The sequence below is a fragment of the Hymenobacter edaphi genome (assembly GCF_003258365.1).
Taxonomy (GTDB): domain Bacteria; phylum Bacteroidota; class Bacteroidia; order Cytophagales; family Hymenobacteraceae; genus Solirubrum; species Solirubrum edaphi.
In genome coordinates this window covers 283,912-341,582 of the sequence record NZ_QHKM01000005.1, presented here as the reverse complement: position 1 = coordinate 341,582, position 57,671 = coordinate 283,912, and the positions used below count along the sequence as shown (strand labels likewise).

General features: G+C 64.3%; 43 protein-coding genes (2 of these 43 only partly in view). 17 read left to right on the top strand and 26 right to left on the bottom strand.

What is annotated here, in order from left to right; translation table 11 throughout:
- Positions 1-343, top strand: partial view of an ATP-dependent protease ATPase subunit HslU gene (hslU, locus tag DLM85_RS17370; RefSeq protein ID WP_111479382.1) — the end only. Its footprint begins 1,082 nt before the window's first position; only the last 343 of its 1,425 coding nucleotides appear in the window; its start codon lies off the left edge, out of view; the stop codon is at positions 341-343.
- A 136-nt stretch (positions 344-479) separates the two neighbouring features.
- A complete protein-coding gene (locus DLM85_RS17365) occupies positions 480-1,211 on the top strand; it encodes an SDR family NAD(P)-dependent oxidoreductase (protein ID WP_111479381.1) in 732 nt (243 codons plus the stop codon).
- 51 nt (positions 1,212-1,262) lie between these two features.
- On the opposite strand, the gene DLM85_RS17360 is transcribed toward DLM85_RS17365, so the two are convergent.
- From DLM85_RS17360 to DLM85_RS17345, 4 genes are all read right to left on the bottom strand, one after another.
- Positions 1,263-2,687 carry a RagB/SusD family nutrient uptake outer membrane protein gene (locus tag DLM85_RS17360; protein ID WP_111479380.1) on the bottom strand — a complete coding sequence of 475 codons (1,425 nt, stop codon included), beginning with the start codon at positions 2,685-2,687 and terminating at the stop codon, positions 1,263-1,265.
- A gap of 23 nt (positions 2,688-2,710) precedes the next feature.
- Complete coding sequence (locus DLM85_RS17355; protein ID WP_111479379.1) at positions 2,711-5,914, bottom strand: SusC/RagA family TonB-linked outer membrane protein; 3,204 nt, start codon at positions 5,912-5,914, stop codon at positions 2,711-2,713.
- A 244-nt stretch (positions 5,915-6,158) separates the two neighbouring features.
- On the bottom strand, positions 6,159-7,679 hold the full coding sequence (locus DLM85_RS17350) for a RagB/SusD family nutrient uptake outer membrane protein (RefSeq protein ID WP_133257117.1): 1,521 nt from the start codon (positions 7,677-7,679) through the stop codon (positions 6,159-6,161).
- Positions 7,680-7,700: 21 nt separating this feature from the next.
- On the bottom strand, positions 7,701-10,922 hold the full coding sequence (locus DLM85_RS17345) for a SusC/RagA family TonB-linked outer membrane protein (RefSeq protein ID WP_111479377.1): 3,222 nt from the start codon (positions 10,920-10,922) through the stop codon (positions 7,701-7,703).
- 944 nt (positions 10,923-11,866) lie between these two features.
- On the opposite strand from DLM85_RS17345, the gene DLM85_RS17340 reads away from it, so the two are divergent.
- Positions 11,867-15,130, top strand: coding sequence for a SusC/RagA family TonB-linked outer membrane protein (locus tag DLM85_RS17340; protein WP_111479376.1), 3,264 nt, complete (start codon positions 11,867-11,869; stop codon positions 15,128-15,130).
- A 15-nt stretch (positions 15,131-15,145) separates the two neighbouring features.
- On the top strand, positions 15,146-16,801 hold the full coding sequence (locus DLM85_RS17335; protein ID WP_111479375.1) for a SusD/RagB family nutrient-binding outer membrane lipoprotein: 1,656 nt from the start codon (positions 15,146-15,148) through the stop codon (positions 16,799-16,801).
- A gap of 80 nt (positions 16,802-16,881) precedes the next feature.
- Here the strand turns inward: DLM85_RS17335 and prfB are convergent.
- From prfB to DLM85_RS17295, 8 genes are all read right to left on the bottom strand, one after another.
- Positions 16,882-17,959 (bottom strand): peptide chain release factor 2 gene (prfB, locus tag DLM85_RS17330; protein WP_111479374.1). Its coding sequence is split into 2 segments (ribosomal slippage): positions 16,882-17,907 and positions 17,909-17,959, totalling 1,077 coding nucleotides; the frame shifts between segments, so codons are not numbered across the junction.
- 167 nt (positions 17,960-18,126) lie between these two features.
- On the bottom strand, positions 18,127-19,191 hold the full coding sequence (locus DLM85_RS17325) for a branched-chain amino acid aminotransferase (RefSeq protein ID WP_111479373.1): 1,065 nt from the start codon (positions 19,189-19,191) through the stop codon (positions 18,127-18,129).
- A 63-nt stretch (positions 19,192-19,254) separates the two neighbouring features.
- Positions 19,255-19,809 (bottom strand): cob(I)yrinic acid a,c-diamide adenosyltransferase, encoded by a 555-nt coding sequence (locus DLM85_RS17320; RefSeq protein WP_111479372.1) that lies wholly within the window; start codon positions 19,807-19,809, stop codon positions 19,255-19,257.
- A gap of 147 nt (positions 19,810-19,956) precedes the next feature.
- On the bottom strand, positions 19,957-20,679 hold the full coding sequence (locus DLM85_RS17315; protein ID WP_111479371.1) for an ABC transporter ATP-binding protein: 723 nt from the start codon (positions 20,677-20,679) through the stop codon (positions 19,957-19,959).
- Positions 20,680-20,691: 12 nt separating this feature from the next.
- Complete coding sequence (locus DLM85_RS17310; RefSeq protein ID WP_111479370.1) at positions 20,692-23,409, bottom strand: tetratricopeptide repeat protein; 2,718 nt, start codon at positions 23,407-23,409, stop codon at positions 20,692-20,694.
- 3 nt (positions 23,410-23,412) lie between these two features.
- Positions 23,413-23,700, bottom strand: a complete 288-nt coding sequence (gatC, locus tag DLM85_RS17305; RefSeq protein ID WP_111479369.1) for an Asp-tRNA(Asn)/Glu-tRNA(Gln) amidotransferase subunit GatC — start codon at positions 23,698-23,700, stop codon at positions 23,413-23,415.
- 45 nt (positions 23,701-23,745) lie between these two features.
- Complete coding sequence (locus DLM85_RS17300) at positions 23,746-24,558, bottom strand: lysophospholipid acyltransferase family protein (protein ID WP_111479368.1); 813 nt, start codon at positions 24,556-24,558, stop codon at positions 23,746-23,748.
- Between the two features lie 114 nt (positions 24,559-24,672).
- Positions 24,673-25,236 (bottom strand): NUDIX domain-containing protein, encoded by a 564-nt coding sequence (locus DLM85_RS17295; protein ID WP_111479367.1) that lies wholly within the window; start codon positions 25,234-25,236, stop codon positions 24,673-24,675.
- A 260-nt stretch (positions 25,237-25,496) separates the two neighbouring features.
- Between DLM85_RS17295 and DLM85_RS17290 the strand changes: the two genes are divergently transcribed.
- Both DLM85_RS17290 and DLM85_RS17285 read left to right on the top strand, forming a co-directional pair.
- Entirely contained in the window at positions 25,497-25,748 is a 252-nt protein-coding gene (locus DLM85_RS17290; protein WP_111479366.1) for a hypothetical protein, read from the top strand.
- 156 nt (positions 25,749-25,904) lie between these two features.
- Positions 25,905-26,480: a ribonuclease HII gene (locus tag DLM85_RS17285; RefSeq protein ID WP_111479420.1), complete on the top strand. Its 576-nt coding sequence runs from the start codon at positions 25,905-25,907 to the stop codon at positions 26,478-26,480.
- Between the two features lie 164 nt (positions 26,481-26,644).
- Here DLM85_RS17285 and DLM85_RS17280 read toward each other — a convergent pair whose 3' ends face one another.
- The 3 genes from DLM85_RS17280 to DLM85_RS17270 all read right to left on the bottom strand — a co-directional run bounded on the left by DLM85_RS17280 (position 26,645) and on the right by DLM85_RS17270 (position 29,102).
- A complete protein-coding gene (locus tag DLM85_RS17280) occupies positions 26,645-27,097 on the bottom strand; it encodes a response regulator (RefSeq protein WP_111479365.1) in 453 nt (150 codons plus the stop codon).
- A 79-nt stretch (positions 27,098-27,176) separates the two neighbouring features.
- Positions 27,177-28,712 carry a sensor histidine kinase gene (locus DLM85_RS17275; protein WP_111479364.1) on the bottom strand — a complete coding sequence of 512 codons (1,536 nt, stop codon included), beginning with the start codon at positions 28,710-28,712 and terminating at the stop codon, positions 27,177-27,179.
- A gap of 21 nt (positions 28,713-28,733) precedes the next feature.
- Positions 28,734-29,102 carry a CZB domain-containing protein gene (locus DLM85_RS17270; protein WP_165822182.1) on the bottom strand — a complete coding sequence of 123 codons (369 nt, stop codon included), beginning with the start codon at positions 29,100-29,102 and terminating at the stop codon, positions 28,734-28,736.
- A 151-nt stretch (positions 29,103-29,253) separates the two neighbouring features.
- On the opposite strand from DLM85_RS17270, the gene gcvT reads away from it, so the two are divergent.
- Positions 29,254-30,357, top strand: a complete 1,104-nt coding sequence (gene gcvT, locus DLM85_RS17265) for a glycine cleavage system aminomethyltransferase GcvT (protein WP_111479362.1) — start codon at positions 29,254-29,256, stop codon at positions 30,355-30,357.
- A gap of 108 nt (positions 30,358-30,465) precedes the next feature.
- The gene (locus tag DLM85_RS17260) at positions 30,466-31,197 is read left to right on the top strand and encodes a 2-phosphosulfolactate phosphatase (protein ID WP_111479361.1); all 732 of its coding nucleotides are present in this window, start codon (positions 30,466-30,468) and stop codon (positions 31,195-31,197) included.
- Between the two features lie 408 nt (positions 31,198-31,605).
- Here DLM85_RS17260 and DLM85_RS17250 read toward each other — a convergent pair whose 3' ends face one another.
- Both DLM85_RS17250 and dtd read right to left on the bottom strand, forming a co-directional pair.
- Entirely contained in the window at positions 31,606-31,932 is a 327-nt protein-coding gene (locus DLM85_RS17250; RefSeq protein WP_111479359.1) for a nucleotide pyrophosphohydrolase, read from the bottom strand.
- 69 nt (positions 31,933-32,001) lie between these two features.
- Positions 32,002-32,442 (bottom strand): D-aminoacyl-tRNA deacylase, encoded by a 441-nt coding sequence (gene dtd, locus DLM85_RS17245; RefSeq protein WP_111479358.1) that lies wholly within the window; start codon positions 32,440-32,442, stop codon positions 32,002-32,004.
- 265 nt (positions 32,443-32,707) lie between these two features.
- Between dtd and DLM85_RS17240 the strand changes: the two genes are divergently transcribed.
- Together DLM85_RS17240 and DLM85_RS17235 are read left to right on the top strand one after the other, a co-directional pair.
- A complete protein-coding gene (locus DLM85_RS17240) occupies positions 32,708-34,210 on the top strand; it encodes a hypothetical protein (RefSeq protein ID WP_111479357.1) in 1,503 nt (500 codons plus the stop codon).
- A gap of 168 nt (positions 34,211-34,378) precedes the next feature.
- The gene (locus DLM85_RS17235; RefSeq protein ID WP_111479356.1) at positions 34,379-35,458 is read left to right on the top strand and encodes an acyltransferase family protein; all 1,080 of its coding nucleotides are present in this window, start codon (positions 34,379-34,381) and stop codon (positions 35,456-35,458) included.
- 134 nt (positions 35,459-35,592) lie between these two features.
- On the opposite strand, the gene mltG is transcribed toward DLM85_RS17235, so the two are convergent.
- Positions 35,593-36,663, bottom strand: coding sequence for an endolytic transglycosylase MltG (gene mltG / locus DLM85_RS17230; protein ID WP_165822181.1), 1,071 nt, complete (start codon positions 36,661-36,663; stop codon positions 35,593-35,595).
- Positions 36,664-36,874: 211 nt separating this feature from the next.
- Complete coding sequence (locus tag DLM85_RS17225; protein ID WP_111479354.1) at positions 36,875-38,350, bottom strand: helix-turn-helix domain-containing protein; 1,476 nt, start codon at positions 38,348-38,350, stop codon at positions 36,875-36,877.
- A 208-nt stretch (positions 38,351-38,558) separates the two neighbouring features.
- Here DLM85_RS17225 and aceB point away from each other — a divergent pair, with 208 nt between their 5' ends.
- Both aceB and aceA read left to right on the top strand, forming a co-directional pair.
- On the top strand, positions 38,559-40,184 hold the full coding sequence (aceB, locus tag DLM85_RS17220; protein ID WP_111479353.1) for a malate synthase A: 1,626 nt from the start codon (positions 38,559-38,561) through the stop codon (positions 40,182-40,184).
- Between the two features lie 195 nt (positions 40,185-40,379).
- Complete coding sequence (gene aceA / locus DLM85_RS17215) at positions 40,380-41,666, top strand: isocitrate lyase (protein ID WP_111479352.1); 1,287 nt, start codon at positions 40,380-40,382, stop codon at positions 41,664-41,666.
- 326 nt (positions 41,667-41,992) lie between these two features.
- On the opposite strand, the gene DLM85_RS17210 is transcribed toward aceA, so the two are convergent.
- The gene (locus DLM85_RS17210; protein WP_111479351.1) at positions 41,993-43,180 is read right to left on the bottom strand and encodes a ribonuclease D; all 1,188 of its coding nucleotides are present in this window, start codon (positions 43,178-43,180) and stop codon (positions 41,993-41,995) included.
- 414 nt (positions 43,181-43,594) lie between these two features.
- Between DLM85_RS17210 and DLM85_RS17205 the strand changes: the two genes are divergently transcribed.
- Both DLM85_RS17205 and DLM85_RS17200 read left to right on the top strand, forming a co-directional pair.
- Positions 43,595-46,567, top strand: a complete 2,973-nt coding sequence (locus tag DLM85_RS17205) for a SusC/RagA family TonB-linked outer membrane protein (RefSeq protein WP_111479350.1) — start codon at positions 43,595-43,597, stop codon at positions 46,565-46,567.
- A gap of 19 nt (positions 46,568-46,586) precedes the next feature.
- Positions 46,587-48,017: a RagB/SusD family nutrient uptake outer membrane protein gene (locus DLM85_RS17200; protein ID WP_111479349.1), complete on the top strand. Its 1,431-nt coding sequence runs from the start codon at positions 46,587-46,589 to the stop codon at positions 48,015-48,017.
- A 78-nt stretch (positions 48,018-48,095) separates the two neighbouring features.
- Here DLM85_RS17200 and DLM85_RS17195 read toward each other — a convergent pair whose 3' ends face one another.
- Positions 48,096-48,566 carry a hypothetical protein gene (locus DLM85_RS17195; protein WP_111479348.1) on the bottom strand — a complete coding sequence of 157 codons (471 nt, stop codon included), beginning with the start codon at positions 48,564-48,566 and terminating at the stop codon, positions 48,096-48,098.
- Between the two features lie 148 nt (positions 48,567-48,714).
- Between DLM85_RS17195 and DLM85_RS17190 the strand changes: the two genes are divergently transcribed.
- A complete protein-coding gene (locus DLM85_RS17190; protein WP_111479347.1) occupies positions 48,715-48,978 on the top strand; it encodes a hypothetical protein in 264 nt (87 codons plus the stop codon).
- Between the two features lie 253 nt (positions 48,979-49,231).
- Entirely contained in the window at positions 49,232-51,832 is a 2,601-nt protein-coding gene (locus tag DLM85_RS17185; RefSeq protein ID WP_111479346.1) for a M14 family metallopeptidase, read from the top strand.
- Positions 51,833-51,910: 78 nt separating this feature from the next.
- On the opposite strand, the gene DLM85_RS17180 is transcribed toward DLM85_RS17185, so the two are convergent.
- The 3 genes from DLM85_RS17180 to DLM85_RS17170 all read right to left on the bottom strand — a co-directional run bounded on the left by DLM85_RS17180 (position 51,911) and on the right by DLM85_RS17170 (position 54,572).
- Entirely contained in the window at positions 51,911-52,210 is a 300-nt protein-coding gene (locus DLM85_RS17180; protein WP_111479345.1) for a hypothetical protein, read from the bottom strand.
- A 117-nt stretch (positions 52,211-52,327) separates the two neighbouring features.
- Entirely contained in the window at positions 52,328-53,554 is a 1,227-nt protein-coding gene (locus DLM85_RS17175) for an S-adenosylmethionine:tRNA ribosyltransferase-isomerase (protein WP_111479344.1), read from the bottom strand.
- Between the two features lie 244 nt (positions 53,555-53,798).
- A complete protein-coding gene (locus DLM85_RS17170) occupies positions 53,799-54,572 on the bottom strand; it encodes a class I SAM-dependent methyltransferase (protein WP_207891049.1) in 774 nt (257 codons plus the stop codon).
- A gap of 196 nt (positions 54,573-54,768) precedes the next feature.
- Here DLM85_RS17170 and DLM85_RS25795 point away from each other — a divergent pair, with 196 nt between their 5' ends.
- Positions 54,769-55,335 (top strand): hypothetical protein, encoded by a 567-nt coding sequence (locus tag DLM85_RS25795; protein ID WP_207891048.1) that lies wholly within the window; start codon positions 54,769-54,771, stop codon positions 55,333-55,335.
- Positions 55,336-55,409: 74 nt separating this feature from the next.
- On the opposite strand, the gene DLM85_RS26055 is transcribed toward DLM85_RS25795, so the two are convergent.
- Together DLM85_RS26055 and priA are read right to left on the bottom strand one after the other, a co-directional pair.
- The gene (locus DLM85_RS26055) at positions 55,410-56,033 is read right to left on the bottom strand and encodes a TM2 domain-containing protein (protein WP_243636013.1); all 624 of its coding nucleotides are present in this window, start codon (positions 56,031-56,033) and stop codon (positions 55,410-55,412) included.
- Positions 56,034-56,306: 273 nt separating this feature from the next.
- Positions 56,307-57,671 carry the 3' portion of a replication restart helicase PriA gene (priA, locus tag DLM85_RS17155; RefSeq protein WP_111479342.1) on the bottom strand. 1,203 nt of this gene lie beyond the right edge of the window, so 1,365 of the gene's 2,568 nt are visible here — the last part of the coding sequence; its start codon lies beyond the right edge, outside the window — the gene reads right to left on this strand; its stop codon occupies positions 56,307-56,309.

The following is a 57,671-nucleotide window of genomic DNA, read 5'->3' as shown; positions in this document are numbered from 1 at the left end:
GCAAAGCCTGACCAAGGAGGACTTCTACCGCATCCTGAAAGACCCCAAAAACGCCCTTACCAAGCAGTACGAAGCCCTGCTCAAGGCCGAAGACGTGGAGCTGACTTTCGACGACGCGGCCCTGGAGCAGCTGGCCGGCATTGCCTTCGAAGTCAACAGCGAGGTGGAAAACATCGGCGCCCGCCGCCTGCACACCGTTATGAGCCGCCTGCTCAACGACATCCTCTTCGACGTGCCCGACCGCATCGGCCCCAACGCCCACATTCAGGTGACGCGCGAGCTGGTGGAGCAGCGCCTGCAGGGTATGGTGCGCAACCGCGACCTGAGCCAGTACATTCTGTGAGTTAGTGTGCTGGTGAGGTGGTGAAATAGTGAGTCGAGGTTCAACGGCCACCCCTTTCCCGGCGTATTTGCCGGGGAGCCGGGCGCCAGAACGGATACTCCCCGTTTCACCACCTCACCATTTCGCCATTTCCCACATGCACTACTACATCATTACCGGCGCCAGCCGGGGCCTCGGCCGGGCCCTGGCCGAGGCCGTGCTGCAGCAGCCCGATACGCACGTGCTGGGCGTGTCGCGCCACGCCACCATCGAGCACCCGCGCTACCAGCACCAGCCCCTCGACCTTTCCGACATCGTGGCCGTGCAGAACAACCTCTACAAGCTGTTCCCCGCCCGCCCCGACGCCGGTAGCCTGACCCTGGTAAACAACGCCGGCGTGATGGGCGAAATCAGCTACGCGGGCGAGCTGCCCAACGAGCACTACGAGTTTGTGTTCGACGTCAACGTCATTGCCCCGGCCATGCTGATGAACACCTTCCTGAGCGCCTACGGCAGCCTCACGTGCCCGCGCACCGTGCTCAACATCAGCAGCGGCGCCGGCCAGCGCCCCGTCGACGGCTGGGGCGCGTACTGCGCTTCCAAGGCCGCCCTGGACATGCTCAGCCAGGTGGCGCAGAAGGAGCAGGACCAGCGCGGCCGCGGCGTACGCATCCGCAGCCTCGCGCCGGGCACCGTGGATACCGACATGCAGGCACACATCCGCGCGGCGGGGGAGGGGAGCTTCAGCGAAGCCGCCCGCTTCGTCGGCTTGCACCAGGACGGCCAGCTGGCCGATGCGGGGCAGGTGGGCCAACGAATAGCCGCCTGGCTCCGGCAGCCGGTTGCCGCGGCCGAGCCGGTTTGCCTACGCATCAACGAGCTGGCATAAAAAAAGCCCCGACCAGTCTGGTCGGGGCTTTTGCTTGGGGGAAGTTCCCGTTTAGTAGTTGGGGTTCTGTTCCACCAGGTTCTGCGTGGTCTGCCGCTCCCGCTGCGGAATGGGCCACAGATTGCGGTACGTCTGCGTTACATCCGTGCGCACCGTCTGCACGGTGTTGGTGCGGCGCAGGTCAAACCAGCGGTGGCCTTCGTTGGCCAGTTCAATGCGCCGCTCGCTCAGAATGGCCGTAATCAGCTGAGCTTGGGTCAGACCAGCGCGGGCAGCCAGGCCAGCGCGGGCACGTACCCGGTTCAGGTCCGTCAGTGCTTCAAACAACTGCCCATTGCGGGCGTACGCTTCGGCCCGGGAGAGCAGCACCTCCGCCGTACGAATCAGCAGCACGTTGTCGTCGCCGGTGACGCGGAAAAACTTCCGGGTAGCGCCCGTCGGGTTGGGAGACGACGCTACGTTGACGGGCAGGCGGCTGTCACCCGTTTCGTGGGCACCGGCCAGCGTAGTGGCCGGGTCCACCTCGTTGCGGCCGCCGTTGGCCGTCGGGAACCAGAAGAAGGCAATTTGGTTGGCATCCACGGCGTCGAACGGCAGTTCCCAGATGGCTTCCGTCGAGAATTTGTTGCTGAAGATGTTGGCGTAGATGCCTTCCAGCGGAACCGTCGTGCCGTAGGTGGCCTGAATCTGGTTGGCGTAGTTGATGACCTCCGCGTAGTTGCGCAGGCGCAGCTCCAGGCGCATGCGCAGGGCCAGAGCCGCTACTTTGCCAATCGAGGCGCGGGAGTTGGTGCTGCCGCCGCCACCCACTGCCGAGCTGTAGTTCGGCAGCTTGCTGATGGCGTAGGTGAGGTCAGCTTTGATGGAGTCGACCACCACGGCTTCGCTGGAGCGGGCCAGCGGCTGAATGGCCGGGCTGTTGATGTCGGCCGTGGGCTGCATGCGCAGGGGCACGCCCAGGCCGCCCGGGTAGCCGTAGCCTTCGGGCGTTCCGCCCCAGTAGCCCAGCAGGTTCATGTAATGGAACGCGCGCAGGGCCCGGGCCTGGGCTATTACTTCGCCCTTGGTGGTAAAGCTCGGGTCGGTAATCTTACGCCCTTCCACGATGACGTAGTTACAACGGTTGATGCCGCTGTAAATGATGTTCCAGATGCTGGCCAGCTCGGTGTTGTCGGGCAGGATGAGGTTGTTGGCAATTTGCGCAAACGTGGGGAACGTGCCGGTGTGGCGGGCGTTGTCGGCGCCCAGATCGGCAAACATCATGTAGCGCAGCCCCCAGTAGTTCACGCTCTGCACCGCGTCGTAGGAGCCGCGCAGACCGGCCTGTACGTCGGACGGCGTGCTCAGGCCGGTGCTCAGATCAAGGCTGGCCCGCGGGTCTACCTCGACGACGTCGTCGCAAGACGTGGTGCCGAAGCCCAGGGTGAGAAGAAAAGCCGCTGCGGAAGCTACACGGCGGAAAGTATGCTTATGCATTGCGAAAAGGCGAAGAAGGTGAATTAGAAGCCCAGGCTAATGCCCCCGGTGATGGTGCGGGCTTGCGGATAGGTGAGAAAATCCGTGCCCAGCGCGGTGTTCGAGCCGCTGAAGGTGTTGACTTCCGGGTCGAGGCCCGAGTAGTTGGTGATGGTGAACAGGTTCTGGGCCTGTACGTACACGCGCACCGAGCTCAGCTTGGCGCGGTTGGCCAGGGAAGGCGACAGGGTGTAACCCAGCACGAGGTTCTTCAGGCGGCCGTACGAGCCATCCTCGATGAAGCGGTCCGACACGCGACGGTTGTTGTTCGGGTCGCCGTACACCGCCCGCGGAATGTCCGTGTTGGTGTTGTTGGGCGTCCAGCGGTTCAGCACCGACACATCCTGGCCGTACACCGTGTTCATGCCTTGCGTGAACGAAGTCGTGTTGTTGTAAATATCGTTGCCAAGGTTCACCTGGATAAAGGCCGTCAGGTCGAAGCCCTTGTACCGCACGGTGTTGGTGAAGCCCCCAAACAGCTTGGGCTGCGCGTTGCCGATGATTTCTTGGTCGTCGCCTGTGATGACGCCGTCCCCGTTGAGGTCACGGAACTTGATGTCGCCGGGGCGGGTCAGGGCCGTCTGGTAACGGGCCGTGGCCACGCCGGTAGCGGCCACGGCCGCGCGGTCCAGGTTGTCAATTTCCTCCTGCGTCTGGAAGATGCCGTCCACGCGGTAACCGCGGAAGGACCCCAGCGCCTTGCCTTGCTCTACCCAGCTGGCAAAGCCGGCGGCGAAGGGCGTACCGTCAAGAATTTTGGTGACTTTGTTGCGGTTGAAGGTCAGGTTCAGATTCGAGGTCCACTCGAAGCTGCCCGTGCCGTCACCCTGAATGTTCACCGTGGTGATGCCCAGCTCCAGGCCCTTGTTCTCGATGCTACCCACGTTGGCCTGGTAGGAAAGGAAACCGGTGCTGCCCGGAACGAGGCGGGCCTGCAACAGGTCGCGGGTGTCGCGCTTGTAAGCGTCAGCCACGATCAGGATGCGGTTATTCAGCAGACCAAAGTCGATGCCCACGTTGGTTTGCGCCGTCCGCTCCCATTTCAGGTCGGGGTTTTCAAGCTGACCCAGGGCCAAGCCGCCTACCTGTTGGAAGTTGGCCCCCGTCGAAATCAGGCCGCGCGAAGCGAAGTTGCCGATTTCCTGGTTGCCGGTCTGGCCGTAGCTGGCCCGCAGCTTCAGTTCGCTGATGGCCGCGATATTCTTGATGAAGCTCTCTTCCACCAGACGCCAGCCCACCGACACGGCGGGGAAGTAACCCACGCGGTTGTTAGCGCCGAAGCGCGAAGACACGTCGCGGCGGATGCTGGCACTGAAAAGATATTTGTCGCGGAACGAGTAGTTCAAACGGGTAAGCAGACCCCCGATCCGCCACTCGTTTTCGCTGGATGATGCCCCCGTCTTCAAGGCACCGGCCGACAGCTGCTCCACGCTGTTGCCGGGAAAGCCCGACGCCTGCGCAAACACCTCGTTGAACAGGTCGCGCTGGTATTCGCCGATAAGCTGGGCGGTTACCGAGTGCGCGTCCGCAAACGTGTTGGAGTAGGTCAGCGCGCTGACGTGGTTCCAGTTGACGTCCTGCCGGTACGACGAGGTGCCCGAGCCGCTGGTACCGGCGCCGGTGTTGGTCGTGGTTGGGAAGAAGGTGTCGTCTTTGAACGTGAGGTAATCCAGGCCGAAGGTAGCGCGGTACTTCAGGTTCTTCAGAATGTCAAATTCGGTGTACTGCGAACCGATGATGCGTCCGCTGACGCCCTTGATGGTGGGCTCCAGCGCCGCCGCCACCGGGTTTTCGGTCGATGCACCGGGGTCTTTGTAGTAAGTACCGTCGGCTCTGCGCACGGGTACGTCGCTGGCTACCAGCGCCGCGGCGCTCAGCACCCCGTTGATGTTGTTGTCGTTGTTGATGCGGTTGTTCACCGAACGGTTCAGGCCCACGTTCAGGCCCATGCGTACCCGGTCGCTGATGCTGTTTTCCAGGTTGATGCGGGCACTGGCGCGCTTGAAGCCCGAGCCGAGCAGAATCCCGTCCTGGTCGAAATAGCCGGCCCCTACGCGGAAGCGGGTTTTGTCATTGCCGCCCGAAAAGGAAAGCTCGTAGTTGGTAATCGGAGCCGTGCGGAACACTTCGTCCGACCAGTTGGTGTTCGTCGCGCTCGACGGATTCTGGAACGTGGCTACGTCGCGGACGCCGTCGCCGTCGTCGTTGAATTGGTAAATCCCGCCGTTAACTGCCAAAGCACCCGAGCCAAACGCGTACGCGGCGGCGTCGGCGTAGCTGCGGAAGGGCACGCCAAACGCCGGAATGGAACCGTTGGCAGCGCGTGGGTAGCGGTTTTCAATCATTTCCAGGAACAGCTCGGTTTGCTGCTGTCCGCTGATGTTGTTCGGCTTTTTCCAGGCCGTCTGGGTGCCACGGTAGTAGTCCAGCGTGATGCGGGTTTTGCCCGCTTTGCCACGCTTGGTGGTAATCAGCACTACCCCGTTGGAAGCCCGCGAACCGTAAATAGCGGCCGACGCGGCGTCCTTCAGCACTTCAATCGACTCGATATCATTCGGGTTGATGTCCGACAGCGCGTTGGTCTGCTGGTTGCCGGTGCCGATGTTGGTGTAGCTACCGGAGTTGATAGGCAGCCCGTCCACTACGTACAGCGGTTCGTTGCTCGCCGACAGCGAAGCCGCGCCGCGTACGCGCACGGCAATGCCCGAGCCCGGCGTACCAGAGTTTTGCGTTACCTGCACACCGGCGGCCCGGCCTTGCAGAGCTTGGTCGACGCCGACGATGGGCTGGTTTTCAAAATCCGAAGCCTTCACCGTTGCGATGGAGCCGGTAATTTCCCGGCGTTCCTGCGCACCACCAAAGCCCGTTACGACGATTTCCGTCAGCTGCTTGGTATCGGCAGCTAGGCCAATGTTAACCTGCGTATCGTTGCCAACCGTACGCTCCGTTGCGATATACCCAACCGAGCTAATCTGAAGCACGGCGTCCGACGATGGCACGGACACGGTAAAGCTGCCGTCCGAGTTGGTTGAAACGCCGGTAGTGGTACCTTTTACCAGCACGGTGGTGCCGGGAATTCCTTCGCCAGTGGTTCTATCCGTAACCCGGCCGGAAATCTGACGGGTCTGGGCTTCCACCTGGTGCACAATCGCTGCCAAGGGAAGCAAACCCAGTAGAAGTTTATTCATGGAATGAAAAAGTGAGTGAGTGAATTGAGAAGCTGTATTCTAAATGTACTGTAGAGTAATCCTATTCCAATAAGATTAATGCATTTTTAATGGTAATACTGGCTAAATGGTGGTGATTTGTAAACGGTTGAGTGGTTTTCTTATCTGAAAAGGAATACCCATTTTAAATCAGGAATGTCCCAAAATGACAACGGCCCGATCGAATTTCGATCGGGCCGTTGAGCTTGGCTGACGCTAAACGAGCTTAGTAGGTGTCGTTCTGAACCAGGTTCGGATTGCGGGCAATTTCGTTGGCCGGAATCGGCAGGATGGACTTGGGGCTCTTCCAGTCCAGCTGCTGCACCGTCGACGTGGTGCCGTGGGCCGGCACGTTGCGCCCGTTGCGCAGCAGGTCGTAGAGGCGGTGGCCTTCAAAGGCCAGCTCGAAGCGCCGCTCCCGCAGCACGGCATCCAGGAACTGCTCCTTCGTGCTGAAGGTGTTCTTGGTGTAGCGCGCGGCGTTCAGCGGTCTGGAACGCTCACGCACCAGATTCAGCATGTGCAGGGCCGTCGTGTCGGTTTGCAGATCGGTGATGCTGCCGGCCAGCTTCACCAGCGCCTCGGCGCGGGTGAGCAGGATTTCCGGGTAGCGGATAATCGGAATCCAGGCCGCCACGTTGGAGCCACCGGCCGAGCCGTTGGGCAGGTCCGAGGTGTACTTGCGGGTCCACCAGCGGTTCGAGCGCAGCACCAGCATGTCCAGGCGGCGACGGTCCGTGTTGGTCGCGTTGGTCGAGCCGGTAGCCGGGCCCGGCAGCGCGTTGCGGTAGGGCGTCACCGTGATGTCGCCCGTCGTGGGCGCGTAGTGCTGTCCGATTGCCGCGTTGGTGTTCGGGTTATCTCCCTGCGACATGGCGATGAAGAAAATCGACTCGCTGGTGAGCGGCTGGTCGCCCCCGGCGGCGGTCTTGAATTCGGTAAACGCCGTGGTGTTCAGCTGGTGCCGGTTGGAGTTTACGATGTCGGCGGCGTAGCGCGCGGCGTTGGTGTTGTCGCCCTTGTAGAGGTACACGCGCGAGAGCAGCCCGCGGGCGGCGTCTTTCGTGGCGCGGGCAATGCTCACTCGCCCGCCGCCCTGCGACTCGGGGAGCTGATCAACGGCGCTCAGCAGGTCGCGCTCGATCTGGGCGTATACCTCCCGCACGCTGGAGCGGGCCAGCTGCTGATCGGGCTGGTAAGCTTCCGTGCCGTCGGGCGCCGTCAACTGAATCGGAATACCCAGGTGCGAAGCGTCGGCCGAGTAGTTGTAGGGCTGCGCAAACAGGTTAACCAGCGTGAAGTGGCAGAGGGCGCGCGCAAACTTGGCCTCGCCGATGTACTGGTTGTACCGGGCCGCATCCAGGCCCGCGCCGTTGCGCTTTTCCAGCTCCCGGATAACGTAGTTGGCCATGTACATGCTGCGGTAGCCGCCCGCCCAGGCACCCAGCGCAAATCCGTCGCTCGACGGAATGTTGCTGAAAGCCAGCGACGAGAAAGCGCCTGCCGGATCAACATCGTCGGAACGTACGTCGCTGTAAATCAGCGCGCGGCTGCCCAGGAAGTCGCCGTCCTGCAGGCCGTCATAGATGCCGACCACGGCCTTGTCGATACGCGCGGGCGAGCCGAACACGTCGTCCGGGCTGAAGTCCTGCGGCGAATCTTGCTGCAACAGGTCGCAGCCGGTGCTGGCTGCCGCGAGCAGGCCCAGGAAAGCGGCCCGCCGAACAAAAGGAAATATGAATTTCATGAACAAAGTCAGCAGGAAGAATTAAAAGTCGAGGTTGATGCCGGCCGTGACGGTGCGCACCTGCGGGTTGGAACGGTTGTCGACGCCGTAGCCGATGTTGCTGGACGCGCCCTCGTTGGCGGCGGAGTTGACCTCCGGATCAGCCCCCGAGTACTTGGTGAACACCCACGCGTTCTGCACCATGGCAAACACGTTGGCCCGCGACGAGCCGAACTTCTGGCTAACGGCCGCCGGCAGCACGTAGGAGAGGCGGACCTGCCGCACGCGCAGGAAGTCCCCTTTCTCCATGAAGCGCGTCGAACTGTTCTTATCCGTGTTGTCGCCGACGAACAGGCGCGGAACATTCGTCACGTCGCCCGGGCTCTTCCACCGGTCTTTGATTTCAACAAAGTTGTTGCTGACGTAGTTCGTCAACATGCTGGAGCGGGTGGCGTTGTAGAGGTAGTTGCCGCCGCTGTACTGCAGGAACACCTCCAGTTGCAGGCCTTTGTAGGAGAACGTGTTGTCAAGCCCCCCAAACCAGGTCGGGAAGCTGGTTTTGCCCGTCCATACCCCATCGGTAGCGGTAGTAGCGGCCGCTACCGGTTTGCCGCCGACGGTCGATTCGCCGTTCTGCTGCCAGGTTTGCGTCGTCGGGCTGTACTCGCGCAGGTTGCCGTTGGCGTCGTACCACTGCGGGTTGCCGTTGGCCGGATTCACGCCGGCCCACTGCAGGATTTTGTACTCCGTGATGGAGTGGCCCTCGCTGGCGCGGTGGAAAACGGCGTTCGGCGCGATAACGTCCCCACCGGTCGACAGTTCGGTAACCCGGTTCTTGATGACGGTGTAGTTAAACGACGACGTCCACTTAAAGCCGGTCGGCGTTTCCACGTTGGTCGTGTTGACCGTCAGCTCCACCCCGCGGTTGTACATCTTACCCACGTTGCGGGCAATAACGCCTTGGGGAATACCCGTGCTGTAGATGGCCGGTACGCCCAGCAGCAGGTTGTCGATGTTGTTGTTGAAGTAATCGAAGTTGATGCTGATCCGATCCTTGATGATGGAGGCATCAAAGCCGATGTCCAGCTTCTTGCCCGTCTCCCAGCGCAGCGCCGGGTTGGTCAGCTGGTTGATGCCGTAGCCCTGGAACGGACCGTACTGGCCCTGCCCGATCAGCGTCGACGAAGCGTAGGAGGGAATACCGGCGCTGTTGCCGACGAGGCCGTAGCTGGCCTTCAGCTTCAGGTCGTTGATGACGCTGATATTGCTCATGAAAGCCTCCCGCGAGATGCGCCAGCCGGCCGAAACGCCGGGGAAGAAGCCCCAGCGGCGCGTAGTGCCGAAACGGGAGCTGCCGTCGCGGCGGGCCGTAAACGTGGCGTAGTACTTGTCCGAAAACGAGTAGTTCAGGCGGCCAAACAACGACTGCCACGCCGTCACGTCCCGCGAACCGCCTTGGTTGGACTGCGCCTGATCGAACAGGCCGGAGTACACGTCCTTGAACTTCTCGTCGGAAATGAACGCGGCCTGGCTGAACGACGATTCGTACGTCTCCAGGTTCTGCTCGTAGCCCGCCGTGGCGTCAATGTTGTGGTTGTCGCCGAACAGGTGGGAGTAGGTGGCGTAGTTCTGCCAGGTCGAGAGCGTGTTGTCAGCCCGGAACTTCTGCACCAGGCCGCCCGAACCCGGACCGGCCTTGCCGCCCCAGTCGTAGCCCAGACCGGCAATGGTCGGGTCGTTGTACTGGTACTCGTAGTTGTTCAGGTAATCCAGCCCGAACTTGGTCGTGATGCTCAGGCCTTTCAGGGGCGTCAGCGTCAGGTACGAGTTGCCCAGCAAACGGCGCTGGGTGTTGTTGTTTTTCTGCAGGTTCAGGTTGGCAATCGGGTGGAAGAACCGGTTCAGAATGAAGGGCGTCATGGCGCCTGCATTGTTGAAGCCCAGCCCGCCGTCGCTGCCCACCACGCTCCCATCGGGGTTGCGGAAACCGCCCAGGCCAATGTTCAGCGCGTCGCTCAGGTTGTACCCGCCGCTGTTGTTGTACGCCGGCACGTTGGGCGGCGCGTTGTAGGCCGCTACGGTGGCCCCGGCCAGGTACTTATCCGTCAGCACGCCCTGGTTGAGGGCGTGGTTGAAACCGATGTTAACACCGGCCTTCACCCAGGTCTTGGGCGTCAGCTCCATGTTGATGCGGCCGTTGGCGCGCCGCAGGCGGTTGTTGATCAGCGAACCTTTCAGGTCCGAATAGCCCACCGAGGCGTAATAGCTGCCTTTGTCGTTACCGCTGGTCAGGGCCAGCTGGTAATCCTGCATGAAGCCCTTGTGGTACACCTCCTTGAGCCAGTCGGTGTCGTCTTCCACCCCGTCGCCGTTGGCGTCGCCGTTGGCGGCCGGCGCCCCTTTGCCCGCGTTGAGGAACTTCTCGTTGGTGATGTCGCGGAAGTCAGCGGCGTTGAGCAGATCAGGCAGGCGGGCCGCCTGCATAAAGCCCGTCGAGGCATTCACGGTCAGTTTGGCCTGGCCGTTCTTGCCTTTCTTGGTCGTGATGAGGATTACCCCGTTGGTGGCGCGCGAACCGTAGATGGCCGCCGCCGAGGCGTCCTTCAGCACCGTCATCGACTCGATGTCGTTCGGGTTGATGTCGGCCAGCGGATTGTAGCGCACGCCATCGGTCATGATGTTCATGTTGCCGAATTCCGTCATCGGAATGCCGTCGACCACGAACAGCGGCTGGGAGCTGCCGTTGATGGAGTTGATGCCGCGGATGCGCACCGTTACCGCGTCGCCGAGCGTACCGCTGGTGTTGGTAATCTGCACCCCGGCAATCCGGCCGGCCAAGGCTTGGTCAGCGCTCTGCACCGGCTGCGAGGTCAGCTTGGTCTGATCAAGCTTGGCAAACGAGCCGGTGATGTCCTTGATGTCCTGCGAACCGCCGTAGCCCGTCACGACTACCTCGCTGGTCATCTTCGTGTCGGTGGCCAGGGCGATGTTGAGCGTCGTTTCGTTGCCCACGGGGCGCTCCATCGTCTGGTAGCCCACCGAGCTGATGCGCAGGGTTTTGCTGCCAGCGGGCAAATCCAGAACGTACGAGCCGTCGGCGTTGGTCGACACGCCAACCGTCGTGCCCGGAACCACAATCGTTACCCCGGGAATGCCTTCGCCGGTGCTGCGGTCAGTGACACGCCCGGACAGACTCCGGGTTTGGGCATTTGCTTGGTGCACAATGGCGGCCAAGGGTATCAGGCCCAGTAAAAGTTTGTTCATGCGGTGAAAAAAAGGGATGATGGGTGTGTGAGGAGGTTTAGGCTGGGGGTGGTCGAGGGCACTCAGGGAAAAGGACGCAAGATGGCTAATTAAATAGCTAAGAGTGGATATCTATAGTTGGGGTAAGTAATGAGCGTGCTAATATAAAGGGTTCACGCTCAACGTACCTACCTCATTAGCTGAGTTGTGCGGATTATGTTGGCCGAACGCGGGCCGTAATGCTCTTTTGCCGCCGCTCGGGGTATGGTCCTGAAGCAATTATGCCGGCCGCACCGCCACGGCCGCGAGGTATTAATAATGCTGGCGGTAATGCGCTGGCCGTAAGGGACACGCAACGCCGGCGCCCGTTGCGCATTGCCGCTTGCCCGACGCCTGCCAGTTCCTGAGTCGTCCCCGAAAAGGTCTGGCCTGGGCTACATCGGCCATAAAACCAGCCCTGTAGAATATAAAGTATCCGTCCTTTGGTCCTACTCCAGGTGTTGCCGGCAAACTTCAGCCGGCGGGAGGTGCAAGGCACGTTGCGCTGGGCCGAAAGCGGTAATTCGGGACAATCAATAGAATATAGTAACGTCAAGGGCTGGCGCGGACGCCGAAAACCTGCCGGATCAAGCTGCTGGTCCGGTCTTAGCAGTAGCTTGGATAAATCCAGTTATTCTTTAATACTATTTTAATATTTTTTATTTTTATCAAAAGCGCTTATTTAGTGCTGGAAGCCGGATCTACCTGAGTTGCCAAGGGTATGTAGTTGATCGACAGGGAGGTGCGTTGGGGAGTAAGGAGTGGGCCAGCGACGGAGGGGGTAACTAGCGAAATGAGATGTTGAGGCTCTTTTTTTTGAGGTTATTGCATCCTATGGGCGTTTTTTGCCAGAATCCATTTATAGAGCGAATACAAACTTTGATTATATTTGGCGACACTCATTCACCATCACTCACTTTCTACAAATGAAAAAACTTCTAGTAGCGTCGCTGCTGGCGGCACCTCTTATGGTGCACGAGGCAGCAGCGCAGAGCCGATCCATCTCGGGTCGCGTTCTGGATGCTTCCAGTGGGCAAGGACTACCTGGTGTGACGGTTCTGGTAAAGGGTACTACTAACGGCGCTTCCACGAACGCCGACGGCTCGTACACCCTCAACGTACCGGCTGACGCCTCTACCCTCGTCTTCTCATCTATCGGCTACGTGACGATTGAACGTCCGGTAGGTAATGCTTCGGTTATCAACGTAACGCTGGCCAATGACACCAAGCAGCTCGGTGAAGTGGTCGTTACGGGTGCCCTGGGCATTCAGCGTCAGGAGCGGCAGGTAGGTTATGCTACCGCCACGCTTGATACCAAAGAAGTTACGCAGGCCCGTGTGACCAACGTAACCAACGGCCTGACTGGTAAAGTATCCGGTCTGCAGGTACAAACCATCGGTGCCGGTGTAAGCCCGCAGGTGCGCGTTACGCTGCGCGGCAACCGCTCGCTGCTGGGTAACAACGAAGCCCTGATCGTTATTGATGGCAACATCTCTACCAACGATGCACTGCTCGCGCTGAACCCGGACGACGTGGCCAGCATCTCGGTGCTGAAAGGCGCCAACGCCGCCGCTCTCTACGGCTCGCAGGCTTCGAACGGCGCTCTGGTAATCACCACCAAGAAAGGCTCCGCCACGTCGCAGGTCACGTTCTCGCAGACGTCGCAGTTTGAATCTATCTCGTTCCTGCCCGACTTCCAGACGCAGTTTGGTCTGGGCGCCAACTCGTGGAACCAAACCCGCGAGCCGTACGCCCCGAACAACGAGGTCGACCTGAACGAAGACTACCAGTACAACAGCTTCGAAAACCAGCAGTTCGGCCCCCGCTTCGACGGTGTGGTACGCCCGCTGGGCAACGTGCTGGCCGACGGCACCACCCAGATGATGCCGTACGTCGCTCGTGAGGACGAAAAGCGCAAGTTCTGGAACACGGGCTACCAGATGCAGAACTCGGTGACCTTCTCCGGTGGAGACGAGAAAACCAAGTACTACGCCTCGTACCAGAACGTGCGCAACAATGGTATCGTGCCCAAGGACAAGTTCGACCGTAACACGTTCCGCTTCAACGCCTCGCACGAGTTCAACCGCCTGACGGTGGGCACCAACGTATCGTACACCCTGCAGCGGGTAGACGCAACGTCGAACCTGACCCGCGACGAGTCGGTGTACTGGAATTGGTTCAACACCGGCGTGCAGGTGCCGCTCACCTCGTACAAAGACTGGAAGAACAACCCGTACGCTACGCCCGACGGCTACTACAATAACTTCTACCACAACCCGTACTACATCCTCGACAACAACCGTACGAAGGATAACCGTAATACGCTGATTGGTAGCATTGACCTGTCGTACAAAATCTTCGACTGGCTGCGTGCCCAGTACCGCATCGGTATTACCAACATCGACCAGTCGAGCCTGCAGAGCCAGGACCGCCTGCGCCTGAGCACCTACACGCTGGAGCACACCTACAAGAGCTACCAGCCGGGCGGCTTTGTACGTGACATTGCCAGCAACCAGAACCGCATCAACTCGGATGCCTTCCTGAGCATGGACAAGTCGTTCGGCGACATCACCCTGCAGGCCATCCTGGGTAACAACGTGCAGCAGTTCAGCTCCAACTACCGCAACGTGGCTTCGGCCGGTCTGTCGGCTTCGGGCCTGTTCAACCTGTCGAACCGCGTGGGCAACCTGACCGGCGCCGACGCTTCGGCCCGGGTTCGTTCGTACGCGTTCTACGCCGACGCTACCGTTGGCTACAAAGACTTCGTGTACCTGCACGGTTCGGGTCGCTACGACAACGTATCGAACCTGAGCAAAGACAACCGCAGCTTCTTCTACCCGGCCGTCGACGCATCGTTTATCTTCAGCAACGCCGTTCCGGCTCTGAAAGACGCTTCGTTCCTCGACTACGGTAAGATTCGCGGCGGTATCACCAAGGTAAGCCAGATCAACCTGGGCGGTACCACCTCCGGCGCTTTCAACAGCACGGTGGGCGTGTACCAGAGCTTCGGGGCTTACCGTCTGGACCCCACGCTGAGCCTGGGTACGGGCTACCCCTTCGGCGCCACGGCTTCGTACACGGCCGACAACGAGCAGGTGAACCCCGCGCTGACGCCTGAAACCACTGTTTCGTACGAAGTAGGTCTGGAGCTGAGCTTCCTGAAGCGCCGCGTAGCCGGTGCGGTGACCTACTACAAGCAGAACAGTAAGGACCAGACCATTCCGGTCAGCATTTCCCGCGCCACGGGCTACTCCTCGAACCTGATCAACGCCGGGGAAGTGGAAAACACCGGGGTTGAAATCGACCTGAACCTGACGCCGGTGCGTCTGGACAACGGCTTCAGCTGGACCGTTGGTGGCAACTTCAACTACAACGCCAACGAGGTAATCTCGCTGCCGAACGGCCTGACGCAGCTGGCGCTGTCGTCGGGCGGTAACGCGCAGGTGTACGCCATCCCGGGCCAGCCGTTCCCGATCCTGCGTGGCTCGTACTACCAGCGTGCCCCCAACACCAACCTGATTGCCATGGCCCCGACCCGGAACACGTACGATCCGACGGGCGACCCGACGCAGTACTACTTCCCGGTTAAAGCAGGTGACCTGATGACCTTCGGCAACACCCAGCCCAAGTATCGTTACGGCTTCAACACCTCGCTGACCTTCAAAGGCATCACTTTGGCTGGTCAAGGGGAACTTCGCACGGGCTACGTAGTGTATAACTCTATCGGTGAGGACCTCGACTTCACCGGCAGCGGTGCCCGCAGCGCGCAGTACGACCGTCAGAACTTTGTGTACCCCAACTCGGCTATTCCGCAGACCGACGCCAACGGCAACGTGTCCTACGTGCCGAACACCTCGGGCGTGACCCCGGGTGGTGCCGAATTCTGGGCGCAGAACTCGACCTGGAACCGCACGGTGGCTGAAAACTACGTGACTTCCGGTAAGTTCTTCAAGATCCGCGAAGTGTCGCTGGCCTACGCGCTGCCCACGTCGGTGGTATCGAAAGTCGGCTTCGTGAAGGGTGCTTCGATTAACTTCTTCGGTCGTAACATCTTCACGTGGGTGCCGAAAGAAAACATCTACACCGACCCGGAATTCAGCTTCTCGAACTCCAACGCCATCGGTATCAACACCAACCTGAATACGCCGCCTACCAAGTTCTACGGGGCAACGCTGAACGTAACTCTCTAAGCTGCTCTTACATCCATGAAAGTACTACCCAGAATCCTGTTTGCGGCAGCGCTTACGGCTGCTACAACCAGCTGCGAGAAGTTTCTCGATATCAACACCAACCCGAACGCCTTCACGGCGGAATCGGTAACGCCGGACGTCGTGCTGGCGCAGGCGCTGAACACCACGGCCGCCATCTACACGGGTAACACCCCCAGCTACAACAGCTACGCCAGCTGGGCTGCCGGCTACTGGACCAAGACCAACACCGTCAGCGGCTACGGCGAGGAGCAGACCTACAACTACTCGACCTCGTACTACGCGGGCCTGTTCGACAACACCTACGACAACCTGAATGACTACAACATCATTCAGACTCGTGGTACTGCCACCGGCTACCCGAACCACGCCGCCATCGGCCGCATCATGAAGGCCTACGGCTTCCTGCTGCTGGTCGACCAGTACGGGGACATTCCGTACTCGCAGGCGCTGAAGGGTGCTGGCGCCGTGACGCCGTCTTACGACAAGGCGCAGGACATCTACAAAGACTTGGTGGTGCAGCTGACGGGTGCCGTGGCTGACATCAACACGGCCGCCGCTGATGCAAGCTCGCGGGCAGTTGGTACCGAAGACATCGTTTTCGGCGGCAACATGACCAAGTGGAAGCAGTTTGCCAACAGCCTGAAGCTGCGCATCCTGCTGCGCGAGTCGCAGACGGGCAACGCCACCATCGATACGGAAGTGCGCACGCAGCTAGCTGCTCTGCGCACGGCTCCGGATGGTTTCATTACCTCCGACGTGGTGGTGCAGCCTGGCTACGCCCAGAACGCCAGCCAGCAGAACCCGCTGTACAACCGCTACGCCTACACGGTAGCCGGTACCGGCGCCACGGAGCGTAACTACCAAGTTCCGACGCAGTTCATCATCGACCAGTACAACACCAACAACGATCCGCGCGTTTCGCAGCTGTACACGCTGGGTGCTCGTGTGATTGGCGGCGTGAACACGCCGGGCTACGTTGGCGGGGTACTCGGCGAGGCTTCGCCTCCCACGGTTGGTACGGCTACGGCCACCACGCGCCAGGCTTCGCGCTTCCGGGGTACGGAATCGGCCACGGCCAGCGGCGGTATCTTCAAAGGCCTGACCCAGCCCACGCCGCTGATGTTGCTGGCGGAGCACCACTTCAACAAGGCTGAAGCCGAAACCCGCGGCCTGATGACCGCCTCCGGTGCGGCCGATGAAGTACTGGCCAAGCAGGATTTCCTGGACGGCATCAAGGCTTCGTTCCTGTACTTCTACCGTCCTGCTACCACCACGCTGGGTGCCATCAACGGTGCCACGCTGGCTTCGCAAACCACGGCCAATGCCGCTGGTATCGCGCAGTTCAACACGTACATCACGGCCAATACCACGAACCCGCTGGTGAACTACGACCTCGCCGTGGCCAACAGCCTGGGCAAGCAGTCCGTTATCATCTACCAGAAGTACCTGGCGCTGAACTCGGTGGCTAGTGTGGAAGCCTGGGACGACATCCGTCGTACCGGCCTGCCGCGCATCCCGCTGTCGGTTCAGGCAGCTCAGAACAAGCTGCCCACGCGTCTGCTCTACCCGCTGAGCGAGTTCAGCACCAACCTGAGCAACGTACCGACGGTTGATCAGTACACCAAAATCTTCTGGGACGTGGTTGACTAACCGCCCCGAAGCCAAAAGAAAAGGGCCGCCCAAACTGGGCGGCCCTTTTCTTTTGGCTTCAGTGAAGGCTGCTGAAGCGCTTAGTTTTCCATCAGCCATGCTTTGATGTACTCGTCCAGGTCGCCATCGAGGACGTTCTGTACATCGGTGCGCTCCACCCCGGTGCGGATGTCCTTGATGAGCTTGTAGGGGTGCAGCACGTAGTTGCGGATCTGCGAACCAAAGTCGATACGCTTCTTGCCGGCTTCCACTTCGGCGCGGGCCGCGTTGCGCTTGTCCATTTCAATCTGGTACAGGCGCGACTTAAGCATGCGCAGGGCGTGTTCCTTGTTCATGAGCTGGCTGCGCTCAATCTGCACGGCGATGATGATGCCGGACGGGGCGTGGGTGAGGCGCACGGCGGTTTCCACTTTGTTCACGTTCTGCCCGCCGGCGCCGCCGGCCCGAAACGTGTCCCAGCTGATGTCGGCGGGGTTGATGGTGATGTTGATGCTGTCATCGACCACCGGGTAGGCAAACACCGACGCAAACGAGGTGTGCCGCCGGCCGCTGCTGTCGAACGGGGAGATGCGCACGAGGCGGTGCACACCGATTTCGCTTTTGAGGTAGCCGTAGGCAAACTGTCCGTCGATTTCCAAGGTGGCCGACTTGATGCCGGCGCCTTCGCCCGGCTGGTAGTTGACCTCGCGCACCGTGAAGCCGTGCTTTTCGCCCCACATGATGTACATGCGCATGAGCATCTCGGCCCAGTCCTGGCTTTCGGTGCCGCCCGCGCCGGGGTTGATTTCGAGAATGGCCGAGAGCTGGTCTTCCTCGTTGGAGAGCATGCGCTTGAACTCCAGCTGCTCCACCGCCTGCACGGTCTTGTCGTACTCCGCTTTGATTTCCGTTTCGGTGGCCTCGCCTTCCTTGTAGAAATCAAAGAGCACGTCGAGGTCGTCGAGGGTCTTCTCGGCGGCTTCGTAGTCGTCGGTCCACACCTTGATGCCTTTCAGCTCCTTCAGGGTGGCTTCGGCCTTTTTGGAGTCGTCCCAGAAGCCGGGCGACTGGCTTTGCTGTTCCAGGTCGGTTACCTGGGCTTTGCGGTTATCGTAGTCAAAGGTACCTCCTCAAGGCCTCCACACGGCCTCTCAGGTCTTTCACTTGCTCTGCAGTCATAGGGGTCTGCGCGAAAGGGTAGCGGGGTGAGAAAAAACGGACCGGAAAGCGGCCCGGGCTGCCGGCGCGGCAGCGGAATGCGGGCAAAGGTAGTCCGATAAACAGCGCCGCCCGCTGCCGGCCGGTAAATGGCCGGCAACGGGCGGTTGCCTGGTAGTGTCGGGGGCTTATACGCGCACCATCCAGTTGTGCGGGTCGGGCGCCTGGCCGGCACGGATGGCGTCGAGGGTTTTGCCGACGCGGCGCGAGAAGGCCGCATCGGTCAGCTCGGGCAGGGTGTAATCGGTGCCCTCGAAGCCGATGACGGCAATGGAGGCAATGGTTGCGGCCGTGCCCACGCCGAAGGCTTCCTGCAGGGTGCCGTTCTGGGCCGCTTCCACGATTTCGTGCACCGACACCTTGCGCTCCTCCACCGGCATGCCCCAGTCGCGGGCCAGCTGCAGCACGCTCTTGCGGGTGATGCCGTCGAGGATGGACGTGCTAACGGCGGGGGTTATCAGGCGGCCGTCGATGACAAAGATGGCGTTCATCGTGCCCGACTCCTCCACGTAGCGGTGCTCGGAGGCGTCGGTCCAGATCAGCTGGTTGTAGCCGTCCTGCTGGGCCAGCTTAGTGGGGTACATGGCCGCGCCGTAGTTGCCGGCATTCTTGGCAAAGCCGGCGCCGCCCTCGGCCGAGCGCACGTATTTCTCCTCGAAGCGCACCCGGATAGGCTTGTTGTAGAACGCGCCGGCCGGGCAGGTGATGATGACGAAGCGGTAGGTATCGGACGGGCGCACGCCCAGCAGGCCGTCGGTGGCGAACATGAAGGGGCGGATGTAGAGCGAGTAGCCGTCCTGCGAGGGCACCCACTCAGAATCGAGGCGCACAAGCTGCAGCAGACCCTGCATAAACAGCTCCTCCGGAATTTCGGGCATGCACATGCGCACGGCCGAGAGGTTCAGGCGGCGGCAGTTGTCGGTGGGGCGAAACAGCTGCACCTCGCCCGAGGTGGTGCGGTAGGCTTTCATGCCCTCAAAAATGGCCTGCCCGTAGTGCAGGGCCGAGTTGGCGGGGCTCACGGCCATGTCGCCGAAGGGCACAATCTGGGGTTCCTGCCATTCGCCATTGGCATAGTCGACGACGAACATGTGGTCGGCGAAGGTCTTGCCAAATTCGATGTTGGCCGGGTCAAGCTCACCCAGGCGCGAGGCCGGGGTGCGCTGCGTGCGAATCGTCAGCGTATCAAGCATGAAAGTGGAGAGGGAAAGAGGGGGAATGCAGAAAAAAAGGGTCGGGTACGAACGGAGGGGAAGCTACGCTTTTTGGCGCGGCTGCCAGGTTACTTCTTCGGCGCCGAGGGCCTGGGCCATCCAGCGTGCCAGTACAAACAGATAATCGGAAAGCCGGTTCAAATACTGCACCACCAGATCGGGTACGAAGGAGTCTTCGCGCAGGGCAATGGCGAGGCGCTCGGCGCGGCGGCACACGCAGCGGGCCACGTGCGCGTGCGACACGGCCGGGTGGCCGCCGGGCAGGATAAAGTGGCGCAGCTCGGGCAGCACCTCGTTGAGGCGGTCCATTTCCTGCTCCAGCTCCAGCACGTCGGCGGCGAGCAGGTCGGGCAGCTGCATGCGGGAGCGTTCGGGGTCGGAAGCCAGGGTGGCGCCGATGGTGAACAGGCGGTCCTGCACGTGCTTGAGCAGGGCGCGGTGGGGTAGGTTCACGTCCTGGTCGCGCACCAGCCCCACCCAGGAGTTCAGCTCATCGACGGTGCCGTAGGCTTCGATGCGCAGGCTGGATTTGGGCACGCGCGTGCCCCCGATCAGCGAGGTAAGGCCTTGGTCGCCGGTGCGGGTATAAATCTTCACGGGAACGGGCAGAAGCAGGTAAATGAAAAGGCAAACGGCCGTTCGTAAGAAAGCCGTTTTACCGAAAGTTACGGGAAAAGAAATGCCCCGGCTATTAACCAGGGCAGGTTCTTGACAGCCAGCGAGCTGCTATATAGTCGTCGGGGCTTACGAATGCACCACGGCGTGGTGGGCGCGCACGTCGTGATTGGGCTGGTCGGTTTCGATTTCGCCGTCGCGCAGGCGCACGATGCGGTGGGCGTAGCGGGCAATGTCTTCCTCGTGGGTCACCATGATGATGGTGTTGCCGCGGGCGTACAGGGCCTCAAATAGCTCCATGATTTCGTAGCTGGTCTTGGAGTCGAGGGCGCCGGTGGGTTCGTCGGCCAGCAGCACGCTGGGATTGTTGACGAGGGCCCGGGCAATGGCCACGCGCTGGCGCTGCCCGCCCGACAGCTCGTTGGGCTTGTGCTTGGCGCGGTCGTGCAGGCCCACCGAGCGCAAGGATTCCATGGCCCGCTCCTCGCGCTCCGACTTGGAGTAGCCGGCGTAGATGAGCGGCAGGGCCACGTTGTCGAGGGCCGTGGCGCGCGGCAGCAGGTTAAACGTCTGGAAGACGAAGCCGATTTCGCGGTTGCGCACGTCGGCGAGCTGATTGTCGGTCATGCGGCTCACATCCTTGCCGTTCAGCACGTACGAGCCGGTGGTAGGCGTGTCGAGGCAGCCGACGATGTTCATCAGCGTGGATTTGCCGGAGCCCGAGGGGCCCATGAAGGCCACGTACTCGCCCCGCTTGATGCTGATGGTGACGGAGCGCAGGGCGTGGATTTCCTCGGTGCCCATCCGGTACACCTTGGAAATATTGGAGGTTTGGATTACAGGCGGCAGCATGATGGGTTGGGGTTAGTTCCAGGGTGCTGCGGCGGCCTGGTGGATGACGCGCCGTTTTTCGTATTGGCTACGAAATATAGAATATTCCGGAGATGAAAGCAACATGGAAAGCTTATACTGTGCATCGGCCGCGTATTCGTCCAAACCCGCGTCGGCCGCGGCCAGAACGAAGCTTTTCAGCAGGCGCACCGATTCTGGATTGTAGGACAGGGCCCGGCGGGTCAGTTCGTAGGCGGTAAGCGGGTCCTGGTTCTGGGTGAAAAACGCGGCGGCCTGCAGCGTGCCGGCCTCATCGAAGGGGTCGACCTGGGCCAGGCGCTGGTACCGCGCGGCGGCGGCTTTGGAGTCCTTTTGGGCCAGCTGGGCGGCGGCAGCGTATTCCCGGGCCAGCGGGCGGGCCTGGGTTGCCGGGGCGGGCACCGCGCCGCTGAGCAGGCGCTGCAGGCCTGGCGCGGCCCGGGGGTGGACCCTGGCGGCGCGGGTAGCCAGCTGCCGGGCCGAATCGGGGCGGCCGGCCCAGTACCACGCATAAGCGGCGGGCAGGGCGGCGTCGGCGTTGCCGGCCTGCTCGGCCCGCGAAAGGCGGGTAGCCGCGGCCCCATAGAGGCCTCGCTCCAGCAAATACGTGCCGAGCACCTGCTGATAGTAGCCCTCGGAAGTGCCGGTGGCCAGGGCTTCAAGCTGGTCGAAGCCGGCGGCGGGGCGGGCGGCCCGCAGCTGCAGCAGGCCGCGCAGGAAGGCCAGCTGGTCGTGGAAATTCTCGTTGCTGGGCACCCGCTGCAACTGCGTCACCAGCGGCAGCAGGGCAGTGTCGCGGCGGGCGGCCTGGGCCAGGCCCGCGTGGTAGAGCTGGGCAAACTGCGCCACGGTCAGGGTGGAGTCGACGGCGGGGCGGGTGGCGGCTACGGGCTGAAAGCGGCCCTGCAGCAGCTGGAGCAGCGCGGCGTTGTTTTGCCAGGCGGGCCAGGTGGGCTGCGCCGCTTCGGCTGCCGACTCGCTGGCGGCCTTGAGTTGGCCGTTTTTCAGCAGGAAGGCCAGCCAGTTGGTGCGGGCCACGGGGTTGTCGGCGTCGGCGGCGAGGCTGCGGCGCAGGTAGTACTGCACCGAGTCGGTGAGGGCCGAGCGGGTGTAGAGCTGGGCCATTTCGGCGTTGAGCCGCGGGCGGGCGGGCAGCTCGCGTAGGGCCTGCCGCAGAATCTGCTGGCGGTCGAAGAAGTCGGAGGGCTGATCGAAGCGGGCCCCGAGGCGCAGAAACACCTTCTCGTTGGACTCGCGCAGCAGCGTGGTGCGCAGAATGTTGATTTCGTTCTGGCGCTGGTCGCGGGCCTGGTAGAGGGCAGCGCGGCCGAGGGCGGCGCGGGCGTTGCGCGGGTCGAGCTGGTCGGCTTCGGCGTAATAGCGCTCGGCCAGGGCGGCCAGGTAGAAGTTATCGGGCTGCTGCTCCGCTTGGTAGCGCGTCAGGTCGCCGAGCTGAATAAACTCCCCGCTGCGGGCGCGGGTGAGCAGGTCGAAGTCGTTGCGCATGAGCACCGCCACCACGATGCCCGTGGCCAGCAGGTACACCACGAAAAAGGGCACGCGGCGCGGGTCGAAGGCCACGCGGTGCACCTGCAGCTTCTGGCGAATCAGCGGGCCGAAATTCAGCAGCACGTAGAGGAAAAAGGCCGTGCTCAGGGCCAGCAGAACCAGGTTGACGGCTTCGCGGCCGGCCTGCAGCAGCGGCTCGTTGGCCGTGGCGGCGGCGTAGCCCACGGCGGCCGTGGCCAGCAGCGTCAGGACCAGATACAGCGGCGCGGCGGCCGGCAGGGGCAGCCAGCTGTGGTAGGTAGGACGGCGCCGCGGCAGGCTCCACCAACCCACTACGGCCGCCAGCAGCAGCACAAAGTAGGGCTCCAGCTTGAGGCCCGGTAGCACGGCCAGCTGCCCGCCATTCCAGTAGTACAGCCCCAGCATGCCCAGCAGCAGCCCGCTCGACAGCACAAAGGGCAGCAGGCCGAAGCGGCCGCGCGGACTGGCGCCCTGGGTGTTCAGCCAGAGCAGGCCGTAAATCAGCTCGACGCCCACCCAGATGCTGAGCAGCAGCACGGCCAGGGAACCGGCCAGGGTGCCGTTGGCAGCCAGGTGCAGCACCACGTACGCGGCGGGCTGCGGGGCTTGGAGCAGCAGCAGGGACGCCAGCCCGCCGAGCAGGGCCGCAAACAGCAGCAGGCGCCAGCCCAGGCTTACGCCCTCAAAAAAGGCGTGCAGTAGGAAAGCCGGCACTAGCAGCGCGGCCAGTGTCAGCATCAGGAAATACTGGTGCTGCTCCCCGAACACGCCCAGTGCATCGAGGTTCAGCGACATCAGCAGGAAGATGACGGGCACGGTGCCAGCCACGAAGGCCGGCCGCGCCTGCTGGCTGACCACCGCCAGCCATACCACTAGGCTCAGCGCCAATACAACACACCAGGCCGCCGCGGCGTCGGGCCAGAGCAGGGGGCCGGCCACATCGTAGGTCTGGGTGATGGCGTAGCCGTTGGCCTGCAGGGCGAGGCTATCGGCGCCGGCGGGCAGCCGGGCCACCGTCACGGGCACCGGGGCCAGCTGGGCCACCGTGCCGACGGGCAGGGTGTGGTCGTTGCCGGTGAAATAGGCGAAGACCGTCAGGCCCAGGGCCAGCACCAGCAGGGCACCGAGGGCCCGGAGAAGAAAGCGGCCGGCCGTGGGGCCGGCCGGGGAAGGAGCCTGCACGCGCTATTCCAGAACTTTAGGTACGCGGAAGTAATCGGAGTCCTTGCGCGGGGCGTTTTTCAGGCCCTCGGCGTGGCTTACGGTGTTGCGCGGCTCGTCGGGGCGCATCACGTTCAGCTCGTAGCTCAGGTGCACCAGCGGCTCCACGTGGCTGGTGTCGAGGTTGTTGAGCTGGTCGACCCAGTTGAGAATTTCGTTGAGGTCGGCCAGCATTTTCTGCTCGTTGCCCTCATTGAATTCGAGGCGGGAGAGGTGGGCCAGTTGGCGCAGGGTATTCAGATCGGTGCTCACGGAGGGGCAGGAGGTTAGGTTCGCAAGAGAAAAAAAGCGGCCGGGTCAGGCTTTGGCGGCCGGTTGCGCCGCGGGCCGGGGCTGGGCGCGCAGGGTGCTGGCGGGCGGAATGCCGGCCGCCGCCGGGTCGAATTCACTGGCAATAATACGCGCCACGCGCTCCTTTAGTGCCGGAATGTCGGCCAGGGTTAGGCCGGTGGTCGGAATGGGCTCGTGAATCACGATGCGCAGCTTGGAAAAGCGCACGCGCAGGCCCTTCACGTCGGGCATGAAGCGGTGGTTGTAGGGCATGGTGACGGGCACCAGCGGCACGCCCGTGGCAATGGCCAGCTGAAACGGCCCGTCCTTGAAGGGCAGCAGCTCCTCGGACGGCTTGGGGGCAATGGCGCCCTCGGGAAAGATGATCAGCGAGCGGCCCGCTTCGAGCGTCTGCCGGGCCTGCACCAGGGAGCGGCCCCGGCTCACGGCGCTGGCGCGGTCGACGGTGATGTAGACGCGCCCGAAAATCGGCCCCCAGAGCGGCGTTTTGGCCAGGGAGCTTTTGCCCATGATGTTCAGGTGACCCGGAATGGCCTTGAACAGCAGCGGAATGTCGATGTAGGAGCTGTGGTTGGGCACGTACAGCACGGGCTGCCCGGCCGGCACGCGCCCGCGGATTTCCACCGACACGGGCACGCCCCACATGCGAATGAAGAGCATGGACCACCAGCGGTTGAGCCCGTGCAGGTAGCGGTGCCAGCGCGGCTGGCGGGACAGCAGCACCTGCAGGGGGTACGTCACCACGAAGGGGAAGACGAACCAGAACGTCGCCCAAGTAGTGTACAGGCGGTGACCAATAAAACGCAGCAGCCGACGCATACCTACAAAGGTAACAGGTGAGGAGTGACACGTGATAGGTGAGGAGTAACACGTGACACGTAACAGTTGACAGGTTGGAAGACGCGTTGCTCGTTACCTATCACCTGTTACGTGTCACCGATTACCCAGCACCAGGGCCGCTTTCAGCAGGCCGGCCACGCTGATGGCGTCCGTGATGCGGTTGTCCATCACCATCTGGATGGCCTCGCGGAAGGGCAGCTTCCAGAGGTGCAGCTCCTCGGTTTCCTCGTGCTCCATCTCGCCCTGCTCCAGGTCTTCGGCCAGGAACACGAAGCCCTCTTCGTCGGTGACGGAGTTGGAGGGGTGCAGGCGGGCAATGTTGGTCCAGCGCCGGGCCGTCAGGCCGGTTTCCTCGCGCAGCTCCCGCTGGGCCGATTCCAGGATGTCCAGCTCCACCGGCCCGCCGCCCATCGGAATTTCCCAGCAGTATTCGTTGAGCGGGTAGCGGTACTGGCCCACCAGCCAGGTGTTGCCCGCCGCGTCGATGGGCACGATGCCCAGGGCCTTGTTTTTCATCGTGACCACCCCGTAGATGCCGCGGCCACCGCGCGGGTTGATAACCTGATCTTCGCGCACGCTGATCCAGGGGTTCTGGTACTTCACTTCCGTGCTGAGCACCTGCCAGGGGTTGTGGGTTTCGTCGGGAGCCGGATACATGTGGGGCGGGATATAAAGTCGTCGGGAGGCAAAGCTACGGGCGTTTGGCTGCTGCGCCGCCCCGGGGTGCTTCGGTTTTTCGGGCCGCCGGGCGCCGGGAGGCTGGGCCCGCCGCCCGCGGCAGGGCCCAGTGCGGCCCGCCCACCGCGGCGCGAAAAAAAACGGCCGCCGGCTTAACATAGAGTTAACTTGATATCAGTGAAAGCCGTAACTTCCAAGTAAGCTGGCCGCTGACATTCCGGCCAGTCATCCGCACTCTTATGGCCAATTCGCAAAAAAACTCCGCCAACCAAAACACCAACGGCACCAGCGGCGACCCGCTCTTCAACCTGAAGCACGCCCAGGCCGAATCGGAACTAGAGCAGCAAACCGGCGGCCTTGGGCCGCTGACCAACGAATACATCAGCACCGACGAAGACGCCGAACTGGACGAAGGCCCCCGGGACAGCCAGGGCCTGCGCCGCGGCGAATCTGCCGATAACATCATTGGCAGCACGGCAGGCAAACACTAAGAGCCACCACCAAACCAACACTAGGCACCTCCTTTCATGCCTATTTGCGGAACCGCCCGCCGGGACGTCAGACACCCCGGCGGGCGGTTCTTTTTGCCCGCGAGGGGCGGGGTGGCGCCCACCGAAGCCCGCCGGCGGGTTACTTTTGCGGCCATTATGCTTCCCGTTTCCTTTACCGCCCAGCCCCACGAGGCCGGCCTCGATGAAGCCGGCCGCGGCTGCCTGGCCGGGCCCGTCTTCGCCGCCGCCGTGGTGCTGCCGCCCGATTTTCAGGCCCCCGGACTCACCGATTCCAAGCTGCTCAGCGCCAAGCGCCGCGAGCAGCTGCGCGACGTCATCTGCCGCGAAGCCCTGACCTGGGCCGTGGCCGAAGCCTCGCCCGATGAAATTGCCAGCATCAACATCGCCCAGGCCAGCTACCTGGCCATGCACCGCGCCGTGGCCCAGCTCGGCCTGCCGCCCACGCACCTGGCCGTCGACGGCAACCGGTTCCGGGCCTATCCCGGCATCGAGCACAGCTGCATCATCAAGGGCGACGGGAAGTACCAGAACATTGCCGCCGCCTCGGTGCTGGCCAAAACCTTCCGCGACGAGCGGATGCGCGACCTGGCAGCCGAGTTTCCGCAGTACGGCTGGCAGCAGAACGCCGGCTACCCCACCGGCCAACACCGCGCCGCCATCCGCCAGCACGGCCCCACGCCCCACCACCGCATGGGCTTCCGGCTGCTGTAGGACGGTGAGATGGTGAAATAGTGAAATGGTGAGTTTGATGTTCGGACACCCTGAATGCGCAGACGGCCCCGGCAACACGTGTTGCCGGGGCCGTCTGCGCATAGATACTGGGGATGGGAAGGTGCCGCGTGAACGTTAACTCACTATTTCACCATCTCACTAGTTCACCGCTGCGCTTCCTTCAGGCGCAGCAAATCCAGGAAGAGGCTGAAGCCGTCGACGGTGGAGCCGCCTTCGCCGAACTTGTCGAAGTTCAGGGGCTTGATGATGTAGCCGCTCACGGCCAGGTCGCGGGCCTTGAGGCGGTCCGATTCGAGGTCGGAGGTGGTCATGATAAACACGTTCAGGCCCACGAACTCGGGGTCGGAGCGCAGCACTTCGAGCAGCTCCAGGCCGTTCATGCGCGGCATGTTGATGTCGAGCATCACCACGCTGGGCTTGGGAATCTGGTCCCGGTCGCCCTCGCCGCGGAGCAGGGCCAGGGCCTCGCGGCCGTTGCGGGCTACGTAGAGCGGAACGGTGATGCTGTGCTTGCGCAATTCGCGCTGCACGTTCATGATGTCCATCTGGTCGTCTTCGACGAGCAGAATACTGGCTGGGGCGGTATCGGTAGACATGGGGGGAAGCGGCTGGAAAACGCCCGGCGCGAAGTGAGGGTGGCACGCCGCCGGTCCTGGCCTATACGGCAAGGTAGCGTCAATGGATGATACCGGCCGGGCGGGCGGCCGCCGCGGCCCCGGTGCGGGCGGTGGTTTTGGGCCAGGTGAAGATGAACGTGGAGCCCGCTCCCTCGCTGGATTCCAGCCGGATAGTGCCGCCGTGGCGCTCCACGATTTTTTTGACGATGGCCAGTCCCACGCCGGTACTTTCCAGCGTGTCGCGCTCCGTCAGCGTCTGAAACAGGACGAACACCCGCTCGTGGTACTCGGGCGCAATGCCCGGGCCGTTGTCGGCAATGGTGAAGGTGTACTCCTCGGTGGTTTCGCGCAGGCCGATGCGCACGAGGCCGTGGGCGGGGTCGTGGTGGTACTTCAGGGCGTTGCTGATCAGGTTGCTGAACACCTGCTGCAGCTCCACCCGCGAGGCCGTCAGCACCGGCAGGTAGGGCGGCAACGTCACCCGGAAGCCCTCGGGCGGGGCCAGCGAGTCGATGATTTCGGTGAGCAGCTCGCGCACGTTCACGCGCTCCTGCTGCTGCTGCACCCGCCCGATGCGCGCCAGCTCCAGAATGCCGCTGATCAGGTTTTCCATGCGGTGGGTGCGGGTGCGCATCAGCAGCAGGAACTCCCGGATGTGCTCGGGCAGGGTCTCGTCCATGTCCTCCTCGATCCAGCGCGAGGCGCTTTCGATGCCGCGCAGCGGGGCCTTCAGGTCGTGCGACACGACGTAGGCAAACTGGTCCAGCTCCTGGTTGCGGCGCTCCAGCTGCCCGATGGTCGACTCGATGGTGCCGGCCATGGAATTCAGCGAGGTGGCCAGCTCGCTCAGCTCGTCGCGGGCGTCGTCGGTGAGGCGCACGTGGTACTCGCCGCGGGCAATGCGGGTAGCCAGCTGCACCATGCCGTTGATGCGCCGCGAGAGCAGCCGCGCCAGCAGCCCGGCCCCGATCAGGCCGAGCACCAGGGCCAGCAGCGTGAGCACCACCGACAGCACCCGCGTCTGCCGGATGCTCTGGGCCAGCTTGTCGCGCTGCTTGTCGCGGGTGGCCAGCTCGTCGCGGTCGAAACCGCGGAAAATGACCCGGATCTGGTCCATAAGCTCCTTGCCGGTGCCGTCCTCCACCAGCTCGCGGTGCTCCATGCCGTCGACGCCTTCCTGGCGGGGACTGCGCTTGCGGGCGGCGCGCTTGTCGGCCACGAGCAGGTGCGAGTAGGCGGCCCACCGCTCGTACAGGGCCTGGGCGCGCACCATGCGGGCGCGCTGCGGGTCGTCGAGGCCGAACTCGTCGCGCAGGGCGGCGAAGGAGCCCAGCAGCTGCCGCTCGCCCTCGTAGTAGGATTCGAGCAGGCCCTCGTTGCCGACCAGCAGGTAGCCCCGGTAGCCCGATTCCATGTCGACAATGCTGCGCAGCATGCGCGTGGCCTGGGCCGTGCGGTTCTGCGAGTGGGCAATGCGCTCGGAGTTGCGCAGCACCTGCCGCGACAACTGATAGTTGACGATGCCCACCATCACGAACAGCATCGCAATGGCCAGGAACCCAATAAAGAGGCGGGTGGAAAGCTTCAGCTTCATGCACGGGGGCCGCGCCGGGCGCTAGCGGGCTTCTTTACGCAACTTGTGCTCCAGGGTGTTGAGCAGGCCCAGCACTTCTTCGGTGAGCGGGTTGATGGCGCGCAGGCCGCGCATGGCCTCGTCGGCGCGGCCGGCCTGGTGCAGGTCCATCAGGCGGTTGGCTTCGTCGTGCACGCGGCGGTGCGTCTGGTCGAGCTGCCGGGTTTCGGGGTAGCGGCCGAAGCGGGGCAGGGCCACGTCGCGAATCCACTCGCCCAGCGGGCATTCGTCGGCGCTGCGCACGGGCGTTTCGTTGCCGTCGTTGCCGTAGAGGAAGCTGCGCAGGCGCGCTTTGAATAGTATGTGCTTGAGCCGGGCAGCTTCGAACTCCCGTTTCAGGTCTTCGTCCATTGGGGTGGGTAGGGCTGCCCGGCGTGCGGCCGCCGCGACAGGGGTTAGGCCTATACCGCATTGGGTGCCGCCGGGTTTTGGGCTACTTTTGCCGGGCCGGCCGCCCGGCCCCGTTTCTTCCCCTTTTCCCCGAACTGCAAGCCCCGCCCCCATGAGCGACCTGAAGACCGTCGTGCTCAACGACGTGCACCAGCAACTCGGCGCCAAGATGGTGCCCTTCGCCGGCTACAACATGCCCGTGCGCTACTCCTCCGACCTCGACGAGCACCACACCGTGCGCCGGGCCGTGGGCATCTTCGACGTGTCGCACATGGGCGAGTTCCGGGTGCGCGGGCCGCGGGCACTCGACCTCATCCAGCACGTGACCAGCAACGACGCCAGCAAGCTGGCCGACGGCAAAGCTCAGTACTCCTGCCTGCCCAACGAGGACGGCGGCATCGTGGACGACCTGCTGGTGTATAAAATGGCCGACGAGGACTACATGCTCGTCGTCAATGCCTCCAACATCGAGAAGGACTGGAACTGGATTCAGCGCCACAACGTGGCCTACGGGGCGGAGATGGAGAATATTTCCGACCAAACCAGCCTCTTCGCCGTGCAGGGTCCCAAAGCTGCCGAGGCGCTGCAGCCGCTGACCGACGTGGACCTGGCGAGCATTCCGTACTACTCGTTCGTGCAGGGCACCTTCGCCGGCCACCCGAACGTCATCATCTCGGCCACGGGCTACACCGGCGCGGGCGGCTTCGAGCTCTACATCCCGAACGAGGCGGCCGTGGACATCTGGAACCGGATCCTGGAAGCCGGCAAGCCCTTCGGCCTGAAGCCCATTGGCCTCGGCGCCCGCGACACCTTGCGCCTGGAAATGGGCTTCTGCCTCTACGGCAACGACATCGACGACGCTACCTCGCCGCTGGAAGGCGGCCTGGGCTGGATTACCAAGTTCACCAAGGACTTCGTCAACAGCCAGGAGCTGGCCAAGCAGAAGGAGCAGGGCGTCACGCGCAAGCTGGTAGGCTTCCTGATGGACGGCCCCGGCATTCCGCGCGCCCACTACGAGCTGGTGGACGAAAACGGCAACCCGGTGGGCGAGGTCACCTCGGGCACCCAGTCGCCGAGCCTGAGCAAGGGCATCGGCCTGGGCTACGTGAAAACCGAGCTGAGCAAGCCCGGTAGCAAGATTTTCGTGCAGGTGCGCGGCAAGAACCTGCCCGCCACCGTCACCAAGCTGCCCTTCGTGAAAGGCACGGAGGAGTAACAGGGTTGTCAGTTGACAGTTGCCAGTTGTCAGGCTCCAGGGCCGGCAGCTGGCAACTGTTTTTACTGCCTACTGACAACTCATAACTAACAACTGGCAACTAAAGACATGCCCTCCGTCGACATCTGTTTCTCCCCGGAGCTGCTGCCGCTCTACCAGCTCGAAGGCCGCGTGGCCGTCATCGTGGATATTCTGCGGGCCACGTCGAGCATCGTCACGGCTTTGGCCAACGGCGTGACCCACGTGTTTGCCACGGCCGAGCTGGACGAATGCACCGCCCTGGGCCGGCAGCACGGCTGCCTGACGGCCGCCGAGCGCAACGGCGTGCAGGCCGAAGGCTTCGACCTCGGCAACTCGCCCTTCGGCTACCTGCCGGGCAGCGCCCTCGAAACGCGGGGCCGGGCCGTGGCCATCAGCACCACCAACGGCACCCAGGCCCTGCGCCGCTCCCTCGGGGCCGATGCCGTCGTTATCGGCGCTTTCCTGAACCTGCAGGCCGTGGCCGACTTCGCCCGCCGGCAGCAGAAGGACGTGCTGGTGGTGTGCGCCGGCTGGAAGGGCCAGTTCTGCCTCGAAGACACCGTGTTCGGCGGCGCCCTGGCCGAGCGCCTGGCCGATGCGTTCGACGTGCGCAGCTCCGACGCGACGCTGGCCGCCCTGCACCTCTGGCAACAGGCCAAGCCCGATTTGGAAGGCTACCTGCTGCAGTCGGCGCACGTGCGCCGGCTCAATCACCTCGAAGCCCACCAGGATTTCGCGTTCTGCCTGCGCCTGGATGAATACCCGGCCACGCTGCCCATCTGGCGCGAGGACCGGCTGGTCAATTTGGCTGACAGGTAACAGGTAACGCGTGACAGGTTAGGGCATACGGGGCTGGCGGGTGGCACCCGCCCACAAGCGCCGGCGGGGCCTCCCGTGCAGCCGACCCCGGTCGGCTGCACGGGAGGCCCCGCCGCTGTACCGGACCCCATCCGGCTGCAGCCGACCGGGGGTACTCTGCACCGGAATGCCATCCGGTTGCAGCCGAACGGCATTCCGGTGCAGCCGGATGGCATTCCGGTGCAGCAACATGGCAAAACCCTGTAGCCGGATGGCATCCGGCTGCACCGAAATGGCAAATCCGTGCAGCCGGGTGGCAAACCGGTGCTGGAGAATGGCATCCGGCTGCACCGGAATGGCAAAATCCTGTAGCCGGATGGCATTCGGCTGCAGCCGACCGGGGGGCGGTGCAGCGGAGGGGCCTCCCGGTTAGTGCAGCTTCTCGTTCTGCTTATGCCGGTCGGCGTCGCGCTGGGTTTTCTTTTCCAGGTTGCGCTGCAGGGCCTCGGTCAGGTCGACGCCGGTCTGGTTGGCCAGGCAGATGACCACGAACAGCACGTCGGCCAGCTCGTCGGCCAGCACTTTGTCGCGGTCGGAGGGCTTAAAGGACTGCTCGCCGTACTGGCGGGCGATGATGCGGGCCACCTCGCCGACTTCCTCGGTGAGCATAGCCAGGTTGGTCAGCTCGTTGAAATACCGCACCCCCGTGGTCTTGATCCACTGGTCGACGGTCTGCTGGGCTTGTTCGATGGTCATAAGTGGCGAAATGGTGAGGTGGTGAGTTGAATGTTCTGGCGTAGGCGAGTTGAACATTAACTCACCAGTTCACCGCTCTAAAATGATGGTCACGGGGCCGTCGTTGAGCAGGCGCACTTTCATGTCGGCGCCGAAGCGGCCGGTGGCGACGGGGCGGCCGAGCAGGGCTTGGAGCTGGCGCACGAACTCCTCGTAGAGCGGAATGGCTACCGGGGGCGGGGCGGCCTGGATGTAGCTGGGGCGGGTGCCCTTGCGGGCGTCGGCCAGCAGGGTGAACTGGCTGACCACCAGCAGGTCGCCGCCCGTGTCCTGCACCGAGAGGTTCATCTTGTCGTCGGCGTCGCTGAAGATGCGCAGCTGCACCAGCTTGCGGGCCATCCAGTCCAGCTCGGCGGCGGTATCGGCGTGGGTGAAGCCGGCCAGCACCAGCAGGCCGGGCCCGATCTGGCCGGTAATTTCGCCGTCGACGGTAACCGAAGCTTCCGTGACGCGCTGCACAACGACGCGCATGGCGGGGAGGATTTAGTGAGTTGGTGATTTGGCGAATCAGGCGGAACACACTCTGGTGCGAGGCCGCTGATCGGCGAATCGGCGCAAAGAAACGGCACAAATGCCCATCTTCGCCGGCCGACTGCAGGCCCGGCGCTGATTGGCGCCTCCTGTCCATTTATAGCAGGCTCCTGCGCGCCACCCGGGCCCGTTGAATCACCAACTCACCAACTCACCAACTCACCAACTCACCAACTCACCAACTCACCCATTGTCCCTGCTGCCTTTGCCGTCTGAGCTTCCGCTGCCCGCCGTAGCCCCCGCCGCTCAGCGCCGCTGGCTGCTGCCCGCGCTGCTGCTGGTGGCCGGGCTGCGGCTCTGGCGCCTGCATCAGGCGGCATTGCCCGACTACGACTCGGTGCGCAACTGGCAGATCATCAGGGAAGTAGCTGACTTCGACCTGCGGCACCTGTTCCACCACGGCAGCCCGGCGTTTTACCTGCTCTACGCGCCCGTCACCTGGCTCAGCACCGATTACCGCGTCTTCCTGGCTTTGAACGCCCTGCTGGGCGTGGCGGCGCTAGGCCTGTTTGCCGACTGGGTAGCCCGCGCCGCCCGCCTGCCCGGCCCCGAAACGGCCCTGCTGACGCTGCTGGCCGGCTCCTCGGTGTTCCTAACCTTTTCCGGCCGCGACTTCACCATGAGCTCCATGAGCCTGCTGCTGCTCGCGCTGCTGCTGCGCACGCACTGGCAGCGGCTGCAGCAGCCCACCCGGGCGAACCTGCTGCGCACGGCCGCGGTGCTGGCCCTGGGCCTGAGCGTTAATTATAAGTTTCTGCTCACGGGGCCCATTCTGGTCGTGCTGGAGCTGCTGCAGGCCGACGGGCTGGCTTGGCGTCGGGGCAACTGGTGGCGGGTGCTGCTGGTGCTGGCCGCGCCGTTCGTGGTGCTCGGCCTGCTGGCCTGGCTGGTGTCGGGGGTGCCGGTGTACCGCTGGCCGGCGGTGTTCTTCGTCATCATGCTGCCGGCCGCCGCCAATGCCGCCGGGCGCCGCACCACCGTGCAGGTCGATTTTGCCTATTACCTGCGCTACCTGCTCGACTTCGAAGCTCCGCTGCTGCCGGCCCTGGCGGCGGCGCTGGTCTGGTTCGGCGGCGGTCTGCGGCGCCGGCCCTGGTCCATTGCCACCTACCTGCTGGTGTGGGCCGTCCTGACGCTGGTAGGCATGTCGCTGCTGATCAAGGCGCCGCGGGGGCTGCTGTTCGGCTACCTGCCCATGTACGCGCTGCTGGTGCTGCTGCTCACGCGCTGGGCGCGGCCGGTGGCGCTGCTGGTGCTGCTGACCGCCGTGGGCTACAACTGCTGGCAGGTGCAGCGCTACATCTACGCCTACCTGCCCACGCGCTACCCGCTGGTGGCCCGCTGGCTGCAGCAGCACGGCCACGCGCCGGTGGCTACCACCGTGGGCCCGGCGCTGCTGCCGGTAGCGGCGCCGCTGGGCCTGCGGGCCGAAGCAGCCAAAACCCCCGCCGAGCTGACCGCGCTACGCCGCCAGGGCTACCAGTACGTGCTGCTCGACGACTACTACCGCGTGGCCGGCGTGCCGGGCTTCGACTCCCTGCGCCGCCTGCCCGCCGTGGCCGCCTGGCCCGAGCCGGCCCTCACTTCGCCGCTGCTGTACCTGGAGCACTCCGAGTTTACCGGTCTCGGCTACCAGGCCACGCTGCAGCGCCAGCAGCAGGCCGCCCAGGATTCGGTGCAGCTACGCCTGATCCGGCTGCCGCAGTAGCGCGGGGCTGGGTTGTTAAGTGCCGGACGACGCGCTGCTCGGTCGGAAAATATGCGCCAGAATGATTGTTGCGCTGTTTTCGCTCGTCGGGGACCAGTAGCTTGCCGCTTTCCGGCGGTCGGCAGTTGCGGCAGGCCGGGAGTATCTGCCTCCCCGTTGCCTTTGCGAATGAAGCCTCATTACCCGATTCTGGACGGCCTGCGCGGCGTCGCGGCCCTGCTGGTGGTGGTGTTCCACCTCTTCGAGGCGCACCAGACCAACTTCGCCCTGCACCCCATTCACCACGGCTACCTCGCCGTCGACTTCTTTTTCCTGCTCTCGGGCTTCGTGGTGGGCTACGCCTACGACGACCGGTGGGGCCAGATGGACGTCTGGGACTTCGCCAAAATCCGCCTGACGCGCCTGCACCCGCTCATTGTGCTGAGCGTGATTATCGGCGCGGTCTGCTTCTGGCTCGACCCGTTCGGCACCGGCGCTGCGCAGGCCGGCCCCTGGAAGCTGCTGGGCGTGGCCCTGCTCACCCTGACGCTGCTGCCCGCCCCCGACCTGCGCAGCTGGGGTGAAACCCACTCCCTGAACGGCCCACTCTGGTCCCTGCTGCAGGAGTACCTGGCCAACGCGCTCTACGCCCTCGTCGGCCGCCGGCTGGGGCGGGGCGGCCTCTGGGCGCTGGTGCTGCTCAGCGCCGGGGCCCTCACCTGGGCTGCCGTGCAGAACGGCCACGTGGCCAGCGGCTGGGGCCACAGCAACTTCTGGTTTGCCATCGTGCGGATGCTCTACCCGTTTTTCGCCGGGCTGCTGCTGTTTCGCTCCCGCCGGCTGCTACGCATTCCGTACGCCTTCCCCGTGTGCGCCGCTCTGCTGACGCTGCTGTTCTGCCTGCCGTACTTTCCCAACAACGGGCTCTACGAAGCCGCCACCATCATCCTGGCCTTCCCGCTGATTGTGGCCCTGGGCGCCGGCGGGCAAGTCGGTGGCGCCGGGGCGAAGCTGTGCAAATGGCTGGCCGACCTCTCGTACCCGCTCTACATCACCCATTACCCGCTGATTTACCTCTACATCGGCTGGGTGGCCAAAACCAAGCCCACGCCCCAGCAGGCCCTGCCCGTAGCCGCCGCGCTGTTTGCCGTGGCCCTGCTGCTGGCCTGGGCCGCCCTGAAGCTCTACGACGAGCCCGTGCGCGCCTGGCTAAAACGCCGTTTCCTGACGAAACCGGCCGCTGCCAAACCGCAGCCCGTCAACGCCTGAATGGCCGGGGTAGAGACGCAGCCCTGCGTCTCGTCGTTGAACGACTAACGTGTGAATGATTTCCAAACGGCGCGGCCGAGGAGACGCAATTATGCGTCTCTACATCGTGCGGGCGCAGAATGCCTGCCCGATAATCAGCGCTTGATGTTCAGGCTGTCGAGCCAGCGCTGGTAGCGGCGGGCGTTCTGTTTGTGCTCGGCGAAGGTGGCGGCGAAGTCGGAGTAGCCGCTGCCGCCGGCCTGGGCGCAGAAAAATAGGTAGTCGTGCGCCGCGGGCTTGAGCACCGCGTCCAGGCTTTGCCGATTCGCGGAGGTGATGGGCCCGGGCGGCAGGCCCTTGTGCTTGTAGGTGTTGTAGGGCGAGTCGACCAGCTTGTCCTTATTCAGCACCCGCCGCACCCCGAAGTTGCCGATGGCCCAGAGCAGCGTCGGGTCGGCCTGCAGCTTCATGCCGCGGCGCAGGCGGTTCAGGTACACTCCAGCAATCAGCGGCTTGTCCTCCTTTTTGGCCGTTTCGCGCTGCACGATGCTGGCCAGCACGTGCACCTCGGTGGGCGTGAGCTGCAGCGAATCGGCCCGCTTGCGTCGCACTTCCGTCCAGAACCGCCGGTGCTGGGCGGCCATGCTGTCGATAAAACCCTGGGCCGAGGTGTTCCAGAGCAGACGGTAGTGGCCGGGAATGAACAGCGTCAGCACGGCCGTGGTATCCACGCCGTAGCGCTGCTGCAGCCACTCCGGCCGGTTCAGCAGCACGCGCAGGCTGGTCGAATCGGCTTCCAGCTGCCGCTGCAGCTGCCGGGCCAGCTGGGGCTTGTACTTGAAGGCATCGAGGGCGAAATCCACTGTGTCCTGCTCCCCGCGCATCAGCCGCCCGAGCAGGGCTTCGTTGCCGAGGTCAAAATCCAGGCGGTAGCGGCCGGGGCGCAACCGCTGCGGGTAGCCGCGCCGCCGGGCCAGCCAGTCGAAGGTTGCCGGCTCCCGCAGCAGCTCGAACTTTTGCAGCGTCAGCAGCACGTTCTGGTACGTGTCGCCGGTGCGGATAAACAGGTACGCCGGCCCCTCAGCCGACTCGGCCACGTTGGGCCGCCACAGCACCCGCCACGCCCCGTACAGCCCGATTCCGCCCAGCACCAGCAAGGGCAGCAGCACGGCGGCGAGGATGCGCGGCCAGCGGCGGCGCGGCGTGGGGGAGAGGGGCGCGGACAAGCAGGCTAGGTGGGTGGTGGAAAGGCGAAGATACGGCGCGGTGCTACTACGACTTGAGCACAGCGGCTCGGAGTAGCACTATCGTTGCAGGCAGCCGGGTGGGTGAAGCGCCGCCGCGAAACGGATTTTTCACAGCTATTCTGCTAATCCAAACCTCCGCCAAAGCGCCGCAAGGCCGTAGTAAGCACCCACAGTCCTCCAAGCTGCTGTCTTACTGCCCCTGAATCAGCCGCTGCACGGCTTCGGCCAGCTGCTGCTGCTGCTGCCGTCGCTCGATGACGACCGGCGGGGCGGCGCGCACCTCGCAGTCGAGGATGGAGCACCGCTCGCAGGTTTCATTCACCCAGCGCACCGGAATGCTGTCGTCGTCGAGGAACTTCACTTTCTGCCGCAGGTTGTCGTCGACGGGCAAGCCCACCGTTACGCTGCTGGCGTGGCCCGAGGCGTCGAAGCGGGCCACGGTGAGGCAGAGGTATTCGTCGGTGGTCTGCCAGTAGCGGCTGCGCTGGGCGGCCACGCGCAGGCCCGGGCTGCCCGACTGCCGCGACTGTTCCATCAGCCACAAGCTCACCCAGCGGCGGCAGTAGTGCTCCTGCAGCTCGTTGGCGTGCGGGTTGTGCAGGCGCGAGAGGTGCAGCTCCTTGGTCAGCTGAAAGCCGCCGGCCGTGTCTTGATCGAAGCGCAGGAAAAACAGGCTGCCGATGCCGAAGTGCCGGGCCAGCAGGTTGGTCACGCGCTGCAGCAGCATTTCGGGCGTCACCTCGTAGCGGGTGAGCAGGCCCAGCAGCAGGGCCGCATTCCAGCGCGGGTAGGAGAAAAACGCCTGCAGATCGGCCACCAGCTGGCTTTCCTCCATCAGCAGGGCCACCGCGAAGTAGGAGGCCCGGAAATGATTCAGGACCTGCTCGAAGGAGCCGGGCGTTACGGCCGGCACGTTGGTGTAGGGCCGGTCTTTCAGCCCGAGGTAGTTGAAGGCTACTTCCCGGCCCAGGATAAACGCCTCCTGCGCCCGCGTGAGGCCCGGCCGCAGCAGCAGGCGCCGGGCCGCGGGCTGCAGCACCGAGCGCAGCCGGGCCAGCTCCGGGTGCGCGCCCAGCTCGTGCCGGTCGATGAGGTAGTGGTACTCCTGGCCGAGCAGGTCTTCGAGCTGGTGCAGGTCGAAGGGCGCGTCGGTGCGCAGGCGGAAGCGGGCCACGCAGCTGCGCACGGCGTCTTCCAGGTCGTCGAAGTAGTTGTCGTGCATCTCCTGGTAGGAGCGCAGCGCGGCCAGGTAAAAGTGTTCCTGCCGCACCTCGTAGTTGCGGGCCAGCTCCCAGAGCGTGCTGATGAAGGCCATAACCCGCGTCGGGGCGTCCGAAATCAGCTCGATCAGCCGGCTGGGGTCGAGGCCGAACATGTCCAGCGGAAACTCCCGCAGCACCTCCGACTGCAGCAGCTCCGACACTGGGGCCAGCTTCTTGCCCAGGCTGAGGGAAATCAGCTCGTCGTAGCTCACGCCCAGCACCCGCGCAAAGGCCAGAACCTTGTCGGCCTTGGGGTACTTCTTGCCCTTCTCAATCTCATTCAGGTACGACACCGACACGTCGACGGCCTGGGCCAGCGCCGCCGGGGTGAGGCCCTGCTCCTGCCGCAGCTGCCGCAGCTTCAAGCCAAAAATCAGACGGACAACCTGGGTGTGGGTAAGCATAGCGGGAAAATTTTTCGCGTTGCGGACTGCTTGGCAAAAAGGCCGCTGGCGCGCTGTCAGCAAAGAAAAGCATTATCCAACGAGCTAAGTGAAAAACCTGCTTTCTGCTAATTTTTATCTTTTAGCGAAAATTCGCTTGATTAATATTATTCGCTGATGTATGTTTGATCCACTGCTTTCCCAATCCACAACCACAACCCTGAACCCGATGGAAACCATTGACCAGCCGCTCGTTGCAGTAAGTGCCGAGTACCGTTGCCCCGAGCGCGTGAAAGTGCTCGGGCCGTATACCCACACGTTTGCCGAAATCCTGACGCCTTCCGCGCTGGCCTTTCTGGCCGAGCTGCACCGCCATTTTGAACCGCGGCGGCAGGAGCTGATGCGGCGCCGGCAGCAGCGCCGGGCCGAGTTTGCCACCGGCCGCCTGCCCGATTTTCTGCCCGAAACGGCCCAGCTGCGCGAGTCGGACTGGCAGGTGGCGCCGCTGCCGGCCGATCTGCAGGACCGCCGCGTGGAAATAACCGGCCCGACGGAGCGGAAAATGGTTATCAACGCCCTGAACTCCGGCGCCCGCACCTTCATGGCCGACTGCGAGGATTCCCTCGCCCCGACCTGGCCGAACGTGGTGCAGGGCCAGCTGAATCTGCGTGACGCCGTGCGCCGCAGCATCACGCTTGAAACACCGCAGCGCACGTACCGGCTTACCGAACGGCCCGCGGTGCTGCTGGTGCGCCCCCGCGGCTGGCACCTGAATGAAAAGCACCTGCTCATCGACGGCGAGGAAATCAGCGGCGCCTTGTTCGACTTCGGGCTGTACTTCTTCCACAACGCCCACGAGCTGCTGGCGCGGGGCACCGGGCCGTATTTCTATTTGCCCAAGCTGGAAAGTCACCTCGAAGCCCGGCTGTGGAACGAGGTGTTCGAGCTGGCGCAGTGGGCGCTGAAGATTCCCAAGGGCACTATCAAGGCTACCGTGCTCATCGAGACGCTGCCGGCCGTGTTTGAAACCCACGAAATCCTCTGGGAGCTGCGGCAGCACTCGGCCGGGCTGAACTGCGGCCGCTGGGACTACATTTTCTCCTACATCAAGACCCTCGGCGCCCGCCCCGAATTCCGGCTGCCCGACCGCGCCCAGGTGACCATGACCGTGCCCAACATGGCCGCCTACGTGCGTCTGGTCATCGACACCTGCCACCGGCGCGGCGTGCACGCTCTGGGCGGCATGGCCGCGCAGATTCCCATCAAGGACAACCCCGCCGAAAACGCCATTGCCCTCGACAAGGTGCACCTGGACAAGCTGCGCGAAGCCCGCCTCGGCCACGACGGTACCTGGGTGGCCCACCCGGCGCTGGTGCCCATTGCCCGGGCGGTCTTCGATGAGCTGATGCCCGGCCCGAACCAGATCGGCAAGCCGCGCAGCTCCGAGCCGCTGCCCACCGCCGCCGAGCTGCTGCGGGCGCCCGAGGGCACGATTACCGAAGTCGGCCTGCGCCAGAACCTCGACGTGGCCCTGCGCTACCTCGGCGCCTGGCTGGGCGGCAACGGCTGCGTGCCGCTTTACCACCTGATGGAGGACGCCGCCACCGCCGAAATATCCCGGGTGCAGCTCTGGCAGTGGCTGCACACGCCCGAAACGGCCTTGGCCGACGGCCGCCCCGTCACGCCAGAACTCTACCGCGCGCTGCTGGAAGAGGTGGTAGCCAAGCTGCGCCGCGAGGTAGGGGAGGAGCCCTACGCCGCGCTGTACCGCCCGGCCCTGCACCTGCTCGACCAACTGGTCTTGGCCGATGACTGCGCCGATTTCCTCACGCTGCCCGCCTACGAGCGGCTGTAGCGCGAACTTTTAGTTCGCGTATCCCCGAACATCAATCGTTGCCCTGCTCGAACAGCCGTTGTTCTGAGCTACGCGAACTGAAAGTTCGCGCTACTACTCCTTGCCGGCTCCCTGCTCCGATGCTCCAAAAAAGCCTCGGCCGCTACGCCTTTGCCCTTTCAGTCCCCTTTTCCACAACCCAAAACTCCAAGTACCATGAACCGCACCGACCGCACCGCCGCCCTGGCCCACGACTGGCAAACCAACCCGCGCTGGCACGGCATCCAGCGCCCCTACTCGCCCGACGACGTGGTGAAGCTGCAGGGCTCCGTGCAGATTGAATACTCGCTGGCCCGGCAGGGCGCCGAGCGGCTCTGGCAGCTGCTGCACACCGAAGAGTACGTGGCCGGCCTCGGCGCCCTCACCGGCAACCAGGCCGTGCAGGAAGTGCAGGCCGGGCTGCAGGCCATCTACCTCTCGGGCTGGCAGGTAGCGGCCGATGCCAACGGCGCCGGGCAGATGTACCCCGACCAGAGCCTGTACCCCGCCGACTCGGTGCCCGCCGTGGTGCGCCGCATCAACAACGCCCTGCTGCGCGCCGACCAGATTCAGCACCTGACTGGGGACGGTAGCACGCACTGGCTGGCGCCCATCGTGGCCGATGCGGAGGCGGGTTTCGGCGGCAATCTGAATGCCTTCGAGCTGATGAAGATGATGATTGAGGCCGGGGCCGCGGGCGTGCATTTCGAGGATCAGCTGTCGTCGGCCAAGAAGTGCGGGCACCTGGGCGGCAAGGTGCTGGTGCCCACCCAGGAGGCGGTACAAAAGCTGGTAGCCGCCCGCCTCGCCGCCGACGTGCTGGGCGTGCCCACCCTCGTGGTGGCTCGCACCGACGCCGATGCCGCCGACCTGCTCACCGCCGACGTGGACGAGCGGGACCAGCCCTTCGTGCTGACCGAAGCCGGCCGCACCGCCGAGGGCTTCTACCGCGTCCGCTGCGGCGTGGAGGCCTGCATTGCCCGCGGCCTGGCCTACGCGCCCTTCGCCGATCTGCTCTGGATGGAAACCTCGCACCCCGACCTGGCGCAGGCCCGGCAGTTTGCCCAAGCCATTCACGCGCAGTACCCCGGCAAGCTGCTGGCCTACAACTGCTCCCCCTCGTTCAACTGGGCCGCCAAGCTCAGCACGGAGCAGATGGAAACCTTCCGCGAGGAGCTGGCCGCGCTGGGTTATAAGTTCCAGTTTATCACCCTGGCCGGCTTCCACGCCCTGAACACCAGCATGTTCGAGCTGGCCCAGGCCTACCGGCAGCGCGGCATGGCCGGCTACTCCGAGCTGCAGCAGCGGGAGTTTGCCCTGCAGGCCCAAGGCTTCCGGGCCGTGAAGCACCAGTCGTTCGTGGGCACCGGCTACTTCGACGCGGTGCAGAACGTGGTGTCGGCCGGGCAGGCCAGCACGGCGGCGCTGGTCGGCAGCACCGAGGAGGCGCAGTTTCAGCACTAGCAGCAGGTGCAGCCGGTGACGGTAACACCGGCCGTCATTGCGAGCGAAGCGCGGCAACCGCAGGAAGGCGTAGCCAATCGGTCCTGAGGCTCAGCGCCAACCCTGGCAGGGACGCAACTGGTCTTGAACAACGGGCCGCAGGGTGAATAACTGCTAGCCAAAAACCGTCCGGATAAAAGCACAGCCGCCCGAAACTGCAGATGTCAGTTTCGGGCGGCTATGCTTTCGTTTGGTGCGTGTTGGGCCGTTGTGCCGCGAAAGGAAGGATTGGCTACGGCTTCCTGCGGTTGCCGCGCTTCGCTCGCAATGACGGCTACCCGAGCCGTTTACCGCTGCGTGGCCCAGGGGAAGGGCTGGGCGATAAAGCCGTAATCAAGGCCGCGGGCCTGCGTCACGTCGCGCAGGATCTGCTGCTGCCAGGGGCGCAGGGCGGCGTCGGCGCCCAGCTCGATGATGTCGGCAATGAGGCGGTTGGAGAGGACCAGGTTGGCCACGTAGCTGTTCAGATCCTGCGACACGGCGCTTTTCAGGCCCATCAAGAACTGCTCGCGGGCGTCGGCCTGGGCGGCCTTGTCGCCGTTGAGGCGGCGGCGGAACGGAAAGCGGCGCGCCTCGGCGGGCAGGGGCGGCTCGGGCACCGCCACGAAGTTGTCGGGCGAGAAGGTGAGCAGCTGATCGAAGAACGGCGGGCGCTTCAGCTCGGGGTGCAGGCCGCGGGCCGCTTTCCAGTCGGTGGCGCTGCGCGGGGTGTCGCGCACCAGCTCCGAGAGCCGGTCGTTGCTGAACACCATGTAGGGCGGGCGGTCCAGTTCCTGGGCCACTTTGTCGCGCAGCAGGTACAGGTCGCGGAACAGCGGCATTTCCTGGGGCAGGATGCGGTATTTGCTGGCCATGCGCAGGTAAGGCCGCTCGTCGCGGGTGTAGCGCACGTCTTCCAGGGCCAGGTTTTCCTCGCTGGCCCAGTGCAGGCGGCCCAGGGCTTCCAGCTTGACGATGAGGCGGTCGGCCAGCTCCAGCAGGTAGAGCACGTCGTTGGCGGCGTAGATTTTCTGCGCCTCCGTCAGTGGCCGCTTCAGCCAGTTGGATTTCTGCTCGCCCTTGTCCACCTCGATGCCCAGCTCGCTCTGAATCAGGCGGCCCAGCGAGATGTTGTTGTCCGACTCGGCCAGCAGCGTGTGCAGCACGCTGGTATCGGTGATGCGGCGCACGCGCACGTCGTACAGCTCGTCGAGCAGCAGAATGTCGGACTTGCAGCTGTGAAACACCTTTTCCACGGCCGCGTCGCCGAGCACGGCCCAGAGCGGGGCCAGCTCCTCGCCGGGGTTGGTCAGGGGCACCGGGTCGAGCAGAAACACGGTCTGCCCGTCGTAAATCTGAATCAGCGCCAGGTTGCGCCCGTAGTGGTGGCGCATGTCGTCGAACTCCAGGTCGACGGCGAGGCGGGGTTGGGTATGCAGCCAGGCCGCGGCGTCTCGAATGGCCGCGGGCGTGGTGAGGTATTGAATTTCAGCCATTAAAGCGAATGTTGGCCACGCAGGCGCGGAGCGGCCAAATGCCGGAATCCGGCGCCCGGATTGGGTAAAGGTAGGCAGGAGCGGCGGCCAATTGCAATGCCCCGGCAAACCGGCGCTGCAAACACCGCCCTGGCCGGCGCGCGGTGCCGGTGCCGCCCACCGGCGAACCAAAAAAGCGCGGGCTGCAAAACGCGGGCCAGCGGTAGGATTTTGGTAATAATCCACGTCTTGGAGGAAGCTAACTATAAGACGGCATGCATACTACCCGTGCGACGACGTAACTGCTTTTGTACTAGAGGTCTTATTAAGATTTGATTAAAAATATTGCCAAAGCGGCAACGAAAAGCGCTTATGTATTTCAGTTGCTAAATTCGCTTTACACTCACCAAATCGGGGCTTCGTTTGCCCAGTCCTATGAAACACAAATTTCTACTCTCCCTGGCCCTGGCGGCGCCGGTGACGGTGGTAGCCCAGACGCGCTCCGTGAGCGGCCGGGTAACCGCCGTGGCCGACGGCACCGGGCTGCCGGGCGTGACCGTGCTCGAGCGCGGCACCAACAACGGCGCCAGCACCGACGCCGACGGGAACTTCCGCCTGACCGTGCAGCCGGGCGCCACGCTGGTCATCAGCAGCATCGGCTTTGCCACCCAGCAGGTGGTAGTGGGCGAGCAAACCACGCTGGCCATCAAGCTGCAGAGCGACCAGACCCTGCTGAACGAAACCGTCATCGTGGGCTACGGCAGCCAGTCCAAGGCCGACCTGACCGGCTCGGTGACGCAGATCAGCACCAAGGAAGTGGAGAACGTGCCGGTGCAGAGCTTCGAGCAGGCCATTCAGGGCCGCACGCCGGGCGTCAACATCAGCCAGACGTCGGGCAAGCTGGGCGCCGGCCTGCAGATCCGGGTGCGCGGCTCATCGTCGGTGACGGCCTCCAACCAGCCGCTGTACGTGATTGACGGCATTCCGGTGACTTCGCAGGACGCCAGCTCCGACACCGAGCCGCTGAACCCGCTGGCCGACCTGAACCCGAACGACATCGAGAGCATCAGCATCCTGAAAGATGCCTCGGCCTCGGCCATTTACGGCTCGCGCGCGTCGAACGGCGTGATTCTGGTGACGACCAAGAAGGGCCGCCAGGGCCTGACCAAGGTGAACGTGGGCTACTACGTGGGCACGAGCACGGCTACCAAGACGCGCAAGTTTCTGAACGCGGCCCAGTACAAGGAGCTGTTTGCCGAGGCCGCCACCAACGTTGGCTACACCAACCCGGCCGACGCCTTCGAGGAAAACGGCATCGACTACAACTCGACCTCCGACACCGACTGGGCCGGCGCCGCGCTGCGCCGCGGCCACGTGGCGCAGTACGACTTCAACGTGAGCGGGGGCGACGCCAAGACGCGCTTTTACCTCTCGGCCAACTACAACGACCAGAAGGGCATCATCATCGGCAACCGCTACCGCCGCGGCTCGGCACGTCTGAACCTGGACCACTCCATCCGCGACAACTTCAAGGTTGGGCTGAACTTCTCGCTGACGCGCTCCGTCAACGACCGGGTATCGGAAGACAACGCGTTTTCCAACCCGGTGCAGCTGAACGCGCTGCCCCCGCTGCAGCCCAAGTACGACCCCACCACGGGGCTGCTGAACCAGGCCACGCTGTACTACAACAACCTGCTGGACCAGGAAAACGGCCGCAACCGCGCCGGCAACTACCGCTCCTTCAGCACGGCTTTCCTCAGCTACGAACCGGTGAAGGGCCTGACGCTGCGCACCGAGGCCGGCGCCGACTTCCTGAACCTGAACGAGGACCTGTACCGCGCCGCCGGCACCCAGGACGGCGGCAACACCGGCTACGGCTACTCCAACCAGGTGCAGGTGGTGAACTACACCACCAACAACACGGCCACTTACAACCGCACGCTAGCCGACGACCACACCGTCGACGCGCTACTGGGCTTCTCGTTCCAGCGCTCCGCCACCCAGCAGACCTCGGCCGAAGGGCGCGGCTTCCCGAACCCGGAGTTTACCAAGATCAGCAGCGCGGCGGTGAAAACGGCCGGCAGCGGCTCCCTGCTGAGCGAATTCTCGTTTATCTCCTTCTTCGGGCGCCTCAACTACGCGTACCGCAACAAGTACCTCGTGTCGGGCAGCGTGCGCCGCGACGGGTCCTCGCGCTTCGGCAGCGCCAACCGCTACGGCACCTTCGGGGCCGGTTCGCTGGGCTGGGTGGTGTCGGAGGAAGGCTTCCTGCAGGACAACAAGGTGCTGAACTTCCTGAAGCTGCGCGCCAGCTACGGCGTGACGGGTAACGCCGAAATCGGCAACTACTCCTCGCGCAGCCTCTACTCGGCCATCTTCTACGCCGACCAGGCGGGCGTGACGCCCACCACCAGCATCGGCAACCCCAGCCTGACCTGGGAATCCACCGCCCAGACCGACCTGGGCGTGGAGTTCGGCTTCCTCAACAACCGCATCAACGGCGAGGTGGACGTGTACCAGAAAAACACTAGCGACCTGCTGCTCAACCGCCAGCTGCCCTACACCGGCGGCTACAGCGTGGTGACCGAGAACGTGGGCAAGCTGCGCAACCGCGGCCTGGAAATTGCGCTGAACGGGCTCGTGGTGGACAAGGCCGTGAAGTGGAATGTGGGCGGCAACATCTCGTTCAACCGCAACGAAATCACCGACCTGGTGGAGCCCATCATTGCCGGCGGCAACACCCTGGCGCAGGTGCGCGAAGGGGAGCCCATCGGCGTGTTCTGGGGCCGCAAGTACGCCGGCGTGGACGCGGCCAACGGCGACGCACTCTACTACACCGCCGACGGCGGCACCACCAACAACCCGGCCCAGGCCGTGCAGCAGAAGGTGGGCAACCCGAACCCGCAGTACACCGGCGGCCTGAACACCACCGTGTCGTGGAAAGGGCTTGATTTCAGCGCCCTGGGCCAGTTCGTGTACGGCAACGACATCTACAACACGGCCGGGGTTTACCAAGCCGTGAACGGGGACTACTTCGACAACCAGACCGTCGACCAGCTGAAGCGCTGGCAGAAGCCGGGCGACATCACCAGCGTACCGCAGGCCCGCCTCTACGAGGGCAACGGCACGCAGGTATCGTCGCGCTGGGTGACGGGCGGCTCGTTTTTCCGCGGCAAAAACTTCACCTTGGGCTACACCGTGCCCGCCGAGCTGAGCAAGAAGGGCTACCTGCAGTCGGCGCGCATCTACGTGTCGGCCCAGAACCTGTTTACCATCACCAACTACGACGGCTACGACCCGGAAGTCAACACCGCCACCTTCGGCGGAGCCAACTACGTGCTCGGCCACGACTTCTACACGCCGCCGCTGAGCAAGACCTTCATCATCGGCGTGAACCTGGGCCTGTAATTCTGACGCAACTACCCGTATGAAAACGATATTCTCCCGCTCCGCCGCCCTGCTCACGCTGGGCCTCACACTGGGCCTGGGCGCCTGCAAAGACCAGCTGGACCTGCAGCCCCGCCAGTCCGTCGACGCGACGACGGCGCTCAACAACGCCGACAAAGTGGGCAGCGCCGTGGTGGGCCTCTACGCCAAGCTCGACGACCCGGCCCTGTACGGCACCCAGCTGCTGGTGATTCCGGAAATCCTGGGCGGCAACGGCATGGTGACCTGGCAGGGCTCCTTCACCACCTACCGCGACCTGCAGAACCGCACCACCAACTCGCTCAACGGTCTGGCCGAAAGCACCTGGCGCCTGGCTTACCAGGCCATCAACCAGGCCAACCTGGTCATTGACGCGCTGGGCGTGGTGTCGGACGCCGACCTGAAGGCCCAGTACGAGGGCGAAGCCCGCTTCGTGCGCGCCGATATGCACTTCGAGCTGGTGCGCCTCTACGCCCCGCAGTACGACGCGGCCACCGCCGCCACTGATCTGGGCGTGCCCATCAGCCTGACGGCCAACAAAGCCCTGGAGCAGGCCGATACCGACGTGCCCCGCGCCACCGTGGCCCAGGTGTACGCCCAGGTTATTACCGATCTGCAGGCCGCCATCCGGCTGCTGCCCGAAGACAACGGCACTCGTGCCTCCAAGTACACGGCCGAGGCCCTGCTGGCCCGCGTGTACCTGCAGCAGCGCAACTACGCCGCCGCCGCCACCCAGGCGGCCGACGTTATCGACAACAGCGGCAAGGCCCTGTCGCCGACGCTGGCGGCGGTGTTCCGCAACCGCAACTCCCCGGAGTCGCTGTTTGAGATTCAGCAGAACGACCAGAACAACGCCGGCACCGCCAACAACGGCTTGGCCACGTTCTACGCCAACATCGGCCAGCTGGGCCGCGGCGACGTGCGCATCGTGGGCGGGCTGGTGAACCTGTACGAGGACAGCGACGCCCGCGGCACCGACTCGCTCACTTACGGCCTCACCCGCAAGCTGATTTACGTGGGCGACGGACCTTCGCGCCCCGACAACCAGCTGCGCTCGGGCAAGTGGACGGCCTACGGGCAGAACATTCCCGTCATCCGCCTGGCCGAGATGTACCTGATTCGGGCCGAAGGCCGCTTCGTGGCCGGCGACGTGGCCGGGGCCCTCGACGACGTGAACACCGTGCGCCAACGCTCGGGCGCCTCGGAGCTGACCACCCTGACCCGCCAGGACATCTTCGACGAGCGGCAGCGCGAGTTTGCCGCCGAGGGCTTCCGCCTGCACGACATCAAGCGCAGCGGCAACCCGCTGGTGTACGCCGCCACCGACGGCTCGACGGTGACCGTGCCCAGCAACAGCCCGCGCCTGGTGCTGCCCATTCCGCAGCGGGAACTCAACGTAAATACGGCCCTGCGGCAGAACGCGAGCTACTAGCCGCGCGCTGCTGCCGCCCAAAAAAGGCCGCTCCGGAAGCTTCCGGAGCGGCCTTTTGCGTGGAAAAGCGGCGGAGCGTTACTCCTCGTCGTCCTCGTGGGGAGCGTCGAAATCCAGCGCGTCGATCAGGTCGCTGGCTTCCTGAATGACGGCGTCCATGGCGGGCATGGTGTCCGCGTCGAGGGTGCGCTCGAAGAGGTGCAGCAGCTGCTCGCCCTCGTCGTTGACGTACAGGTCGGTGTAGAGGCGCTCGAAGTGCCGCGCGTCCTTGGTGATGATGGCGTCGATCTGCTCGATGCTCTGGGCAGTGAGGGCCCGGTGCAGCACCTGCTGCACCTGCCGGCTTTCGTCATGGTCGCCGAGGTCGGCCAGGGCTTTCATCAGGCTCATGGCCACCAGCAGGCGCACCCGCTCGAAGCGGAAGCCCTGCTCGCGGGCCGGGGCGCGCTGCAGCTCCTGGTAGGCGTGCAGATCGGCCGGCGGCAGCAGGGCGGGGGCGTCTTGGCGGAAAGCGGCGTGCAGCAGCTGCTGAAACAGGGTAGCGGACATCGGCAGGAGGGGGCAGATAGAAGTGCAAAAGAACGCAAATGCCGGCAGCTCGGCGGCCGGGGCATCGGCCGGCCGGGTTTTGTCGTACGTCAGAGGCCCGCGCCGCCCGGTGCGGGCCACTGATTGTTCCCTTTACAGTTGTTGCTCGATGACGCACAAATCCAAATGGTTGTTGTTTGCCCCGAGCGGGCTGATTGTAGTCGGCTTCGGCACCTGCCTGGTGCAGTGGGCCTCCGAGATGAAGCGCAACGGCGAGCCGACGACGCAGTGGGTGGCCGCCGGCACGCTGGCGCTGGGCGTGTTCAACGCCGGCCTGAGTTTGTTCGGGCGGGGCGTGGCCGAAAGTGTGCTGTACCAGATCAAAGAGAAGCCCGCGGAGCCAGGGCAAGCCGGCGCGTTGCCGCAGGAGTAAGGCTAATCGGGGGGCGACCCTCGAAATTGAGGGGCAGAGGGTCTGCCCCCCGATTTCTGGGGGCAGACCCTCGAAATCGGGCTGACATGGTTCGAAATCGAGGGTCTGACCCTCGATTTCGACTTTCTGACCCTCGATATAGGTAGTGGGAAAAGGCCAGCGGCCGAAGCCGGGGCAAGTGTAGTCCGGATGCGGGCCGACGTTGTACTTTCGCTGGCCCGCTCACGGGGACGATTTACCCTTCCGACCGTTCATGTTCCGACCATTCCCGCGCCTGTTGCCAGCCGCTGCCCTGGCGCTGGCCCTGCTGGCGGCGCCCGCCCAGGCCCAGACGGCCGCCGCGCCCCAGACGCCCGCCGAGTTTCTGGGCTACGCCCTCGGCAGCCGCTTCACTTACCACGCCGACGTGCTGCGCTACGCCGATTACCTGGCCCGGCTCTACCCCGAGCGCCTGCGCGTGCAGCCCTACGGCCGCACCTACGAAGGCCGCCCGCTGGAAGTGGTGCAGGTGGCCTCGGCCCGCAATCTGGCCCGCCTCGACGCCATCCGTAGCAGCAACCTGCGCCGCACCGGCCTGGAAGCCGGCCTGCCCGAAGCCGACCAGCCCGCCGTGGTGTGGCTCAGCTACAACGTGCACGGCAACGAGGCCGTGTCGTCGGAGGCGGTGCTGCAGGTACTCTACGACTTTGCCAATCCGCAGAACGCCGACGCCCAGGCCCTGCTCGACAAAGTGGTGCTGCTCATCGACCCCTGCGTAAACCCCGACGGGCGCGAGCGGTACGTGCAGTGGTACGGCCGCGTGGCCGCCGCGCCCACCAACGCCGCCCCGCTGAGCTGGGAGCACCGGGAGCCGTGGCCCGGCGGGCGCTACAACCACTACCTCTTCGACCTGAACCGCGACTGGGCCTGGCAAACGCAGCGGGAAAGCCAGCAGCGCATTGCCCTCTACAACCAGTGGCTGCCCCAGGTGCACGCCGACTTCCACGAGATGAGCCCGGACGCACCGTACTACTTCTCGCCCGCGGCCAAGCCCTTCCACGAGGACATCACGGCCTACCAGCGCCAGTTCCAGAACCGCATCGGCGACTACAACCGCCAGACCTTCGACCGGAACGGCTGGCTGTACTTCACCCGCGAAACCTACGACCTCTTCGCGCCCAGCTACGGCGACACCTGGCCGTCGTTCAACGGGGCCATCGGCATGACCTACGAGCAGGGCGGCTCGGGCCGGGCCGGGGTGCGCTACATCAAGTCGGACGGCGACACGCTCACGCTCAGCCAGCGCATTGCCCACCACCACGCCGCCAGCTGGGCCACCATCCGCGCCGCTGCCGACCACCAGGGGGAGCTGCTGAAGGAATTCGGGCAGTACTACGCCGATGCCCGCCAAAAGCCGCGCGGGCAGTACAAGAGCTTCGTAGTGAGCGGCCCGGCCGAGCGGCTGGCACCGCTGGAAGAGTACCTGCGTCAGCAGCAGATCGAGTTTGGCTACCTGGGCCAGAAGCAGAAAACCAACGCCTACAACTACGCCACCGGCAAGCGCGAGGCCGTGACCCTGCAGCCCCAGGACCTGGTGGTGAGCATGTACCAGCCCAAATCGACGCTGGTGAAGGTGCTGTTCGAGCCCCAATCGGCCCTGGAAGACTCGCTGACCTACGACATTACGTCCTGGTCCTTGCCCTACGCCTACGGCCTGCAGGGCTACGCGCTTGTTTCGAAGTTGGCAGGAAAAGAGTTGGCAGTTGTCAGTAAGCAGAAGGCCAATTCGCCAGCGGTCAACCCGCAACTGGTTCCCAAACTGACAACTGACAACTCGCAGCCGACAACCGACAAACCCTACGCCTACATTGCCCGCTGGAACTCGCTGCGCGACGCGCGGCTGCTGGCGGCGCTGCTGCAGCGCCAGATTCGGGTGCGGGTGGCCTACCAGCCGTTCGAGGCCGGCGGGCGCAAGTTTCAGCCCGGCGCGCTCATCGTTACCCGCGGCAACAACGAGGGCCTGGCCCGCCGCTTCGACGCGGTGGTGCGCCAGCTGGCCGACTCGGTGGGCGCCGAGCTGACGGCCGTGCAGACCGGCTTCGCCACCACCGGCTCGGACCTGGGCTCCAGCAACGTGCACAGCGTGGGGCGCCCCAGCGTAGCCGTGCTGGCCGGCGCCGGCGTCGATGCCTCGGCCTTCGGCGAAGTCTGGCACTTCTTCGAGCAGCAGCTGGGCTACCCCGTCACCGTGCTCGGCACCGATTACTTCGCCTCGGTGCCCCTGACGAAGTTCGACGTGCTCATTCTGCCCGACGGCAACTACGCCGATGCCCTGCCCGAGCGGCAGCTGGAAAACCTCAAGACCTGGGTGCGCGCCGGCGGCCGCCTCATTGCCCTGGAAGGCGCCATGAGCTACCTGGCCGGCAAAAAGGACTTCGCCCTGAAAGCCAAGGGCGCCGACACCACCCGCACCCGCAAGCCCGACCCGGCCCGGCAGCTGCGCCGCTACGCCGCCGCCGAGCGGGAGTCGTTGCAGGAGCTGGTGCAGGGCAGCGTGTACCCCGTGCAGCTCGACAACTCGCACCCGCTGGCCTTCGGCTACGGCGACACCTACTACGCCCTGGTGCGCAATCCGCTGAACTACCAGTACCTCGGCGAAGGCAGCTGGAACGTGGGCGTGCTGCGCAAGGGGCAGGCCGCCGCGGGCTTCACCGGCAGCCAGGCCCGCCGCAAGCTCTCCGATACGGTGGTCATGGGCGTGCAGGAGCTGGGCCGCGGCCAGGTTATCTACCTCGGCGACAACCCGCTGTTCCGCGGCTTCTGGCACGCGGGCAAACTGCTGTTCAGCAACGCCGTGTTCTTCGTGGGCCAGTAAGCCCCAGCCCCTGCCAGCAACAAGCCCCGCCGGAATGCTCCGGCGGGGCTTGTTGCGTTTATCGGCTTAGGCGGTGGCCTAGTCTACTACGTCCTCGGCTTTGTTACCGACTTTCTTGGCGCCCTTCTTCACGGCTTGGCCGGTTTTCTGCGCGCCGCGCTTCACGGCGTGACCGGTCTTTTTGCCGGCGTATTTTACGTCCTGCCCGGTGTTGTCGATTTTCTGGCCGGCCTTGGTGCGGCCGGTGCGGGTGGTGGTTTCGGTTTTTACCGTGCCGTTTTCGCGCACGTCTACTTCCGTTTTCTGCGTCGGCGTATTCTGGGCCTGGGCTGCCACGCTGGTCAGCGCCACGGCGGCCAGCATCATGAGCTTTTTCATACTGGGAGGTTGAGGTCAGGAGTTAAGTGACCTGCCTTCTACGGGCGGCCGGGGCGAAGGATGCTGAAACGAACCTCCCGGAGCGCGCATTCAGCAAAACTTCATTTGATAGGCGGGCTAGGGGAGCAGCAGCGAACTGTCGCCGTAGCTGAGGAAGCGGTAGTCGTGCTGCAGGGCGTGGTCGTACACGCGGCGCCAGTCGGGGCCGAGCAGGGCCGCCACCAGCAGCAGCAGGGTGCTTTCGGGCTGGTGGAAGTTGGTGATGAGGCCCTGCACCACCCGGAAACGGTAGCCGGGCGCGATGAGCAGCTGGGTGCTGGCCTGCACCGTGTCGTCGCCGCGGCGCTCCAGCTCATCGAGCAAGGCCTGCAGGGCGGTAGCGGTGGGTACGTCGGCCCCAGGCTGATACGGTTCCCACTGCTGCACCTGCCCGCTGAGGCTGCCGCCGCGCACCACCTGGCAGCCCAGCCAGTACAGGCTTTCGAGGGTGCGCAGGCTGGTGGTGCCCACGGCAATGACCGGGCGCGGCGCGTGGCCCAGCAGCTGCCGCAGCACCGCCCGCGTGGCGCTGATGGGCTCGGCGTGCATGGGGTGCTCGGCCATGCGCCCGGCCTTCACCGGCTGAAACGTGCCCGCCCCCACGTGCAGGGTCAGCTGCGCCGAGGCGATGCCGCGCCGGGCCAGCTCGGCCAGCACGGCGGGGGTGAAGTGCAGACCGGCGGTAGGAGCGGCCACGGCCCCGTCGTGGGCGGCGTACACGGTCTGGTACCGCTCGTCGTCGTCGTCGGTGGCCTGGCGGCCGAGGTAGGGCGGCAGCGGCAGGCGGCCCGCGCCGGCCAGCACCTGCGCAAACGGCAGCTCGGCCGGCTGCCAGCGGAAGCGAATCAGCGAGCTGCCTTCCTCGGCGGCCGCGCGTTCGGCTTCCAGGGTGGCCGGCTGGCCGTCGGCGGTGGTGAAGCTGACCTGTACGGGCCCGGTTTTCCACCGCTTGCCGTTGCCCACGAGGCAGCGCCAGGTGCATTCCGCCGTTTGCTGCATGGCCGGCTCGATGGCCCGGTGCGGGGCCACCGGCTCCAGGCAAAACAGCTCGATCTGCCCGCCCGAGGGCTTGTGCAGGTACAGCCGGGCCCGCACCACCTTGGTGTTGTTGAAGACCAGCAGCGCGTCGGGCGGGAGCAGGGTGGGCAGTTCGCGGAAGCGGTGGTCGGCCAGCTCGCCCTGCCGGTACACCAGCAGGCGCGAGGCGTCGCGGTCGGGCAGGGGCGCCGGGGCAATGCGCTCGGCGGGCAGCGCGTAGGTGTAATCCAGGATGGAGAGCAGGCGTGGATCGGCAGGGGTACTCATGGCCCGCAAAGGTAGCCACGCGACGCACGGTTTACCCCGCCGTCATTGCGAGCCAAGCAAAGCAATCCTTCCGCTGGTAGCACCGCCGAGCCAATACCTCCCAACCGAAAACGGCAGCGCCCAATACCCAGTCACTCTGGTTTAGGGTTCTGCCGTTTTGAGTTAGTGCCAAGTGTTCCGTTGTACCGCGAGAGGAACGACGGCCGCGCTTCGCCCGCAATGACGGCCGGCGCGGCCGTTGCGGTCAGCGCTGAAAAATCAGCAGGTGCTGCTGCGGCAGGGACTTGTTGTTCTCCACAAATTTCAGCCCGACGGCTTCCAGCTCGCGGCGGGCCTGCTCCTCGCTCATGCGGTGGATGCGCTTGATGTGCAGCTCGGGGTCTTCGGCGCGGTACTCCACCAGGGCCACGCGGCCGCCGGGCTTCAGAGAGTTGCGCACGGCGCGCATCATCTCCCGCGGGTGGTCAAACTCGTGGTAGGCGTCCACGATGAGCACCAGGTCGAGGCTGCCGGCGGGCAGATTGGGGTTGCGCACGGTGCCGAGCACGGGCTCCACGTTGGTGATGTTGCGCTCGGCGCTGGCGGCGCGCACCTTGTCGAGCATTTCGGGCTGAATGTCTACGGCCAGCACCCTGCCCTGCGGCACCAGCTGGCTCATGCGGAACGAGAAGTACCCGGTGCCGGCGCCGAGGTCGGCCACCACGTCGGTGGGCTTCAGGCGCAGGTTGCGCAGCAGCACGTCGGTGCCTTCCTGCTGCTGGCGGTCGGAGCGCTCCAGCCAGGGCGCGGCTTCGTGGCCCATCACGTGGGCAATCTGCCGGCCCATGTAGTATTTGCCGATGCCGTTGGGGTCCTGCGGGGCTTTGCGCTGGTAGCCGGCGGTGTCGGGAGCAGCCCCCAGCCGGCGCTGGGCGGCCAGGCCCGCGTTGCTTTCCGCAATGGGCGTTTGGGTGCACGACAAAGCCAGGGCCGGCGCCAGCAAAGCCACTGGCAGGCGAAATCGGAACGGGATGAGCATAGGTGAATGCAAAGAAAGCGGCATTGGGCTAACAGCGCACATGCCGAGTACGTTCGCGGCATTGGATTAACCCTGAAGTCGTCCGCGTCGTATGGCCTGCCAACGCCGCCGACGAGCGGTTTCGTTCGTCCGTTTATAATTTGCGGCCGTAGCACTGCTGACAGCGCCTTTCATTCACTTCCTTTCCTTTTTCCAGATGAAACACTTTGCCCACCTGTTTGGCCAGCTGGCCAGCGCCGCGCTGGTTGCCCTGGCCCTCACCGGTTGCGGCCGCGGCGACTACGCCATGCTGCCCAAAACCAGCTCTTACCACGAAACCCACACGGCCGTGCGCGTGACCCCGGCGGCCCAGCCTGAGGCCGCGGTAGCACCTGTCGCTGAGCAACCCGCTGCCCCCGCCGTGGCCGCTGCCCCCGTTGCGGAGCCCGCCGCTCCGGCCGCCGCAACGAAGTCGGTAGCAGCCGTGGCCCCGGCCCGGTCGAGCGTCAAGCCGAGCTTCGCGCAGCAGGTGCTGGTGAAGAAAATGCTGCACAAGGCCGAGAAGCTGGCCGCCAAGACCCAGCTGAAAAAACACCAGAACACGGCTTCCGTCGAGCAGGCGCAGGCCCAGAGCAGCCACCTGCGCCTGGGTATCATCCTGCTGGCCATTGGCCTGATTCTGGCGCTGTTTTCGGGTATCAACGCCATCTTCGGCGTGCTCGGCACCATTGCCATCATCATCGGCATCGTGCTGCTGGTGCTCTGGCTGCTGGAGCAGGTGTAAGCCAGCCCAATTACAAGCAAAAAGCCCCGGCTGCCAGTGCAGCCGGGGCTTTTTGTTGGGTCAGGTGCGGGACCTTAGAGGGTTTTGGCGTAGCTGCCGTTCTTCGGCTGCAGGCCACCCGTCAGGATGCGCACGAAGTCGATGATAACCAGCACGAACAGGGCAATGGCCGGGATGATCAGGAAGCTGGTAACCGCCAGGGCAATGTAGAGGATGCCGCGGCCGGTGTAGCCCAGGTAGAAGCGGTGCACGCCCAGACCGCCCAGGAAGAAGCAGAGCAGGGCAGCGGTCAGCTGGCTTTTGCCCGAAGCCATCGGCGAAGCGGCGTTGGCCTTCTTGGCGGCTTTGTGCATAGCCTTCAGCGTAGCCTTGGCTTCTTTGATTTCAGCGCGCGTCGGGGCGGCTTTGGCTTCGGCTACCGACGAGGCTTTGGCGGCCTGCGTGTGGGCGGCGTAGGTGCGGGCCGTGTGGCGCTTGGCGGCTACGGGAGCGGCGGCGGTCGAGGCCGTCAGGTCGGCGGCGGGGGCAGCGGCTTCGGCGGCCGGAGCAGCAGTTTCGGTTACGGGTTCAGCCTTTACCGCGGCGGTGTAGGTGGCACCGTAGGGCGCCGCGTTACGGAACGTGTAGCTTTCCTTGCTGCACGAAGCGAGGGTGACAACGGCCAGAGCGGTGGCGAAAAGGGAGGAGAACTTACGCATTGGATGTGGTTGGAAAGGGAAGAAAAAGAGGAATGAAAAAGCCGTTAAGTCAATTTTAGCTGGTAGAGTTACCAAAACTTGGGGGCAATATAGAATGAAATATTGCACGTTAAACCATGATTGAATTAAAGTTTATATCACATAAAAGGGGGATGGGGCCACGGCAAGGCCTGAAATTGGCGAAATAAGCGGTGAGTTTTTTAATACAAAAAGCCCCGGGCCCGACCAAAGAGGTAGGGCCCGGGGGCGTTCAGCTTATTAAATCCTAAGCAGTTACATCGGGTCCACATCGGCCACGAAACGGGCCTGCCGGAAGTCCTTGTCGTCGCGCATCAGGTTCAGCGCCTCCAGAATCTGGGCTTTGGCGTGCTTGAGCACGGTATGCTCGCGGCTGAGCTTGATGGTAATTTCCTGCAGGTAGAAGTTGCGGATGCGGAAGATGTAGGGCGCTTCGGGCCCCAGCACGGCGTCGCGGCCCAGGCGCTCCACCAGCTCCTGGGTGAGGCGCACGGCCGCGTCGAGGGCCACGCGCTCCTCCACGTGCTTCACCGTGAGCTTGATGACGCGGGCAAACGGCGGGTACATATGCTCGCGGCGCTGGGCAATTTCGTACTCGTAGAAGGCTACGTAGTCGTTGCGCATCACCTTCTCGAAAATCTGCTGCTGCGGGTCGCCGGTCTGGATGATGACCTTGCCCTTCTTGCCCTTGCGCCCGGCCCGGCCGCTCACCTGCACAAACATCTGGTAGGCCCGCTCGTGCGCCCGGAAATCGGGGTAGTGAATGATACTGTCGGCGTTGATAATACCCACCAGGCTCACATTGCCGAAGTCCAGGCCTTTCGTGACCATCTGCGTGCCCACCAGCACGTTGGTGCGCTGCTGTTCAAAGTCGCTGATGATCTGCTGGTAGGCGTTTTTGGCGCGGGTCGTGTCCAGGTCCATGCGCTGCACCAGGGCGTCGGGCAGCATCAGCTTCAGGTCGTCCTCGATGCGCTCGGTGCCGAAGCCGATGGCCTTGATGGCCCGGGAGCCGCAGGCCGGGCACTCGCGCGGCATCTGGTCGTGGTGGCCGCAGTAGTGGCAGCGCAGCTCGTGGGCGAACTTGTGGTACGAGAGGCTCACCGCGCAGCTCTTGCACTTCGGAATCCAGCCGCAGTCCAGGCAGCTGATGAAGGGGGAGTAGCCGCGGCGGTTCTGGAACAGAATCACCTGCTCGCCCTGGCTGAGCTTGCCCTCGATGGCGGCCGTCAGCTCGGGCGTGAAGTGGTGGGTGGGCTTTTTCTGGCCCGCCTGGGCATTGCGCCGGGTGTCAATCAGCTCGATGTCGGGCAGGCCGGCTTCGCCGAAACGCTTGGTGAGCGAAACCAAACCCCAGCGGCCGGCGCGGCACTGGTAGTAGGTTTCCACCGACGGCGTGGCCGAGCCCAGCAGCACCTTGGCGCCCTGGAAGGTGCCCATCATCAGCGCCACCTCGCGGGCGTTGTAGCGCGGGGCCGGGTCGTACTGCTTGTAGCTCGATTCGTGCTCCTCGTCGACGATGATGAGCGAGAGGTTGTCGAAGGGCAGGAACACGGCCGAGCGCACACCCACCACCACCTGGAAGCGGCCCGACAGCACGCCGTTCCACACTTCCACCCG

Bases quoted from the DNA above. Each gene is read 5' to 3' on its own strand.
- DLM85_RS17365 (WP_111479381.1), top strand. From the start codon at position 480: ATGCACTACTACATCATTACCGGCGCCAGCCGGGGCCTCGGCCGGGCC.
- DLM85_RS17360 (WP_111479380.1), bottom strand. From the start codon at position 2,687: ATGCATAAGCATACTTTCCGCCGTGTAGCTTCCGCAGCGGCTTTTCTT.
- DLM85_RS17355 (WP_111479379.1), bottom strand. From the start codon at position 5,914: ATGAATAAACTTCTACTGGGTTTGCTTCCCTTGGCAGCGATTGTGCAC.
- DLM85_RS17350 (WP_133257117.1), bottom strand. From the start codon at position 7,679: ATGAAATTCATATTTCCTTTTGTTCGGCGGGCCGCTTTCCTGGGCCTG.
- DLM85_RS17345 (WP_111479377.1), bottom strand. From the start codon at position 10,922: ATGAACAAACTTTTACTGGGCCTGATACCCTTGGCCGCCATTGTGCAC.
- DLM85_RS17340 (WP_111479376.1), top strand. From the start codon at position 11,867: ATGAAAAAACTTCTAGTAGCGTCGCTGCTGGCGGCACCTCTTATGGTG.
- DLM85_RS17335 (WP_111479375.1), top strand. From the start codon at position 15,146: ATGAAAGTACTACCCAGAATCCTGTTTGCGGCAGCGCTTACGGCTGCT.
- DLM85_RS17325 (WP_111479373.1), bottom strand. From the start codon at position 19,191: ATGCTTGATACGCTGACGATTCGCACGCAGCGCACCCCGGCCTCGCGC.
- DLM85_RS17315 (WP_111479371.1), bottom strand. From the start codon at position 20,679: ATGCTGCCGCCTGTAATCCAAACCTCCAATATTTCCAAGGTGTACCGG.
- DLM85_RS17300 (WP_111479368.1), bottom strand. From the start codon at position 24,558: ATGCGTCGGCTGCTGCGTTTTATTGGTCACCGCCTGTACACTACTTGG.
- DLM85_RS17295 (WP_111479367.1), bottom strand. From the start codon at position 25,236: ATGTATCCGGCTCCCGACGAAACCCACAACCCCTGGCAGGTGCTCAGC.
- DLM85_RS17290 (WP_111479366.1), top strand. From the start codon at position 25,497: ATGGCCAATTCGCAAAAAAACTCCGCCAACCAAAACACCAACGGCACC.
- DLM85_RS17285 (WP_111479420.1), top strand. From the start codon at position 25,905: ATGCTTCCCGTTTCCTTTACCGCCCAGCCCCACGAGGCCGGCCTCGAT.
- DLM85_RS17280 (WP_111479365.1), bottom strand. From the start codon at position 27,097: ATGTCTACCGATACCGCCCCAGCCAGTATTCTGCTCGTCGAAGACGAC.
- DLM85_RS17275 (WP_111479364.1), bottom strand. From the start codon at position 28,712: ATGAAGCTGAAGCTTTCCACCCGCCTCTTTATTGGGTTCCTGGCCATT.
- DLM85_RS17270 (WP_165822182.1), bottom strand. From the start codon at position 29,102: ATGGACGAAGACCTGAAACGGGAGTTCGAAGCTGCCCGGCTCAAGCAC.
- gcvT (WP_111479362.1), top strand. From the start codon at position 29,254: ATGAGCGACCTGAAGACCGTCGTGCTCAACGACGTGCACCAGCAACTC.
- DLM85_RS17260 (WP_111479361.1), top strand. From the start codon at position 30,466: ATGCCCTCCGTCGACATCTGTTTCTCCCCGGAGCTGCTGCCGCTCTAC.
- DLM85_RS17250 (WP_111479359.1), bottom strand. From the start codon at position 31,932: ATGACCATCGAACAAGCCCAGCAGACCGTCGACCAGTGGATCAAGACC.
- dtd (WP_111479358.1), bottom strand. From the start codon at position 32,442: ATGCGCGTCGTTGTGCAGCGCGTCACGGAAGCTTCGGTTACCGTCGAC.
- DLM85_RS17235 (WP_111479356.1), top strand. From the start codon at position 34,379: ATGAAGCCTCATTACCCGATTCTGGACGGCCTGCGCGGCGTCGCGGCC.
- DLM85_RS17225 (WP_111479354.1), bottom strand. From the start codon at position 38,350: ATGCTTACCCACACCCAGGTTGTCCGTCTGATTTTTGGCTTGAAGCTG.
- aceB (WP_111479353.1), top strand. From the start codon at position 38,559: ATGGAAACCATTGACCAGCCGCTCGTTGCAGTAAGTGCCGAGTACCGT.
- aceA (WP_111479352.1), top strand. From the start codon at position 40,380: ATGAACCGCACCGACCGCACCGCCGCCCTGGCCCACGACTGGCAAACC.
- DLM85_RS17210 (WP_111479351.1), bottom strand. From the start codon at position 43,180: ATGGCTGAAATTCAATACCTCACCACGCCCGCGGCCATTCGAGACGCC.
- DLM85_RS17205 (WP_111479350.1), top strand. From the start codon at position 43,595: ATGAAACACAAATTTCTACTCTCCCTGGCCCTGGCGGCGCCGGTGACG.
- DLM85_RS17200 (WP_111479349.1), top strand. From the start codon at position 46,587: ATGAAAACGATATTCTCCCGCTCCGCCGCCCTGCTCACGCTGGGCCTC.
- DLM85_RS17195 (WP_111479348.1), bottom strand. From the start codon at position 48,566: ATGTCCGCTACCCTGTTTCAGCAGCTGCTGCACGCCGCTTTCCGCCAA.
- DLM85_RS17190 (WP_111479347.1), top strand. From the start codon at position 48,715: ATGACGCACAAATCCAAATGGTTGTTGTTTGCCCCGAGCGGGCTGATT.
- DLM85_RS17185 (WP_111479346.1), top strand. From the start codon at position 49,232: ATGTTCCGACCATTCCCGCGCCTGTTGCCAGCCGCTGCCCTGGCGCTG.
- DLM85_RS17180 (WP_111479345.1), bottom strand. From the start codon at position 52,210: ATGAAAAAGCTCATGATGCTGGCCGCCGTGGCGCTGACCAGCGTGGCA.
- DLM85_RS17175 (WP_111479344.1), bottom strand. From the start codon at position 53,554: ATGAGTACCCCTGCCGATCCACGCCTGCTCTCCATCCTGGATTACACC.
- DLM85_RS17170 (WP_207891049.1), bottom strand. From the start codon at position 54,572: ATGCTCATCCCGTTCCGATTTCGCCTGCCAGTGGCTTTGCTGGCGCCG.
- DLM85_RS25795 (WP_207891048.1), top strand. From the start codon at position 54,769: ATGAAACACTTTGCCCACCTGTTTGGCCAGCTGGCCAGCGCCGCGCTG.
- DLM85_RS26055 (WP_243636013.1), bottom strand. From the start codon at position 56,033: ATGCGTAAGTTCTCCTCCCTTTTCGCCACCGCTCTGGCCGTTGTCACC.